The sequence below is a fragment of the Candidatus Thiodiazotropha endoloripes genome (genome assembly GCF_001708965.1).
GTDB classification, from domain to species: Bacteria; Pseudomonadota; Gammaproteobacteria; order Chromatiales; family Chromatiaceae; genus Thiodiazotropha; species Thiodiazotropha endoloripes.
In genome coordinates this window covers 519,043-575,218 of the sequence record NZ_LVJW01000006.1, presented here as the reverse complement: position 1 = coordinate 575,218, position 56,176 = coordinate 519,043, and the positions used below count along the sequence as shown (strand labels likewise).

The following is a 56,176-nucleotide window of genomic DNA, read 5'->3' as shown; positions in this document are numbered from 1 at the left end:
GGACCCAGCAGACCCAGAATGTCTCCCCGGCTGAGCTGAAGGTCGAGGGGCTGCACAATCTGATGTTGATGAAAGCTTCTGGATAACTGGTTGGTTGTCAGCAGGTTCAGCATATTCGATTGATTGAAGTGAGATGATTCACACCAGATGGAGCTTGTTAATCCGGCGGCTGAGTAGGTTGTGTTCAGCCGGATTGGCTCCGGCCAAACATAACACTCTTGAGCCACTATGCAAGGGGCGGGACAAGAACCAATGCGCATTTTCCATCAGCTCTGGGGCAATTTCACAGATCTAAACTCGCCTGGCCGTGTTTCAATGAGTTGCATCCGGCGGGTACACTTCGCCACTCAGAATAATTTCGCGATTCAGGTTAGTTGATGACAAGTCAGGCTTCAAACAGAGCTGCACCACTCATGCTGGGGGTCGATACCGGCGGTACCTTTACCGATTTTGTGCTGCTCAGAGGGAAACGGATCGAGACACACAAGGTACTCTCCACCCCGCAGGCTCCGGAACGGGCGATCCTTCAGGGTATCCGTGAACTGAACCTGGAACCGTTGAATCTGATCCTGATTCATGGTTCCACTGTTGCCACCAATGCGGCCCTGGAGGGGAAAGGGGTTCGCACCCTCTATATCGGTAACCGGGGGTTGGCCGATCTGCTGACCATCGGCCGCCAGGCCCGTACAGAGCTCTATAACCTGCAACCTGAAGCCAAGGATCCTCCTGTGCCAGCTGAGCTCTGTATCGAGACTGGTGGGCGTCTGGGTGCCGATGGGGAAGTGGTCGAGCCCCTCTCCGAGCAGGATCTGGCCCGACTGAAAGCGGAAATCCAGAGGCTGGACCCCCAGGCGGTGGCGATCAATCTGCTGTTCAGTTTTCTCGATGATCGGTTTGAACGAATGATTGAGCGGCTGGTGCCGGAACAGCTCTTCTGCTCCCGGTCATCGGACGTACTGCCTGCCAGCGGTGAATATGAACGTGGTATTGCCACCTGGCTGAACAGTTGGGTTGGTCCCCTTGTGGCAGGCTACCTGAAGCGTCTCAATGAAGGTTTACCCGGAGTGCGTCTGTCGGTGATGCAGAGTTCCGGAGAGGCGATCGCCGCAGATCAGGCGGCACGACAGGCGGTGCGGATGCTGTTGTCGGGACCGGCTGGCGGTCTGGTAGGGGCTGGTTTTGTTGCGGCGGAATCGGCAAGGACTCAGCTCTTGACCCTGGATATGGGAGGCACCTCCACCGATGTTGCGCTGATCGATGGTCAGCCGCGACTGACCCGGGAGGGACGCATCGGACCCTGGCCGGTGGCTGTTCCAATGGTCGATATGCATACCATCGGTGCCGGTGGCGGCTCCATCGCCCGACTGGATGCCGGTGGCATGTTATTGGTTGGGCCGGAGTCAGCCGGAGCCGACCCGGGGCCAGCCTGTTATGGCAGGGGGGGTGTGGAGGCGACAGTCACCGACGCCAACCTGTTGCTTGGGCGATTGAGGGAGGATGCCTTTCTGGGCGGTCGGATGAGGCTGCAAAGGCAGGCAGCGGAGTCGGCAGTCGGTCAGCTGGCCAGGCAGATGTCGCTGCCATTGACCTCTGTGGCAGAGGGGATTGTGCGGGTGGCCAATGAGCATATGGCCCATGCTTTACGGGTCACCTCGGTACAGCGGGGTGTCGACCCGAGACACTACACTCTGGTCTCTTTTGGTGGTGCAGGGGGGCTGCATGTTTGCGCCTTGGCCGACGCGTTGGGTATGAGCTCCGCGTTGGTGCCGGTGAGTGCGGGTGTGCTTTCGGCCCTGGGTATGCTCGCCACCCGGCCCGGTCGGCAGCAGATCCGTACCAAACTGGGGGTACTGCAGAGTCTGGACGAGGCCACGATCAATCAGGCGCTCAAGCAGCTGGCGGCTGAGGCGAGCGGAGATCTGCTCAGAGAGGGGGTCCGTGAGGATCAGATCGAGGTGGAATACTCCCTGGATCTGCGCTATCTGGGGCAGTCCTATACCCTGAATGTTGCCTGGCAGAGTCTGCCCCAGGTGGAAAGGGATTTTCATCGTCTGCACGAGTCCCGATACGGTCACCGCATGAGCGGCGATGTCGAGCTGGTCAACTTGAGAGTGGCGTTGCATGGTGCCCGCGCCGAGATGGCACTGCCCCGGGTTGAATCAAGCGCCATGGGTGAGGTGCGGGAGTGGTTGGATCTACCGGGAGAAGAGGGCGCTGTGCCTCGATACGAGCGGTCTGAGCTGGCCCTGGGCCAATCGATTGAAGGGCCTGCACTGATCAATGAGATGGCCTCCACCACCTGGTTGGCAAGCGGTTGGCGCTGTGAAGTGGATCCGGCTGGAAACCTGGTGCTGGAGCGGCAGCGGGGCTGATTGGATCGGTGTAAGCAGGCCCAAAACAAGAGGACATAAAAAAACCCGCCGGAGGGCGGGTTCTTTCCAGGGATTGCACAAGATCTATTTGATCTTGGACTCCTTGTACATCACGTGCTTGCGTACCTTGGGATCAAATTTCTTGATCTCCATTTTTCCAGGCTGGTTACGCTTGTTCTTGGTTGTGGTGTAGAAATGTCCGGTCCCGGCGCTCGAGACAAGTTTGATTTTATCACGCATGACTCATTGCTCCTCAGATCAGATCTTTTCGCCACGGGCACGAATCTCGGTAAGAACCGTATCGATGCCCTTTTTATCGATGATGCGCATACCCTTGGAAGAGAGACGCAGACGAACCCAGCGGTTTTCACTCTCGACCCAGAACCGGTGCGTATGCAGGTTGGGGAGAAAACGGCGCTTGGTTTTATTGTGCGCATGGGAAACGTTGTTTCCCGTAACCGGGCGCTTTCCGGTAACTTGGCAGACTTTTGACATCGTCAAAACCTCAAAATTTGGTTATCCCTGGGGGCGAAAGGCGCGTATTTATATCAGAGTGCCGGCTTTGAAGCAAGGGAATTCCATGAAATGTTGGGTCTGGGTAGTGCGAATCCTGGTGCCTCTGCTCGAGACTGGGGTGGAGCGGCAGCTATCGAGGATAACAGACGACTCAGATCATCCCCCGTTCAGCCAGTGAAGTGGGTTCTCCTTCGCCGATGATGAAGTGGTCCAGCACCCTGATATCCACCAGTGCCAGGGCGCTCTTCAGCTGATCGGTGATGGCCCTGTCGGCCTGACTGGGTTCAACCACGCCGGATGGGTGGTTGTGAGCGAAAATCAGTGCCGCTGCATTGTGTTGCAGTGCCCTTTTCACCACCTCCCGCGGATGTACACTGGCACCATCGATTGTACCGCGAAACAGCTCTTCATAGCAGATGACCCGGTGACGGTTGTCGAGAAACAGGCAGGCGAAGACCTCATAAGTATAGTGACGGAGTTTGCAGTGGAGATAGTGGCGGGTCTGTTGCGGGTTGGTCAGGCTGTCGTTCTGCTGCAGTTGCTCATGAAGATAACGTCTAGAGATCTCAAGGGAGGCCTGAATTTGGGCAAACTTGGCCACTCCCATCCCTTTGGCCTGGCAGAAGCGGCTTTGGTCAGCACGCAGCAGTGCACCAAGACCACCGAATTCACTAAGCAGGTTTCGGGCGAGATCCACGGCCGTGAAGCCTTTGATGCCGGTGCGCAGAAATATCGCCAGCAGTTCCGCGTCGGACAGGCTTGCAGCACCCCCGTTAAGCAGTTTTTCCCTTGGGCGATCGTCGCAGGGCCAGTCGGTGATGGGCATCCAGACCTCCGTGTCTGTGTATTGAAGTTGATTTGGGATGATAGCCGGTTTACTGCTGCAGGTGCATCATTATTTTCTTATATAACACGGATTTATTAACATTTTCAGGTGCATCGGGTAATCTTGTCTGAATGAGCGTTTGGTCTAGGCATAAGGGATGAGCTGTCTGAAGAATAAAAAGATCCTCCTCGGGGTAACCGGAGGCATTGCAGCCTACAAAAGTGCTGTACTGCTGCGCGGATTACTGAAAGAGGGGGCCGAGGTGCGTGTGGTGATGACCGAAGCCGCCCGGAGTTTTGTCACACCACTGACTTTTCAGGCACTGTCCGGTCATCCGGTCCATACTGAACTACTCGATCCTGAGCAGGAATCGGCCATGGATCATATCAGTCTGGCACGCTGGGCGGAGTTGGTGTTGGTGGCTCCTGCTACGGCCAATTTCATGGCAAAGCTGGCCTCCGGGCAAGCTGATGATCTGCTGACAACCCTCTGTCTTGCGACGACGGCACCCATTTCAATCGCACCGGCGATGAACCATCAGATGTGGCTGAATCGGGCAACCCAGGAGAATCTGGAGAAGCTGCTTTCCAGAGGGGTGGTCTGCTGGGGACCAGCCGAGGGGGATCAGGCCTGTGGTGAGAATGGGCCGGGCAGAATGGTTGAGCCTGAGTTGTTGCAGCAGCAGGTTCAGCAATTTTTCACCCAAGGGGCTCTATCCGGTGTGCGGGTATTGATGACCGCTGGGTCTACCCGGGAACCGATCGATCCGGTTCGATTCATTGGCAACCGTAGTTCAGGCAAGATGGGTTATGCCTTGGCTGAGGCACTGAGTGAGCAGGGGGCAGAGGTAACCCTGGTCAGTGGTCCGGTGACGGTGTCGCCGCCCGTGGGCATCACACGCATCGATGTGGAACAGGCCGAGGAGATGCGTCAGGAAGTCATCAATCGGGTTGCGCAAGCGGATATCTTTATCGGTGTTGCTGCGGTGGCAGATTATCGACCTAGCCAGGTCGCGGATGAAAAGATCAAGAAGGATAGGCAATTAGTCACACTGGAACTCGTCAAGAATCCGGATATACTCGCAGAGGTGGCCAGTCTCGATGGTGCCCCGTTCTGTGTCGGTTTTGCAGCTGAGACAGAAAATGTGGAAGCCTACGCCGAAGCGAAACGACAGGCCAAAGGATTGGATCTGATCGCAGCCAATCAGGTTGCCGCAAAAGAGGGTGGTTTCGAGTCGGATCAGAATGCTCTGTTGCTGTTATGGCAAGGGGGGCGGGAAGTTCTGCCCATGATGTCCAAGTATCAGCTGGCAAAACAGCTCGTAGAACGGATTTCAGAACAATATCATGCCAGCCGGCAAGAGCTGGTGAATACTGAATAGAATTCAGGGTTAAATATGGTTTTCGCTAAAAACAACGGGGAGCAGATGGCTAAACAAGGAAGTGGACGTTCAGTAAAAGGTTATTGGACGATAGGCGTGTTAGGGATCTTGGTTCTTGTTGCTGCCAGTTGGGCGGCAAACTTCTACCTGACTGACAATGCAAATCAGATAAAACAGCGGCATCAGGCTCAAACCCTTGCTGAAGTTCTCGCGAGAGGTCTCAGTGCAAACATCCAACAGCGTACGGATCTGATCAACAGTCTGGCCAATCAGGAGATGATCGCTACCGTACTTGACATGGATGACCCCCAATATCTGAGCCTGGAACAGCAACGATTGGCGAAACTGGTGCCTGGCGCGCTTTTGGTTCGCTTACTGCCGTTGGGGTTCAGTGAGCCGGATACAAATGCAACGCCGAATATGGGATATGCTTCCCTGCTGTTGCTCAGACAAGCCGAAAACAGCTCTCAAGCCATTGCTGCGGAACTGCATCAGTTTGGCACCCCGCATCAACATATTGCCGTTGCCTCCTCGGTCCGGAATCAGGCTGGAGAGGTAAAAGGTGTCCTGCATGTGGCCTATCCCACTCAGGAGATTCAAAGTCTGTTGGATTCATTGGGAAGCTTTAGCGGCCGCATCGAATGGCAACAGGTGATTTCCGGCAAGCCACCACTGACCCTTGCCGCCAAAGGTGGCACTTCTACATCAAACACACAGCCTGATGGGGTGATATCGATTGCTGGCAGTATCTGGCAGATAGCCTACTGGGGTTCTGTCGGTACAGTATTGGACCCTGTCGCATTAGGTCTACAGGTTGCACCGGCAGCGATCCTGTTCCTGCTGGCTGCTCTATTGCTGATGATGCTCTCGCAGCGGATGAGCAAAGCCTTGAAGACGGATCAGACCAGTATCCTCTCCCTGGTTGAAGCCCTGGTGGTTGGTCGCCCGCCGAAATCCCAAGCCGCTCTGTTGAGCGATCTGCAGCCAACCTTGGATGTGATGGAACATCAGATCCGGGAGTATCGAAGCAATCAGGCCGGCAAGGGTGCTACCCGGACAGCGACCAGCTCAGGTCAAGCGGAAATGGGAATCTCTGTAGAAGAGGGTCTGCCGGCCGTACCGACGGGCCCTGAAGCGGAAGCTCTGGCTCCCAAAGTTGATATCTCCGCAACGATCTTCCGTGCCTACGATATCCGTGGTGTGGTTGGAGAGACATTCTCAGAAGATGTGGTTACCTTACTGGGTCAGGGGTTTGGCAGCGAGGTGTTTGAAAGGGGCCATAATGCCGTGGTGGTGGGCCGTGATGCCCGCAGTTCCAGTGAAAGCCTGCAGAGTGCCCTTATTCAGGGGCTGCAGAGTAGCGGTCGGGATGTTATCGACCTGGGATTGGTGCCGACTCCCCTGCTTCACTATGCGGTGCAAGAGCTGGATGCGGAGTGTGGTGCCATGGTCACCGGAAGCCACAATCCCTCTCAATACAATGGATTGAAAATGATCATCAGTGGGGAGAGTCCATCTTCCGAGGCTATTCAGGGGCTTCGCCGTCGCATCGATGCGGATCAGCTGCTGGTGGGCGAGGGTAGTTTCGATTCCAGGGATATTATCGAGGATTACATCGAACGAGTGGTCTCCGATGTGCGTATGGGGCAGGCCCTGAAGGTGGTCATAGACTGTGGTAACGGCGCAGCTTCGGTGGTTGCGCCGGAACTCTATCGTCAGCTCGGTTGTGAAGTGGTTGAACTCTATTGCGATGTCGATGGTGACTTCCCCAATCATCACCCCGATCCAGGTGATCCAAACAACATGGCCGACCTGCAGAAGGCTGTGGTCGATCACCAGGCCGCATTGGGTATTGCATTTGATGGGGATGGTGACCGCATCGGACTGGTGGATTCTTCCGGAAAGATCATCTGGCCAGACCGACTGCTGATGTACCTGGCGATTGATGTGCTGACCCGGGAGCCCGGTGGGGACATCATCTACGATGTGAAATGCACAAGACACCTGGCGAATGTCGTGCTCTCCAATGGCGGTCGGCCGTTGATGTGGAAGAGCGGTCACTCCATGCTCAAACAGAAGATGAAGGAGACCCATGCACTGCTGGCCGGTGAGTACAGTGGTCATATTATCTTCTCCGAGCGCTGGTTCGGTTTTGATGATGGCATCTATACCGGGGCCAGATTGCTGGAGATTCTCTCACTGGATTATCGTACCAGTGCTGAGGTGTTTGCAGAGCTGCCGGAGAGTCTTTCAACGCCAGAATATGTCGTGCGTCTCGATGAGGGGCATGCGGAAACAGTGATGGAAGCCATTGATCTGCTGCCGGACATTCCCAATGCCAGAATGGTGAAGATCGATGGTCTGAGGGCCGAATTCGAGCAGGGTTGGGGATTGGTGCGTGCGTCAAACACCTCGCCGGCATTGCTGTTCCGATTTGAAGCGGAGTCGGAATCAGAGCTGGATAAGGTCAAGGGGGTCTTCCGCGAGCTGGTCAACAAAGTCGATCCCCAGCTTGAATTACCGTTTTAATCATGTGTATGACGCCAGGGCCTGTTAACACTAATCCAATACGCCCTGCTGGGACTGTTTTTGTGCCCAGCAAGGCAGAATGAGCGTAGTGTAGTTATTCTACATGAGCGAATGATAACGCCGCTGGGCGCAACAGGGCGTATTGGATTAGTGTTAACAGGCCCTGGATTATTTGGCATACTGTTAAGTTTCCTCTGAAAGTAGTCACCTTAAGATGAGTCTATCCACCGATCAGGCGCAGAATGTCGCCCATGTACTAACCTCAGCCCTGCCCTACATCCAGCGTTTCAGCGGTAAAACCCTGGTCATCAAGTATGGTGGAAATGCCATGGTTGATGAGGCATTGAAAAACAGTTTCGCCATGGATGTTGTGTTGCTGAAACTGGTGGGTGTCAATCCGGTGGTGGTTCATGGTGGTGGCCCTCAGATCGGCGATCTGCTGAAGCGATTGGGTAAGGATTCACAGTTCATCGAGGGTATGCGGGTCACTGACAGTGAGACCATGGATGTGGTGGAGATGGTGCTGGGTGGCTTGGTCAACAAGGATATTGTCAGTCTGATCAACCGGGCCGGAGGCTCTGCCGTCGGATTGACCGGCAAGGATGGTGACCTGATACATGCAAAAAAGATGGTGATCAGCCGCCGAGGCCCTGAGCTGGATGTTCCTGAAATTATCGACATCGGCCACGTGGGTGAGGTTGAGAGTATCGACGTCAGTGTGGTTAACATGCTGGTGCAGGGTGACTTCATTCCTGTTATAGCGCCGATTGGCATTGGCAAGGATGGTCATTCCTACAACATCAATGCGGATCTGGTGGCCGGCAAAGTGGCTGAGGTAATGCAGGCTGAGAAGCTGATTCTTTTGACCAATACACAGGGTCTGCTCGATAAGGATGGGGGGTTGCTTACCGGCCTGTCTGCTGAACGGGTGGATGAGCTGATCGAGGATGGCACCATTCATGGAGGGATGCTGCCGAAGATCACAACCGCCCTGGAAGCGGTCAAGGCGGGTGTTTCAACCTCGCATATCATTGATGGCCGCGTTCCTCATGCGGTACTGCTTGAGCTGTTCACGGATGAAGGCGTGGGAACACTGATTCGGCGCCGCTGATGAGTAAACAGACCAAGGTTCCCCGCAGACAGTTGATTCTTGAAGCGCTGGCCCGGGAGCTTGAACAGAATCCTGGTGATCGGATTACAACCGCCTCGCTTGGTCGGGCGGTTGGCGTATCCGAAGCTGCGCTTTATCGTCACTTTGCCAGTAAGGCAAAGATGTTCGAGGGCTTGATCGATTTTGCTGAAGAGAGTGTCTTTTTACGGATCAATCAGATCCTTAAAGAGCATGAAGATGCTGAAACCCGATGTGCCCAGATACTCTATCTGCTGCTGCTCTTCTCTGAGCGCAATCCAGGCATAACCCGGGTCTTGCTGGGTGATGCGTTGGTTGGTGAGACGGAGCGACTGTTGTCCCGGGTTGGGCAGTTTTTCGAACGTCTTGAAACCCAGCTCAAACAGGTGCTGAGAGAGGGTGAGCTGCGCAATGAAGGTAGGCCATACGCTCTGGACAGTGCCATTTCTGCGAATATGATGACGAGCTTGGCAGAGGGTTTGATGCATCAATATCTGCGCAGTCGATTCAACATATCACCGCTACAGCATTGGCAGACCCAGTGGCCGCTGCTAGCCTCGACCCTCTTTCCGAATAATGCTCCCGACCGCTGACATGAAGGTATTGTCGGGCTAAGCGGATATGATTGCAGTGATTACTGAAGCAGGGCCTGTTGGAACCCTGCTTTTATCTGCATAACTTCCGGTGTCTTTTCGCAGGCCATATTCCGCGTAGGATCCTTTTTGCACTGCAGATCCATGAAGATCACTGTACTGCCTTTTTTCGGGTCCTCGATTCGCGACATTGAGATACTGATGTCACCCTCTTTCACCGGTTCTGCGGTGATGACAATGTTTGCGCCATCGATTTTCACGGCCGTTGTGCTGTGCTTTTTAAGATACTGCTTGGCCAGTCTCCAGGGTTTGTTACATGCCATATCCGACTGGCAGTTGAAGACGTTCTGTAGAGCATCAATGAAACTCTCATCCGCCTCCTCGATTGGGTTGGTGGTGCTGTTGAGCTTTTTCAGTTCACGAAAGCGCTTCAGATCCATGGCAAAGGATTGGCGAATGCGGTTCTTATGGTGTTCCCGGTCGATGATTGAACTGTAGGCATCCTGCAAGGCCTGGCGTTTGACATCGATGTCCTTCAACATCTTTTTCGATACCGGTTTACCGCTCAGCTCTCTTTGAGCGGCAAACTGCTCCATATCATCGAGGGTCGATTTCAGACGTTTGATATTCGACTGAGTGACACGAATATGGGTCTCCACGGCCTGCAGCTGACCGTTCCGGGTCATTAAGATATCGTCTTCCGTACGGAAGGTTCTTAGCAGTACACGATCCAGCGCCTGCTGCTTTTCCAGCACCCGCTGACGCTCGAGCCTGAGACGCTCCTGCTCTTGCTCCTGCCTTAGCTCCTCATCCGATTTCGCCGCATCCACCTGTTTGACAGTGATGCCTTGCTGATCCAGATGGGATCTCGCCCGATGGGTCTCAGAGGGGGGGAGCTTGTCTGAATAGTGGGTGCGTCCTTCGTCATCCACCCACTTGTAGAGCTTTCCCGCGTAACAACTGAGTGACAGATTGAAGCACAAGAAGATAATAATACCGAGATTTTTCAAACCCATATCCACTGAAAATTCTGACTTATCGAATATACACCAACTTCGATTATACTGCTCGACTCATCTCATAAGATAGCTGCTTTGTGGAACAGTTCACCCTTTTAATTATTTCTATTCTGGCAAATCTCTTCTCCGCCTTCTCCGGCGGTGGTGCCGGTTTGGTTCAATTACCCGCCTTGATATTCCTTGGATTGCCCTTCGGTATCGCCCTGGCGACCCATAAAGTGGCCTCAGTGGCCCTTGGCATAGGTGCCACCATAAGGCATTTGCGGGAAGAGGGATTGGAGCGACAGTTTGTCATCTTTATGCTCAGTGCCGGATTGCCCGGGGTAATTATCGGCGCCAGTCTGATTCTGCAGATCCCTGACCGGATCGCTGAAGTGGCGTTGGGAATTCTGACTCTGGGCTTGAGTCTCTACTCGTTCATGAGTCCCCAACTGGGTCAGGAGTATCGGGCGATTCATAGAGACTGGAAGGGGATGCTCTATGGGGCTGTTGGGCTGTTTCTGATCGGCATTCTGAACGGTTCACTCACCTCGGGTACCGGTCTGTTCGTCACCCTTTGGCTGGTTCGCTGGTTTGGGCTCGATTACCGACGTGCAGTCGCGCATACCCTGGTGCTGGTTGGCGTTTTCTGGAATGGAACCGGCGCCATCACACTGGGAATACTGGGAGAGATCTGGTGGCAGTGGTTACCGGTGTTGATTGTCGGTTCACTGATTGGCGGTTATCTCGGCGCCCATCTGTCAATTGCCAAAGGCAACCGATGGATCAAACGTGGATTTGAAACGGTAACCCTGCTGGTGGGGATCAAACTGATTGTGGGTTAGATGTTGAGTGTCTATGAGGTCTGCAGGTATCTCCGGCAAAGGTGCTGCCAGAGATCCTGAGTAACTATAGGAGATCGGCCATTAGGGAAAAGGCACTTACTAAAGCACTAAAACTCATTGTATCTCGTTTTATCAAAGGGTTTTGGTGGGGCCATGCCCCACCAAATAGTGATTAAGTAAGTGCCATTCACCACTAGAGCCGATTGGATTAGTGTTAACAGGCCCTAGACACCATAGGTTTGGCGATAGGCCTGAATCCGCTCAAGGTCCGTTGCGGAGTCCTCTTTCTGTTGCAGATACTCGATCAACTGTTCTAGCCTGACAATGGCGCTGACCGGCAGACCGTAGTCAGCTTCGACCTCCTGAATGGCGGATCGCTCACCCTGTCCTCTCTCCTGTCTGTCCAAGGCAATCACCACACCGGCCGGAGTGGCCTGCTCACGCTTGATGATCTCCACAGACTCACGTACCGAGGTGCCGGCCGAGATTACATCATCGATGATCATGATTCGGCCTTCCAGCGGATGTCCGACGATGACTCCCCCTTCACCATGATCCTTGGCCTCTTTGCGGTTGAAGGCGTAGGGCAGATCCAGGCCGTGCTGATCGTAAAGGGCGGCTGCCGTTACCGCCGCCAGAGGAATGCCTTTGTAGGCCGGTCCATAAAGCACATCGAATTCAATCCCGGAGTCAACGATGGCCTGGGCGTAGTAGCGCCCCAATCTTGCCAGACTGGCACCGGTGTTGAATAAGCCCGCATTGAAAAAATAGGGGCTGACACGACCGGATTTCAGAGTGAATTCACCAAATCGTAGCACCTCGACATCGAGTGCGAAGTCCAGAAACTCCTGTTGATAATCCTGCATGATTGAATACCTGTTTTGAGCGAGGTGCGCATTGTAACCCATTCTTAACCCCCTAGGGCCTGTTACCACTAATCAGGGGTAGTCCGGATTATCTCAAAATAGGCGCTTGCAATGAGACACTATCCAGGTAGCAGCCTATAATGGCTGATCTTTCCACATATAAGAGGTTCCTGTGCTGACCGCCGGCAAACTATCCGATTGGCGCCAAACGCTCTCCATCTATTGGCAGCCGGGTGTACGGAATATGCTCTTTCTCGGCTTCTCTGCCGGATTGCCCCTGTTGCTGGTATTCGGAACCCTCTCTTTTTGGCTGCGTGAGGCGGGTATTGCCCGCTCAACCATCGGTTTCCTGAGCTGGGTGGCGCTGGCCTATGGTTTTAAATGGGTTTGGGCACCACTGGTGGATCGTATGCAACTCCCCTGGTTGACCCGGCGATTGGGGCGTCGTAGAGGCTGGATGATTTTCGCCCAGGGGCTGGTGATCCTCGGGCTTTGTGGTCTGGCACTCTCCGATCCATTGCAGGGTGTCTACACATTTGCCCTGCTCGCCCTGTTGGTGGCTTTCGCTTCTGCCACACAGGATATCGCTATTGATGCCTATCGAATTGAATCCGCCGAGGTCAAACTGCAAGGTTACATGGCAGCCAATTATATGATCGGTTACCGCTTGGCGATGATCGTCAGTGGCGGCGGAGCCCTGGGTATAGCCGGTTGGATTGCGCCTGAGGCAAGTGGCTATCAATTACATGCCTGGACAGTTGCCTATCTCTGTATGGCATTGCTGATGTTTATCGGTGTGATTACCGTATTGTTGATCGCGGAACCGGATGTGCAACCTGATCGTGACACCCTGGCACAGGAGGCCAAGGCTGAAAAGCTGATCGAGCAACAGCAATGGATGCCGGGACGACTGCGTCAGTTTGCCGAGTGGATGTTTGATGCGGTGGTCAGTCCATTCGTCGACTTCATCAGACGCTATCAATGGCAGGCGGTACTGATACTGGCACTGATCGCGACTTATCGTATTTCTGATGTGGTTCTCGGAGTTATTTCGAGCGTTTTCTATGTCGACCTGGGTTTCAGCAAGGGTGAAGTTGCTCTGGTGGTCAATGTATTCGGGATTGCGATGACCCTGATTGGTGCGGTTGTTGGTGGCATGCTGGTAGCCCGATACAAGGTGATGCCGATACTGCTGTTGGGTGGGGTGCTGGCTGCAGCAACCAACCTGCTGTTTGCCTGGATGGCCAGTGTGGGGCACAACGTGGTTTTTCTGACCCTGGTGATCTCTGCGGACAATTTAAGTGCCGGCCTGGCGACCGCCGCCTTTGTTGCCTATCTATCGAGTTTGACCAATGTCTCCTATTCGGCAACCCAATACGCTCTGTTCAGTTCAGTGATGCTGCTGTTACCGAAGTTTATCGGCGGTTTCTCGGGGCTGATGGTGGACAATATCGGCTATACATCATTCTTCATGATTACCGCATCGATGGGTATCCCGGTAATCGTGCTGATTCTGTTGGCTATGCGATACTTGCCGGCTGTTGGTGTGAAACCGAGTGAGTCAACGGCTTGAGGTGAAGCAGTGTTTGGATTTTATAGTATTCAAAGGTTTTGGCCCGTGCTTTGTGGGAGTGAACTGAATGGTTGAGCAGGGTAGTTATCTGGCCGCCTTTGTTGTCGGATTACTGGGAGGTGCCCACTGTGCCGGTATGTGTGGCGGTATTGTCGGTGCATTGACTTTCGGTCTACCCGAACCGATCCGAAATCGTTTACTACAGACTCTGCCCTACCAGTTGGGTTACAACCTGGGGCGTATTACCAGCTATGTGATCGCCGGTGCGGTTATGGGCGGGCTGGGTCTATTACTGGCGCAACTGGTACCTGTCTATGCCGCACAACAGGTCCTGCTGGTGATTGCATCCCTGTTCATGATCATGCTGGGACTCTATCTGGGAGGCTGGTGGTTGGGCCTGTCCCGAATTGAGCACCTTGGCAGTCGGCTGTGGAAAAGCATCGAGCCCTATGCACGTAAGCTTTTACCGGTGAAAACACCTGCTCAGGCCTGGGTGCTGGGTTTGGTATGGGGTTGGATCCCCTGTGGTCTGGTCTACAGTATGCTGATCTGGACAGTTTCCGCAGGTGGGGTGATGCAGGGGGCAGGACTGATGTTGGCGTTTGGTCTTGGTACCTTGCCAAATCTGTTTGCCATGGGCATGGTGGCCGGCTCTTTGGCCAGATGGTTCAAGGATATCCGCATCAGAAAGGTGGCTGGATTGATGGTAATCCTGTTCGGTCTGGTAATGCTCTATCGCGCATTTTAATGGTACATCTGAAGCAGTGGATGATGCTGTTTGAAAAGCTTTCAGGACTGTTGGTTCAGTCCTGAAAGCAGTCTGATCAGCTGAGATGATCAGTTGTACTGCTCAGTCTTTAGTCGATATAAAAATCCTGGCTCAACTTGGCAGTGTAGAAGCGTTTCTCACCTCTTGGCTGTACTTTGATCTCGAAATTCAGTGTCTCTTGGTCTGCAATGCGAAATTCACCAATGTAGTAGACCGCATCGCCCTCAGTGACCTTCCGCATCGGGATGCTGATCAGCTGACCGCGAATATTGTTCGCTTTGGCCATGACCACAGCTTCTGAAGAGGTGCCGATGGTTCCTTCAACTGACTTGATGATGCTGACATTCAGCATACCTCTGTATTTACTGCGCTGAATACCGTATTGACGGGCAACACCGGGCTCCAGTGAGGCACTGGGTATGGCATTGTGGTGAATGGTGAATCCTGGAATGGCTGTACTGTTTTCAGCCAGAACAGGGAAGGTGAACAGTGATAAAAGCACTACTCTGGCTAAAAGGTTGAATACGGACATATAAACTCCTCCACTTGTGCCGGCCTGTTTGGCCGGTCTAGGTTGTGATAGCCCCTAAGCTAGGTTGACTCTTTTCTGCCGGTATAAAGTGGATACGTGATCTGCTGTCGAGCAGATTCACCCGCCACAAGGATCAGGGCATGAAAAACAGTTTAGACGATCAGGACCTGAGGGTGAAGTGGAACAGAGTATGCCTGTTGGCGATGAGTGCTGAGATTGAGTCTGCTGGTTAAGAGGACCATCCAAAACCAAACAAGCGCTCACCTCAGATAGGAGAGCGCTTATTGACTGTTATTAAATAACGCTTCTGCTTTGCTTAGCCGACGTTCTGCTTGACCAGGGTTGGTTTCTGTCGCTGCGCATGGTGCAGGGGCCGGCTGTTGCTCAGTCGGTTCGACATATTACGCAGTGCGGTCAGCTGTCTGGCGAGCTCGGTATACTGCTCCTGCAGCTCCAGAATCCGATATTGCAGGGTATTGCGGGACTGGCCGATCTTCTGCAGATTGGTCAGACGTTTCTCCATCATCTCCTTATGATCCTTGATCTGGATAACCAGTGGTTCCAGTGTGGATCCGAGCCACTGGTTGATCTCTTCGTCGGCCCGTTTGAAGATATCATGAGCCCGTTTGACCAGTGCTGAGAAGAATCTTTTAACCACAAAGTTCTGTTCCATCATGGCTGTTACCGGGCTGTTTCTGAAGATCTCCGCTTCCTGATGAAGCAGTTCCAGTTCAACGCGATACTTCACGATTGAGAACATCTTCGGCTGCACAACCGCAAAGCCGTGTTCATTCTGAAATTTGCGGTAGATAGCACGAATCAGCTTTCGGGTCTGTTCACTCTGATTGACCACCTTGAGCATGGTGCGGCGGGTCTCATCGAAGAGGTTTTTCATCGAGTTCTTCATGCCGCTGGTGGTCCAGCTGTTGGTCATATCCTTGCGTGATTGTTCGATGGTGCCCTCTAATGCTTCGAGACTGAGAATCTCAGTAAGCAGATTGGCCTGCTGCTTTAGCTGTTTCCTGCTCTGCTGGAAGGTGTCCACGTCCCGTAGGTATTGCGCCTGCTCACTGCGGGTCTTTTCCATCAGATTGGTGATTACGTCATCACTTTTATCGCTGAGCTCTTCAAGCTCCTCGAGCTGGTATTTGGTGTCATTCAGTTTGCCGGAGAGCATACTGCGGCTGTTGTCCAGCATCTGACCCACATCGGCACTGACGGTATCGAGAATGATCTGCTGTTTGATATTCAGAACGTCCTGGCCAAGGTAGTTCTCCAGGTCGAGCAGGGCGCTTTTCTCAAGCAGCTGTTTTTCGCCTTTGATTTTAGCTAGCAGCCCCTTTTGCGCAGAGATCGGGAAGACAACATTCGGTTCAACACCTAACAATTCAGCTGTATTGGTCTGCTGGTTGCGGATCGCCTCATGAATGTCCTCATGCTCTCTGAGATCGTCCCACAGGGTGTCTATCTTGTTCAGCACCACCATCAGGCCACGTTGCCGGCCGGTCTGGAAACCCTTGATATGGTGTTGCCAGATCTCCATGTCGCTGCGGGTCACGCCGGTATCCGCGCCAAGTACAAACAGTACGGCCTGTGCGGCGGGTAACATGTTGAGCGTCAGCTCAGGCTCTGTTCCCAGTGCGTTGAGTCCGGGGGTGTCGAGAATGGTCAGGCCTTTTTTCAGCATCGGGTTGGGGAAACTGATCTGTGCGTGACGCCATTTTGGGATCTCGACAGTTTCAGGTGGCTGATTCTGATGCGGATGCAGGTCCGGACTGTAGAGACCAAGATGTTTGGCCTCCTCCAGGGGGACCTCTTTGGTCTGTACCACTTCGCTCAGAGCCGCCTGCATCTGCTCTACGGAGTCGGTCTCCAAGGGATAGTGGACCCACTGCTTGGTATCGTGCCTGAGCTGGGACAGGGTATTGTCCTGCAGACGGGTTTCGATGGGCAGCAGGCGTACATAGGCCTCATCCCGCTCGTCATCATAAAAGATCTCGGTCGGACACATGGTGGTGCGACCGGCGTCCGAAGGCAGCAGTCGGCGACCGTAATCGGCAAAAAATATGGCGTTGATCAGTTCAGTCTTGCCGCGGGAGAACTCTGCAACGAAGGCAATGGTCAGCTTATCGTTTTTCAGCGTACCGAGAGTATGATTGATGCGCTGCTGGATATCCTCGGAGGACATGCCGTTCTCTTCCAGCCAGGGACCATACTCCTCAATAGTGTTGATGATATCCTTTTTCCACTGCTCGTAAGCTTGTAACTGTTCTTGAAATCTTACTTTTTCCATGCACTAGCCCCAGTCTCACATTAGCCGGAAGGAGTATTCCACTATCCGGTTCAGCTGTAGGAATAATAATACTAGAGGAACAAGCCTGGTGCCATAGCCCCAGTCTCACTTCTCAATTTCTATCGGCAGACACCCTGGGGACTTTAGTTTCAGGCACTTACTACGGGAGCTCTCTCCGGAGAGCAGTTCGATTCTGCTGCGTGGCAGGTCGAAAGTCTTGGCAATGAACTTCAACAGCCGGTCGTTGGCCTGTCCGTCCACGGGTGGGGCGGTAATCGACACTTTGTACTGATTATCCCCGTAGGGGCCTATAAACCGGTCCCTGGAAGCCTTTGGCTGTATCCTCAGGCGCAGAATCAGATCATCCTGCTGCCATTGGTACCAGCTCATTGAATGAGGCTGGTGGTGAGTTGCTGCAGGGGCGGAATGAGAAGCATTTTGAGCAGTACCAGGCCGATCATTACCAGCATCGGTGAGAGGTCAAGGCCACCGACTGGTGGCAGCAGTTTTTGTGCAGGTCGCATAACCGGTCCTGTGAGACTGTAGAGCAGGCTCACCGCCGGATTGTAGTTACCGGGACTGACCCAACTGAGAATCACCTGGATCAGTACGGCAAACAGAAAGATGTTGATGGTCAGTTCGATAAGTTCAGGGATGGCCAGCAGCAAAGGGCCCAGCAGGCTGGCGCTTTGTCCTGCAATCAGGATCACAATAAACAGTTCCGCGGTCTTCAACACCCAGGCGAGGATCAGGGATGAGAGATCGATGCCGCCAAACCCGGGAATCACCCGGCGCAGCAGTTTCAGCGGTGGATTGGTCACTTTGACCAGGAACTGAGAGATCGGGTTATAGAAGTCCGCTTTCACGATCTGCAGCAGAAACCGCAGCAGAATGGCAAGAATGTAGAGACCGAACAGGGTCTGAACCAGAAACACCACTGGGTTGGTGAGATAACTGCTACCCATTTTCTTTATGTCCTAGTAGATCGGAGAGTTCCCGGGAGCGTTCTGCCGCACCCTGCAGAGCCTCATTGAACAGTGTGCGCAATCCCCCCGCTTCGAGGATGCCCAATGCCCGTTCCGTGGTGCCGCCGGGAGAGGTCACTTTCTGCCTCAACAGGGCCGGGGAGTCGCTGCTTTCGATCGCCATACGGGCTGCGCCCAGCGCGGTTTGCAGGGTCATCAGCCGGGCACTCTCCTCATCCAGCCCCAGGGCTCTGGCCGACTCCTCCATGGCTTCCATGACCAGGAAGAAGTAGGCAGGCCCGCTGCCGGAGACCGCCGTTATGGCATCGATCAGGGATTCATCCTCCACCCAGCGGGTCATTCCGACGGCGCGCAGAATGCTCTCAGCCTGATTTCGCTGATGCTCGTTTACCGATGCACCCGCATAGAGTCCTGTCGCACCGGATTGAATCATCGCCGGTGTGTTGGGCATGCTGCGTACCAGCGGCAGCTCTGAGCCGAGCCAATCGGCCAGTGCACCAGCTGTGATTCCCGCCGCAATAGAGATGACCAGGGGTTTGTTTTGCTGCAGCGCCGGGGCCAATGCCCGGGCCACTGGCTCCATGATCTGGGGTTTGACGGCCAGCACTACGATTTCAGCCTGAGCCACGGACAGATTGTTGTCCGGTTCGGTGGTAACGCCATAGCGGGCGGCCAACTGGCTCAACTTGTCCAGGTCTGGATCACTGACAGTGATCGCCCGATTCTCATATTCGTCGGCGATCAGGCCGCCGATCAGGCTGGTTGCCATGTTGCCGCCACCGATGAATGTAATTTTATCGCTTTTCATGCTGCGGTTCTGTCCGTATGGATTTTGTACAGGTGCCAAGTGAGGCTTCTACTATTGTCACTTAACATGGGGCACCACACTAGTTATAGTTTCGCGGGCCAAAAATTGCGGTGCCGATTCTGACGATGGTCGAACCTTCGCAGATTGCATCCTCCAGATCGTCAGACATTCCCATGGATAGGGTGTTCAGGGGATTATCCGCTGTCTTCAGCTGGTCACGCAATATGTGTAACAGTTTCAGTGACTGCTTGGGGTCTTCAGTCTCTGCAACCGGTGCCGGTATGGTCATCAATCCCCTGACAATGATCCTGTCCAGCTGTTGGTAGGCGGGTAGCAATTGTGCCAGCTCTTCTGGTGAGTGCCCGTCCTTACTCGCCTCGCCACTGGTATTCACCTGCAGGCAGATGTTCAGGGGCGACATCCCCTCCGGGCGCTGTTGACTCAGGCGGGTGGCGTGTTTCAGGCTGGCGACACTGTGTACCCAGTCGAAGTGTTCGGCGATCGGCCTGGTTTTGTTGCTCTGGATACGGCCGATAAAATGCCAGCAGAGGTTGAGCTCGGCCAGTTGCTCGATTTTACTTATCGCCTCCTGCAGGTAGTTTTCACCGAACATTCTCTGGCCCAGGACGGCCAGTGCGCGAATCTCCTCGCTGCTGCGGGTCTTGCTGACGGCCAGCAGCTCCACAGAGTCGGTTTCCCGCTGACAGGCTGCGGTTGCCTGCTGGATGCGCTGCTCTACAGCCTCGAAGCGTTGTCGCAGTTGATCGGGAGTTGATACGGTGTTGTCTGTCACGTTCGTCTTCAGGCCTATGCCTTGTTTGCAGGGCGAAAAGTTAATTGTCAGGCGGTTTGGTATATCATTAATCCCGTAGTACGTTCTACACTGCAAATGCGGTCAGGCTGATGCCATTTCAAGTCCAGGCGCCGGTTAAATATATCTGTCTGGATGTCGATAAGGGGATAATGGCCGTCCGGCTGGAGATAGAGTACCACGATTTGCGATCAACAATGGTAGGCTTGACAAGCCTGAGTACAACGGGGGAATGAATGGATATCGCTGAACTATTGGCCTTCAGTGTCAAACACAACGCATCTGATTTACACCTTTCCGCTGGTTTGCCGCCAATGATCCGTGTAGATGGAGACATTCGCCGCATCAACGTTCCGGCGCTTGAACATAAGGTGGTGCATGCCCTGGTGTATGACATCATGAACGACAAGCAGCGAAAGGATTTTGAAGAGTTTCTGGAAAACGACTTCTCCTTTGAGATCCCCGGGCTTGCCCGCTTTCGTGTCAATGCCTTCAATCAGGCCCGTGGCGCATCCGCGGTATTTCGTACCATCCCCTCCAAGGTGTTGACCCTGGATGATCTGGGCTGCCCTCAGATCTTCAGGGACATTGTCGATGTGCCTCGTGGACTGGTGTTGGTTACCGGCCCGACAGGTTCCGGTAAGTCGACGACGCTTGCCGCCATGATGGACTACAAAAACGACAATGATTACTCCCACATTCTTACCATCGAAGATCCGATCGAATTCGTCCACAGCAGTAAAAAGTGTCTGATCAATCAGCGTGAGGTCCACAGGGATACCCTGGGTTTCGCCGAAGCTCTGCGTTCTGCGCTACGTGAGGATCCGGATATCATCCTGGTGGGTGAGTTGCGTGACCTTGAAACCATCCGTTTGGCACTGACAGCGGCCGAGACCGGCCATCTGGTATTCGGGACTCTGCACACCAGTTCGGCAGCGAAGACCATCGACCGTATCATCGATGTGTTCCCGGCTGGTGAGAAGTCGATGGTTCGCTCCATGCTTTCCGAGTCTTTGCGCTCGGTGGTCGCCCAGACCCTTCTGAAAAAGATCGGTGGAGGTCGAATCGCCGCCTGGGAGATTATGGTGGGTACACCGGCGATCCGAAATCTGATCCGTGAGGATAAGGTGGCGCAGATGTATTCAGCGATTCAGACCGGTCAGGCGGCAGGCATGCAGACCATGGACCAGGCGCTGAAAGAGCTGGTACAGAAGGGTGTGGTCAGCCGTCTGGATGCCAAGGCAAAAGCGCAGAACAAGGATCAGTTTTAGTCTGATGTTGTATCATTAATACAATCAGGATTAACAATCACTCTTGCAGGTAGAACCCCAGGGTCGATTGAAATCGTGTCAACAGGCCCCAGGCTCTCGTCCCAACAGCTGACGCTTTGGGATCAGCCTATGAATACGAGTGTAAAGAGGACAAGACTATGGAACTGAACACACTCCTAGCCATGATGGTCAAGAACAAGGCCTCGGATCTCTTCATTACCGCTGGACGGGAGCCTTCAATCAAAGTTGATGGCAAGATTCATCCGGTCAACAAGACGGCACTGACCGCTCAGCAGACCAAAACACTGACCTACAGCATCATGACCGATGCCCAGCAGAAAGAGTTTGATGAAACCCATGAATGCAACTTTGCCATCAGTGCAAAAAAGGTTGGTCGGTTTCGTGTCAGCGCCTTTGTCCAGCGGGATGCGGTGGGCATGGTACTGCGACGTATAGAGACCAATATCCCGAGCCTTGAATCCCTCTATCTTCCTTCAATACTGCAGGATCTCTCCATGGCCAAGCGTGGCCTGGTGATCTTCGTCGGGGCGACGGGTACCGGTAAGTCGACCTCTCTGGCCGCCATGATCGGCTATCGAAATAATCGTGGGGACGGCCATATCGTCAGCATTGAAGATCCCATCGAATTCATGCATGACCACAATCAGTGCATCATCACCCAGCGGGAGGTCGGTATCGATACCGAGTCCTATCAGGTGGCACTGAAGAATACCCTGCGTCAGGCCCCTGATGTTATACTGATTGGCGAGATTCGTACCCGGGAGACCATGGAACACGCGATTGCATTCGCTGAGACTGGCCATCTCTGTCTTTCAACCCTGCATGCGAACAATGCCAACCAGGCGCTGGACCGGATTATTCACTTCTTTCCAGAGGATCATCGGGAACAGATATTCATGGATCTGTCGCTGAACCTGAAGTCGATCGTGGCTCAACAGCTGATACCAAAAGCTGATGGTAGTGGTCGGCGTGCAGCGATTGAGGTATTGCTCAATACACCCCTGGCTTCAGAATTGATCCGTAAAGGTGAGATTCACAAACTCAAAGAGCTGATGAAGCGATCTAACGAGCTTGGCATGATCACGTTTGATCAGCACCTCTATCGACTCTATGAAGAGGGGGTTATCAGCTACGAAAACGCACTGGCTCATGCGGATTCGGCCAATGATGTGCGCCTGATGATAAAGCTTGGGGCCAGCCAGACCAGCGACTCGCTGGTTGACGGACTGAACGGAATCACCTTGATGGATGGCAAGAGTTGAGCAATCCAGTCCGCAATTGAACGCCACTAACAGTCGTCAAGCGATGGTGTTGATTTGCGGACTGGTTTAAGAAGCTAAGTGGTTAAGGTATGAATGCCTCAGCTAACTCATACTGCCTTTCAGATTCGTTGGCCAACCCACCTTCATTGTTCAGAATCATTTCGCAGTTCTTAGCCATCCTTGCCTGCATGGCGGCGCGCCAGGCACCTTTGCTCTCATCGGGTTCATCAGGCGCAAGCGAGGCTGCCGCAGCGGCAGCGACAAAGTGTTCAGCTTGAGCTGCCCAGTCAGCATCCCGGCCGCATGCGGTATAGGTTTGTGTGGCAAAGCTTTTGACTTCTTTGTATGCAGCTTCGATCTCCTGGGGATTCAGCTCCGGATTGGTAGCGGCCTGAACGGCTCTGGAAACCCTTGGGTCAGCACTCAAATGTTCGACACTGGCCACAAACTTACCCGCCAAGGCGCGTTGTTGTGTCGCTGAGAGCTGGCCTATGGCATCGCGAAGACTTTGATCATTGGTAATACGGCTTGGCATGGGATACACCTCCAGAACAAAAGCCCAGATCATGAAGAGAGATTTCCATCTCGTCGGTACATCTTAGAATTTCATCCCGCATCTACTGATGATCCAGATCAGTGAATCCGGTATTTACACAGAATTATGTTAAGTGTGTGTGGCGTAAGCTTGCCAGATTACTGAGTTAAGGTATTAATCAAATTAATCAGTAACCCATTCAGCTGGGGTAGATCATAAATGATACTTATTGCGAATCTTGGGTTTCGAACAAGGCCAAGATTTCGTTGTGCTGATTTTTTGTTGCCCAATCCAAGGCGTTCATATGATCGAAGTCTTTGAGAGTGGTGTTGGCGTTATGTGCAAGCAGGACTGCTACCGAATCTGTGTGTCCCAGTTTTGCTGCCCAGATCAGCGCGCTCCAACCGCCTGTTGTCTCAATTTGGTTGACATCCGCGCCATGGCTTAACAACAGCTCGGCGATCCGGTGATGGTTATTGGAAACTGCCAGCATCATGGCTGAATAACCACCCTTATCGACCTGATTAACATTGGCTCCTGCATCGAGCAGACGTTGAGTCGCTTCCAGATGACCATTCAGCGAGGCTTTCATAAGTGGCGTCCACATACAGGCATCCTGCACATCCACGGGGCTCTGATCCTCAATCAATTTGCGTATGGTTGGTAGGTCGCCGGCTTCAGCAGCAACGATCAACGGCGGATTTGCTGAAAATTCAGCGTCTGAAGCATCAGAGTTATGCTCAGAACAGCCACTGACAAGCAGGAGGATTGTGAGTAGTAAGGTAAACTGTTTCATATTGAGAGGGAGTAGTGGAGTACACCGTTATTCTCAATATTCCGCTCTATGGATCAATGCGTAATCGCAATAGGCGAGTTACTTCTCTGGATTGTTTTTTGGATTGATAAAATGGTTGGGAAATGGCGTGATATTGGAATCCGCATCAATCTCAATGATCTTACCCGGGCCATGCTCCTGTTTTTCCACCTCATCGATACGGATCACGGAGTGGATCGGTATGCGGGTTCGTTGCACGCCTGAGAACTCCTCTTTCAATTTCTCAGCCGATGGATCCACGACCAAACTGCTGGTTTCCTGAAAGATCAGATCCTCAACCTCCACGAAACCATAGAGCTCACCCTGGCGAACGGTGCGGGCGAAGATTTCGTAGACTTTCCCCTGATTTAAAAAGACGATTTTAAAAAGGCGCATGGGGAGTAGATCGGCTCCTGAGAGAGAAATGGCAGCAGATAATAGCTGATGTTCTGGCCTGAAGATAGCTTAATTCATCAACAGAAAATTTCCACTTATGAGTGGCGGCAGGGTAGGTGATGGATGGAGCCGATGGGCGGAATTGAACCGCCGACCTACTGATTACGAATCAGTTGCTCTACCGACTGAGCTACACCGGCTGAAGGCGGGCAATTATAGACCTATCTTGATCACGTGGTCTAGCCTGTATTATCTGGACGTATTCATGTGTTCTGGGCTTAACTATCGGAATTTATTATTAAAATCTTTTCGCATCAAGGCTGTAAGGTTGGCTTGGAAGTACTGGTGGCCGTTCTAGGACAATGTCTGCAAGAAGACGGCATGAGGCTGGGCCAAGTACAACACCGTTACGGAAATGACCTGCATTAACATAGAGACCAGAGATTTCTGGCAGCTCTCCAATATATGGGATACCTTTGGGTGAACCTGGTCGCAGTCCTGCCCAATGGTGCTCAATTTCAGCATGGGCCAATTCCGGAAAGTGGTTCAGAGCGTAAGTTTTGAGTTCCTGCTTTGCCGCTTCTGTTGTGGTTTTTTCAAACCCTCTGTGTTCCAGCGTGCTGCCAACCAGAACCCGGCCATCACGTCGGGGAATTACGTAGCGGTCCTGGTGGAGTGTGATCCGGGTAATCCTTTCAGGCTGATGTTTGAAAATAATCATCTGCCCAAGTACCGGTTCGATCGTGGGTGGCGTGGCAAGTGATTGCAGTAGCGTTCGGCTCCAGGCGCCGGCACAGATCACTACCCGGTCAGCTTCGAATCGCTGTTTGTCAGTTTCAACCCCTTTGACCTGTCTGTTTTCTACGATTAACTCATCCACTTTGCAATGCTGGTGGATTTGAACTTTGTCATTGATGGCTTTGTAAAGGGATTGGGTCAATCTGGGGTTGCGTACTTGGGCAACATCGGGCATCCAGATGCCTTGCTTGGCGTCAATCTCCAGTGTCTGCTCATAACTGGTAAGATCGCTACCATCAATGAGTTTGAGATTTTGTTTGCGGTTGAATGACCAATCCACGGCCTTGTCGATATCTTCAGGATCAATGATCAACAGTCCACTGATTGTGTACTCTGGATCGATACCTGAGGCTTCCTTCAGTTCCTCAGAAAGGGATGGATAGGATTGCTGACTCCAGGCTGCCAGGTCATTGACGGAGTTGGTATATCGCCAAGGGTAGAGCGGGGAGATGATTCCCCCACCGGCCCAGGAGGATTCCCGGCCAATACGACTCTGTTCGAGTAAGGTGACATCCATGCCTGCAGCAGAGAGTTCCCGTGCAGTGAGCATGCCGATGATCCCGCCACCAACGATGAGACAGTCTGTCATGTTAGCTTTATCGCCTTTTGATTCAGGGGCACAGGATCTAACCCGTTTTGAACATATTAAATCCTGTTTAGAGGTTTTAGAATAACATACATAGTGGACTGGTTTCGGCTTATTCGAGGACTTTCCATAACTGAGAAAATATGAAATAAAAAAGGATCCACATCAATCGATGTGGATCCTGGGGGATAGGTCTAATCAGTAGATCAGACCAGATGTTTATCGCTCTACTTCCAACCTTCTACCCAGCCACCTTCATTCCTCTCCTTGAGTCCGGCCGAGTTGATTCGGTAGGCAATGACATCGTCTTCATTCTGGCCATCCTTGGTCGTAACGTTGATCTCAATCGAGTAGCAGTTAGTGATATCGCCACAGGTGCCTGGAATAATCGTAAGCCCATCGTAGTAACCTTCAGGGCTGGTAGTGTTGATGTTGGCATTGCCTGGAACATCAGTATAGCTGGCTGTACGAGCCCGGAAAACGTCCAGTTTCTGAGCAGCATCCAAAAGGGCTGCCATGCCATCATTACGTCGTCCTTTGCGAATTGAATCGGCATATTGAGGGTAGGCAATGGCGGCAATGATGCCGACGATTGCTACGGCAATCAATACTTCAATCAATGTAAAGCCACGCATCTTACTTCTTGAATTAATCATCTATAACCTCTTCCCAGTAGGTGGGTAAGAAATAATCATCCCAATCACGTTTTTTCTCAATACCGACCAGCAAGTGGACTTTATTACCGAGGATTTGGCCGCCCTGGTCATCGAGGTCGCCTGGGAATACCAGCATGGGTGATGGTGGGATTCCAAGCATGTTCAAGGTGTCAGAACGATCATTGACCGTCAGGTTGTCTTCACTGCCGCCATTCCAGTTGAATTTTGCATTGGCGTCTATCATGTCAACGGCATAGACTCTGGCTGTACCGGCTGAACCTCGTGCTTCACAGTCTCCCAAGTCATCGGCACGTGTTGCACTGAATGTGGTGAATATAACGGCATAGTTGTAGAGTATGGCTTTCGAATAGGATTTTTCCGTATTCGACAGATCAAAATACCAACCGCCGTTAGCCGGATTTAGAACATCGGATCGGGTTGGTGGTGTGTTTGTCGCATTGAGAAGCATCGACTGTGTAACAGTTGTGTAGCTTGTAGGCGGATTCCAAACCGCCCGATCCTTGATCATGTAGAAGCGGTCGGTTGTGCTTCCGTCCAATGGATCTGTTCTGTTGCCGGAACCGATCAGGATCGAAACAAACTGTACACCACCCTTGGAGTAGTAACCGGCTTGCGGTGTATTGAAGAAGCGTCTGAATCCACCGCTCGAGTTTACATCGGCAATTACCGCTCCCGACATGGAGTCGACATCCACGCGAATGATCCTGCCGCCGACGTCAGAGGCGTAGATTCGATCGACCATGGCGTCACCATCGATGTCGATGGTCATTACATCACTCGGGATACTGTTGGTCATATTGCTGACGGTGATATCCGCTCCAGAATTGGAGACGGTTCTCAACAGACTGCCGTCAGTAGCATTCACGATGAAAATAAAGTTACCTTCATCATCAGCAGATCGTGATGTCGCCGTATCCTGATCCGTGTCATAGCCACCGCCAAAGATCAGAACCGGTGTTGCAGTGCCTCCAACGTTGATGTTTACAAACAGAGGCTTTGACCAGGTTTGTGCAAGACCAGAGAAATTGACATCGCTAGCCGCTGCAATCTCTCTTACAAAGACTGGTGCATCCCTATTGGTAACATCGAGCAGAAAGTACTTTTTGCCACCACGTCTCATGCCGACAATGGCCATCTTACTGCTACCAACCTCGTAAACAGTGAGTGGGCCATCCAGGCCGTAGAAGGGGGTGGTTGATGGATTGTTCGTTTTGATTGTGTTGATTTCACTCAAAAAGTCTACCGGCATGAAGGCCCAGAGTTCTGCGCCCGTATCAGCATCGATAGCAGTAAGGACACCTTCACTGGTGGGCAACAGGACTACGTCGCCTGCCGCATAGTTAACAACGGCCGGTTGAGTATGTATGGGAGCGCCCATTACCCCGGTATGCGGCTCTTCATCCGTATTGTTGATAGTCCAGGTCGGATCCCAGGTGATCCAGTTAAGCAGATCCACACGCTCTTCATCTGTTGCAACACCCATCATGGCGTTGGTGATTGCCGTATTACTGAAGATAACCCGATTGGTGGAGTCAGACAGCGGGGCGCTACCATTCAGATTAGTATATAAGTTACGGATTCCATGTGAACCCGTGTGTGATGCGGCGCCACCCTCAAGGGTTTCGCCACCGTCGGATGAGTCGTTCCAATAGTCTTGAGAGCCGGTGAACTCATAGGCTTCGTTAACCACTGAAGAGCCTAATTCGTCAAGAATGACAATGTTGCCGTCGCTCACAGCAAAACTGTAGCTTTTCAGGTTGCCTTTCCAGAAGGTGGTTGTTGACGGCACAAACAGCGGTATGTAGATACGATCACCACTGATTGCGGCATTGTCAGGATTGAAAGGAATCACTGGAGCCGTATAGGCATAGGGGATGGACTCCTGAGCGTCGACAATGATAGAGGTCAGAACATTTGACAGGCCGGTGACACTGTCAGCTGGTGCGTTACTGTCTACCTGATAGTAGTTACCGCCACCGGCATCATCGCCTACCAGACTCTGCAGGAAGATTTCCGTGCTACTGCCGGTCGAAGTGTCGAAACCGATGGTATGGGTAGTAATGTTCTGGGTCTCATGCCAGCCTGTTCCCTCTTCGAGGTCGGTGGTGTATGCCCAGCGCGCAATCTCTTTTGCGCATCGACCGTTTTGCCATCTTGAGGTGGAGTTACGGACACAATTGGTTCCTTCGTAGGATGTCAGTCCGTAGGCTTGTCCACTGGTTGGTGAATTGGAGTTTGGCGCACCATCAGAGAGCAATACGATGTGGTTGGGTCGGCACCAGTTGTCTTCCGGATCACCGTCGATGGGTGAGGTCATGCTGTTACCGAAATAGTCGGTAAAGGTACGATCGCGGCGGAACCAGTCTACCGCAGCTTCCATTGCCTTAACCGTCGGGGTATAGCTGATGGTTTGCAGGCTGGAGACCTGAGAAGTGAAGCTGGATTCATTACCATCGAATAGCTTGAACTCACCGGAATGAGCGCGCATGTAGAGGGTGCCGTTGTTACCCCAGCGGGTTGTATAACCGAGCAGCGCCGCGTTGGTGTTGGCAAGATCCGGGTTATTGACCACGCCTGTCATCGCGTCGACCAGCTGGTTTCTCCGGGAGGGTGAGCCGGAGCTCATACTGCCGGATTCGTCAAGTACGAACAGTACATTCGGCGGTACGGGATCTGGTGGCTCTTGCAGGTAGATCTCGATATCGTCTGCCACAGAGATCTGTGCAGAGAGGCTGAGGATCAGCGCGCTGCAAAATGAAGGCAGTTGGTGTTTGAATTGAGGTGTCTGTTTCGTGAATAACATACTGTGCTCCTTACTGCCTGATCAGTGCAACCTGCATCCTGTTGTGGGTTTGAGATCCGCTGTTGCCAACATGGCCAAAAGCATCCACTTGGAATAGGTGGGTTGAAACATCAAACTGGTAGCCGGAAAAGAGCCTGTTGCCCATTCCCTGCTTTGGATCGATGAAATCTTCATAGGTCATATCGATATTGGCGCGAATGTCCGCTTGATCAGTGACGCCGCTTGACTCGTAAAAGTTGCCAGTGGTGAGTGTCTGTCCAATGACGTTTGGTACATCAAGGTTGTAGTCAGTCACCAGGTCACTGGTTGATGTTCCGGTAACGATCGAAAGGGCGTTTTCAGCAGCTTGAAAGCTTAGCTCCTTGAGCTGATGGTTGGCCGCAATCTTTGTTTCGATGTTTGTATTACGCATCGAACTGACACTCAGAAGTGTGATAATAGCGAGCAGGATCATACTGATGACCAAGGCGAAACCACGCTCTCTTGCCGGACGGTTCGTAGATGTGATCATGTGTCTGTGCTGTCTCATTTTTCGCTTCCAAACCCTATTAAGTGGCTTGTCTGTTGATGCCATTACGCAGATTTCTCAAGGTAATGGTGGTGCTTGATGATTTATAGGCTCTGCTGGTCTCTGTCGGGGTGAAGGTGGCACCCATTACATCCATGGGTTCAGCAGTAGAGGGTTGGTAAATTTCAGGCAGTTCCTGACCTTCTCCAGAACCGGCGACTATGCCGATGCGAATGGCAACGACGTTGACCCAGCGTGCCTCATCGTCAACGGCTGTTGCGGTGAAATATTGATTGGCAAGGCCGTCGCCGTCAGTGTCTATGCCGTATAATGCCCGCATACGGGCAATTCCGGAAACCAGGGGTTGAGCATAATTGCGTTCGGGTACCTCACAGATCAGGTCGCCGTCAGTATTGAGATAGAAACGCACAGTGATGGTATCGGCAACAGTTCCACCCAGGGTGCCGGCCAGGCCGCAGGGTGCTGGGCCTGAGGCATAGCGAACCGCAATCACGCTGGACCCATTCGAATCGATATCCTGGATTCCGTCGGTACTGATCTCTGGAAAGGTGCGTAGACCGTTGTCGGTAACACCATAGGTGGAGTCATTGTCGTTTTCCGGAATGATCCCTCGACCAGCCATCACCAGTACCCGGCGCATATCCTGAAATGCGAAGCGGTAATTTTCCGTGGCAGCCGCGAGGGCGGACCTGGCATTAAAGGTGTTCTTACTGTCTACGTAAACTTTGCCGGCTCCACCAATGATGAAGAAACCGATTGCGCTTGCGATTATCAGGGAGATGAGGGAGACACCTGCTTGCCGGCGAATATTAGATAAGTTCTGCATCTTATTCCTCTCTGGGTGCACCGGGCACTATGCTGGTAACTACAGTCTCAGTTTCAGGGTTTGCGGTATCGCTTTGTACCTGCCAGGTGATGGTGACCACCATGGTTGAAACGGGGGAGCAGGGGTCGGCATCCGTTGCATCGTTATCGATACAGGAGACAATCATCTCGCCACCAGGCAGAGATGTCTGAACGCCATTTCTGCAACTGACCTCCCACAGATCAAAGGCCGCCATTTCCGCTGGTGTACAATCTGTTATACCGTTGGTACTGGTATCGTCTGGGGTCATGGCGCAGATCTCATCGGGCGGTGCTGTACAATCAGCGGGGACATCGGAGATATAGTCATTGGCGTCCACACCAAAAAGATTGGCTCTCATGCGGTCTGCTAGTGCAGCGGTATGATCAGTTGCCCTGGATCTGTAATCTGCATTACTCGCTCCTTGCAGTGCTGTGATTTGAAGCGATGCCACGCCAAGCAGGCCAACGCCGATGATCACGGCTGCCACAAGCACTTCGATCAATGTCATGCCTCGACACTTGGTGCTAGGTATCGGGGTGCATTTGTTAATCATGGGCATACTCCGTCCTCTGCCAATCTGATGAAGGGGCGACCGGTGAGACTGAGGCAGACTCTGGATTTTACTTCACCGTCGAAACTGACGGATATGGAGTCTGTATTGGCTAAAGCAGCCCTGCCGCGTGCGTTGTAGGTGACTGGGTTGCCATTGACCGTCACATAGTCACTATCCACAGTGTGAGTAAGCAGGTTTACAAGACCTGTATCTACATCCCATCCATCAGCTCGTGGTGTGAAAATTACATTCGCTTCCTGGCGAACGGCCTCGCTTCTGGCCAGAAGTACCCCTGCCAGCAGTTCATTACTTGTGGTGGCAACAGAGGTTCGCTCTGACAGATTCAAGAATGCGGGTATACCAACGGACAGCACGATCGAGAGCACGAGCACTGTTATCATCAGTTCAACGATTGTAAAACCCTTTGTCCCTTTCATATTTAAACCTCACCTATTCTGACCAATAGCTTAGATTATGCGATTTGGTCGTGTCATACCGTTTATCGGTGTAGCAGCCCCACACATCGAAAAATTCACCAAAATCAGGACAATATGAGGATTTCGGTAGGAATGTAAGTAGTATCCAGGGGTGGGTGGGTATTCCACCGCTACTGGTGAATCTCTCAGATGGTGTTCCGAGGGTGACCCGGCCCAATCACAGTGAACAGATACTGAATCGATGGTGGTTACTGACCAGCCAGTGACTTCGGTAGAGCAAACACCACTTCCTCACTCTTCCCCTGGGCCTCGACAACCACTTGCGCACCCCAGCCCTTCAATTGCTCTATTACACTTGCGACCAAAATCTCCGGAGCTGAAGCGCCAGCGGTCACACCGATGGTCTGCTTACCTGTCAGCCAGGCCGGGTCGATATCCTCGGCGCCGTCGATGAGATAGGCGGGCAGGCCATGTTTTTCGGCAATCTCCCGGAGCCGGTTTGAGTTGGAGCTGTTGGGTGAGCCGACGACCAGTACCAGGTCACAGCTTTTTGCCAGCGCCTTGACCGCATCCTGGCGATTCTGCGTCGCATAGCAAATATCGTTCTTTTTCGGCCCGGTGATATTGGGAAAGCGCTGCTGCAGTGCCTTGATGATCTGTTGGGTGTCATCCATCGAGAGTGTGGTTTGGGTGACAAAGGCGATTTTCTCGGTCTTGTCGATCTGTAGCTGTTCCACATCCTGTGTCGTGACCACCAGGTGAATATGGGATTGGCCCTCACCTTGGGTACATTGTCCCATGGTGCCTTCGACCTCCGGGTGTCCCCTGTGGCCGATCAGGATCACCTCGTAGCCATCCCGGCAGCGACGGGCAACTTCCAGGTGAACCTTGGTCACCAGAGGGCAGGTTGCATCGAAGATTCTGAGTTGGCGTAGTTTGGCCTCTTCACGCACCGCCTGTGAGACACCATGGGCGCTGAAAATAACCGTATGTCCATCCGGTACGTGTTCAAGTTCGTCGACGAAGATGGCTCCCCGTTCCCGCAGGCTCTCCACCACGAATCGGTTGTGCACCACTTCATGTCGGACATAGATCGGGGCACCCAGCTGGTCCAGGGCCCGTTCGACAATTTCGATCGCCCGGTCTACACCGGCGCAGAATCCCCGTGGGTTGGCGAGTAAAATCTGTTGCATGGTGTTATTCCGCCATTTCAACGCTGATGATGGATACCCGGTAGTGAAAGGTCTTGCCGCTCAGGGGGTGGTTGAAGTCCAGCAGTAATTGATCCTCATTAAGCTCCAGTATAGTGCCTGCAATCTCCTCGCCCTGGGCTGTGGAGAAGGCGACCACCTGGGACTCCTCCAGCGGCATATCCTGTGGGAAGTCAGTGCGTTTAAGCCAATGGTATTTGGCTTCATCCCGTGGTCCGTAGACCTCGTCGCCGGAGACCTCCAGAGTCTGCTCATCACCGGCCTTCAGGCCAAGCACTGCATACTCAAGCAGCGGCTCCATGGTGCCATCTCCAAGGGTGAATTCCAGTGGTGATTCCTGATAGGTGGAGAGCACTTCGGTGCCATCGCTCAGGGTCAGGGAGAAGTGCATGGTCACACGATAGCCTGGATCGATTCTAAGGGGTGCTTTGTTCATCTGGTTATGCGCTTGCCAGGGTCTGTTCCAGCTTGAGTAGTTGCGGCAGTGCCAGTCCATGCTGTCGGGCATGTGCCAGGGCACGCTCGAGTCGGGCCGGTGCACTTCGGCCCATGCATTTGTGTTGGGGATCGCCCTCGAAAGCCTCCAGCATGGCATCGATCAAAGCTTCCGTGTCCAAGGATTGTCCAGTGAGCACCTGCTGAAGCTGAATGACCTCCCGGGCAACAGACTCGGCAAAAGATTGGTGGTTTTTCCACAGCTCAGCAACGTTGCCGCCGGTTTTCAATCCGGCAAGATTGGTTGTCAGGATATAGAGGTTTTTGGTTACCAGTTCAAACAGCAGTTGCGCTTCATCGGTCAACACTTTGGTCGGAATGTTGACCTGCTGCAGAGCTTCCTCCATCAGTGCCGACTGTGGCCCGAATACGGGTGAAGGGATGATCACTTTAGGGTCCATGCCGGGTTTCTTTTCAAACCAGATGGAGATCACTGTGGGATTGACCGTTTCACGCCAATCATCAGGCAGCAGTTCGTTTTGCAGCAGGCCGATACGGGATCGCCAGTTGTCCGGCAGGTCGGCCAGGACAGCGGGCAGGTCGGCTTCACCAACGGCAACGATCACCAGCGCAGGATCAGGGACTTGTGCTGCCTTCTCTTCTATCCGCATGCCCCGTGTGACCGGGTGGATGGTGTAACCCAGGCGCAGGAAACCCTTGGCGAGTACACCACCGATTTCACCAACTCCAATTAAAATGATCTCTTTACTGTTATCTGACATGCTCGGCTTGCTGTGGGTGATCTATATGGAGCCCGCATCATAGCGGATTTGCATTATTTTTTTAACGGTCTAACATATAAGTTAACCAACAGGATTAATAAAGGTATATATCATTATGAATAATAAAGAAATATTACCAGCAAACGGATTGCCGTTATATGATGTTGAGGAGATGTCCCTGCTCGATGCCATGATACTTTTGAAACGTAACGGGGGGGTTCTGGAGCCATCGACCATTGAACGGGCTGCGGAACGTCTGAATCCAGCCTTTGAGCTGTCTGCTGCTGAGAACACCGGATCCCTGTCCTGAGGTAGTTGGTTATCTCTTGCAGAGCGGAACTGTAGTTTCAATATGTCCGAACGACGTGCCACATTAATGAGGCAAGTTGATCGATCCCCTTTATATGGCGAGGGGATCATCAAGATCTGCCCAAACCAATAAATCAGCCCAACTGATCGATTCCCTCTCTTGATGCCAATTTTTGAATTTCGCAACGCGGAATCAGCCGCATACCCATGTTTTTTGGATGTGTTTGGTATGAACCCGTTTCTGAACAGATTAAACTGGCGTCATCTGTAACTATGGTGGGGAGAAAAGAGGCTGATCGAGTCTGATGTTAATGATTCTCCTGAATGAGGTTGGCTATGCCAAATAGTGGTAAGAATATCGGTTTTGTCTCATTGGGTTGTCCCAAAAACCTGGTGGATTCTGAACGTATTCTCAGCCGTTTGCGCGCCGAAGGTTATGATCTTATCGGCAGTTATGAAGAGGCCGATCTGGTGATCGTCAACACCTGTGGTTTTATCGACTCTGCGGTGGAAGAGTCGCTGGAGGCGATCGGTGAGGCGTTGCAGGAGAATGGCAAAGTGATCGTTACTGGTTGCCTGGGTAAGGATGAGTCCAGAATCAGAACCGCCTATCCGAAAGTGCTGGCGGTAACCGGTCCCCACGCCTATGAGGAGGTGGTCGAGGCGGTGCATGATCAAATCCCGGCCCCGCATGATCCCTTCACCAGCCTGTTGCCTCCTGAAGGGATCAAACTGACACCCAGGCACTACGCCTATCTGAAGATCTCCGAAGGGTGTAATCACAGCTGCAGTTTCTGCATTATCCCGGATCTGCGGGGTCCCCTCGTGAGCCGCCCGTTTGGTGATGTGATGCTGGAAGCGGAGCGCCTGGTCGAGTCCGGTGTTCGGGAACTACTGGTGGTGTCCCAGGATACCAGTGCCTATGGAGTGGATCTGAAATATCGCCCCGATTTCTGGCAGGGCCGGCCGGTGAGTTCAAAACTGAAGGACCTGGCCGCCGCCATGGGTGAGTTGCAGGCCTGGGTACGGATGCACTATGTCTACCCCTATCCTCATGTGGATGACCTGATACCACTGATGGCTGATGGCCATATCCTTCCCTATCTCGATATGCCCTTGCAACACGGCAACCTGCGCGTGCTCAAACAGATGAGAAGACCGGCGGCTACGGAAAAAGTGCTTTCGAGGATCGCCCGCTGGCGCAGAAGCTGTCCCGAACTGACCCTGAGAAGTACCTTCATCGTCGGTTTTCCGGGCGAGACTGAGGCGGAATTTGAAGACCTGCTGGCGTTTCTTCAGGAGGCCCAGCTCGATCGAGTCGGCTGTTTTGCCTACTCCCCGGTGGATGGAGCGGCCGCCAATCAACTGCCCGGGGCGCTGCCTCTGGAGGTCAGGGAAGAGCGACAGGCCCGTTTCATGCAGGTACAGGCAGAGATCAGTCGGCAGCGGTTGCAAGCCAAAGTGGGTAGGGAGATGGTTGTGCTGATTGACGAAGTGAATCAGAAACAGCTCATTGCCCGCAGTTCAGCCGATGCACCGGAGATCGATGGGCGGGTATTCATTCCGGGGGGATGGGAGCTTGAGCCAGGTGACTTCATCAAGGTGAAGATCACTGCAGCGACAGCACATGATCTGCAGGCGGAACCGATTGAGGTGGAGGAGACTGAGGTCGACTAAACTGGCGCATCCTTGCGCCATGCCAACCATTCGGTTAAGGGTAATATTGGATCAGAAAGCGGAGCCGCTGCTGCGACCCAGTTTTTTCAGGATCATCGCCAGAGGACAGAAACCTGTGAATGCGGACTGCAAAAGGTTGATGCCGACAAAGGCGGTAAAGAACAACCAATAGGGGTGATGGTAGTGTGAGAGTGCTACGCTCAATAGGATGGCAAAGCCTGCGAAGGCAAGCACAATACGGTCGATATTCATGAAATGGCCTCTAAACTGTAAGTTTTGATCAGTCTAATACCGTTTGTATGCATGTCGTTAAACGGCGTGGAGGATCGTAACCTGCTGCATACGATCAAAAAGTGGACGCTATATTAGCACTATCTAATATTTAGTCAAGGGATTACGCAAACATGACCGGCGACATGAGAGATCTGGCGAGACAAAATCAGCTTGTGACTCAGTTGCTGGCACATCCGGACTGTTTTGGTCATGGGGTCGAACGGGTCGAGCATATCGAGACCCATATATCCCACTTGCTGCTGATCGGGGATTTTGTCTACAAGATCAAAAAGCCCTTGAATCTGGGGTTTCTCGACTATTCCACCCTGGAGAGACGGCAACTCTGCTGTGCCGAGGAGCTGCGTCTCAATCAGCGTTTCGCGCCCCAGCTCTACCTAGATGTCGTTGCGATAAGGGGTTCCTTGGAGCAGCCGGAGATCGGTGGCCAACGGGAGGTGCAGGAGTTTGCGTTGAAGATGGCCCGCTTTCGTCAACAGGATCTGTTTGACAGATTGACCCTGGACCCCCCGCTTGTCGATCGGCTTGCGTTGATGATCGCCGATTTTCATCGGCGTGCCGACAGGGCATCTGGGTTGCCTCGGGGTGGTGTGGAGAAGGTGATTGTGCCGATGATGGAGAACTTCCGTGTGATTAGGGAGTTGAAACAGCCGCTGTTGGAGAGCGAGCGTCTCAATCCGCTGCAGAACTGGACCGAATATCAGGCAGAGCAACATGCTGAACTGATTGAAGAACGCTATCTGGCGGGATCGGTCAGAGAGTGTCATGGTGATCTTCATCTGGGCAATATCGTGCTCTATCAGCAGAGGATCACCCCCTTTGACGGGATTGAATTCAATCCCGACTTGCGTTGGATCGACACCCTCAGCGATATCGCCTTTTTGTTGATGGATCTGCAGCATCGTGGACTCTATCCGTTAGCGGATCAGCTGTTGAATCGTTATCTTGAGGAGACGGGCGATTATGCCGGACTGCCTCTGCTCAGGTTCTATCTGCTCTATCGTGCCATGGTCAGGGCCAAGGTCAGTGCCATCCGGACCTGCCAACCGGACCTCTCCCCGGCGGATAAGATGTCCAATCTGGAAGAGTATCTGAGCTATCTCAGCTTGGCAGAAAAGCTGGTTTGTCACCCACCGGCCTCTCTGGTGATCACCCATGGCGTGTCGGGGGCAGGCAAGAGCACCGTCAGCGGTCAACTGGCCGAACAGCTGATGGCGATCAGGATTCGCTCGGATGTCGAGAGAAAGCGACTCTTTCCCCCACCCGAGGGTGGCGGCGGGAAGGCGGCTCCAAAACGCTATAGCCTGGAGGCAACCAGGACGACCTATCACCACCTGGCGGGATTGGCCACAGGGCTGTTACAGGCGGGTTTCTCAGTAATCATCGATGCAACCTTTCTCAAAGGGTGGCAGAGAGGCCTCTTTCATCAGCTCGCCAATCGCCTTCAGGTGCCATTGCTGATTCTGGATTGCCAAGCCTCCAGTGCTCAATTACAGCAGCGGCTTATTGCCAGGCAACAACAGGGCGGGGATGCTTCCGAGGCGGATCTCTCTGTATTGGATCTGCAGCTAAGTGGTGCTGAACCGCTGACTGCCGAAGAGCGTCTGCTGGCTTTGAGTATTGAGACAGAGAACTTTCCCCCCAACGGTTTTTTGGCAACGGTGTTACAGCGTTTGATGAGGTGAGCGTCAACAATGGCTCGATCTCATCTCTCAGGCATCATTGTTTATAAGCCTGTGCCGGCAGATTAAAATCATCCGCTGTTTTCAGGAGTGCGGTCAAAGTGACCTGCTACTCAATTGATAGGATTTCGTTGTGAGGTTTTTTTATGCGCTTTCCTCTTCTCAAACCGGGGCAGAAATTTATCTATCAGGAGAAGCGATATACCAAAACAGGACCGATGACCGCTTCCGAGGAGGAGAGTGGCAAGACCTGCATGATCCGCCGGTCAGCCGAAGTTACCCTGTTGCAAGGCCATGACGAGGGACAGCAGGCTATTCCACAGCAATTTGCCAGGGATCAGGTCGTGATCCTGTTAAAGGCTTATCAGCGCGAATTGAAAACAAGAGTTGCTGAAGCCATGGGAGAGGGAGGGGCACAACACCCTTCTGATATATTAAAGGTCGTGGAAGATTGTGATGTGGTGACTTTTCTTAAGCAGATCGATCACTCCGGCATCTCATGAGATGACATACTCCAATCCTTCATCCCAATAGGGGTGATCACCGAACTGCTGCCTTAGATAATCAGCCAGAGCTCTTACCCGTTGGGGAATGAAACGGCGGTTCGGGTAGACTGCATAGGCTGTGACCGGGGGTATATGGTAGTCGGTAAGGATCGGTTGCAAACGACCATCCAGAATCGCCTGATAGGCAATGAATGTAGGTGAGAGACAGATCCCCTGGCCTGTGCTGGCCGCATCCAGCAGGAGCTGACCATTATTGGCTTGCATCTGCAGAGGAATGCGGACTGTCTGCGCTCGACCTGTCGGGTCGATGAAGGGCCACTTCTGCGGTTCCGGTAGATTGCTGTAACAGAGCCCCCGATGCCCGGCAAGATCGTCTGCTGAGTCTGGAGTGCCCATACGCTGCAGATACTCCGGGCTGGCGCAGAGTACAAAGTTGATCGGTGCGAGGGGGCGGGCAACCATGGTGGAGTTGTCGAGATCCCCAATCCGCAGTGCCAGATCGATCCCCTCCTGCACCAGATCCACTTCACTGTCATTGAGATCGATGTCCAGTACCACACGAGGGTGTTGATTGCTGAAGCCGTTCAGTGCATTGGACAGATGAAACAGGCCGAAGGAGAGGGGCGCGGCAAGACGTAGTCGTCCACTCAGGTCCTGCTGGGAGCGGGAAACCGACTGTTCCGCCTCATCCAGATCCTCGAGAACCTGAACCGCCCGGGGATAGAACTCCCGGCCCGCGTCGGTCAACGAGAGGGTTCTGGTGGTCCTGTGCAGCAGTAGGGCGCCCAGATGCTCTTCCAGCTCGGAGACACGCCGGCTGATCACCGATTTACCGATTCCCAATCGATCCGCAGCGATGGTGAACTGGCCGGATTCCACAACAGCGACAAAACTCTCCAGAGACTCCAGGCGATTCATGCGCCGACTCCCCACATGTTAAAGGTCTGCAACCTTTGGAATTTCCTGAATAATTAGGACATTTGTTCGTATAGGATCGGTTATTGTTGCAAATAATGCAATAGTGTTTCCTATTTTACTGTCTTTATATCCTGAAATAGCAATCTACAATCTGCCTATAACCAATTGAAACGCTAGGTTTCTAGCTTGGAGGTTGCCATGTCGGAAGTACTCAATAAAACACGCTCTGTGCAGCAGATTCTCACCGGACAGGAGACCGCTGATGGTGCGGGTGTTCGATTGACCCGCCTGATTGGTGGGCCACAGTTGATGCAACTCGATCCGTTTCTGCTGTTGGATGATTTTCGTTCAGACGACCCGGATGACTACATCGGTGGTTTCCCACCCCATCCGCACCGTGGATTTGAAACCGTGACCTATCTGATGGCCGGTAAGCTGGAACACCGGGACAATGCAGGTCACACCGGGATTCTGCAAACCGGCGGTGTGCAGTGGATGACCGCAGGCCGGGGTGTGATCCATTCGGAAATGCCGCAACAGCAGGATGGGCTGCTGGCCGGCTTTCAGCTCTGGGTCAATCTGCCGGCCAGAGACAAAATGACAGAGCCCCGCTACCAGGAGTTTGATCAACAGGAGATCCCCCTGGAACAGCGGAGCGACGGTGTCGAGATTCGGGTCATTGCCGGTGAGACCTCACAGCATACCCGGGGACCGGTAAGGGATCTGAAGACGCCTGCACGCTTCTTCGATATAACGCTTGAGGAGGGTGCACAGTTTATCGAGCCGATCGAAGCCCACTACAACGCATTTGTCTATCTGCTGAGTGGTGCTGTTGAGATCGGTGGGCAATCACTGAGCGGCAGGAGGCTGGCGGTGTTGGATCAAGCGCCTGGGATAGAGATCACAGCGCAACAGCCGAGCCGGATGATACTGGTTGCGGGAGAGCCGCTGGGTGAACCGATTGCCCGAGGCGGTCCCTTCGTGATGAACACCGAGGATGAGATCAAACAGGCTTTCAGTGACTACCAGGAGGGTCGCTTCTGATGAGGATGCGGAATGATAGGGAGCGTTATGGTGCGGTGGCCATCGGTCTGCACTGGCTGGTGGCCGTTACCGTCTACGGCCTGTTCGGTCTGGGCCTGTGGATGCGCAGCCTAGGTTACTACGATGCCTGGTATCAGCTTGGACCCTGGTGGCACAAAGGAATCGGCGTGATGCTGTTCTTTGTGCTGCTGTTCAGGCTGATCTGGCGTCTTGGCAACCCAAGGCCGGCCCATCTGCAGAGCCACAAACCCTATGAACGAGTGACTGCCGTGTGGGTTCATCTGCTGCTCTATCTGATGCTGTTCCTGTTGATGGTCAGTGGTTATCTGATTTCGACCGCCGATGGCAGGCCTTTGGAGGTGTTCGACTGGTTTGCCATCCCCGCCACTATCAGTGGTCTGGATCAACAGGAGGATATCGCCGGGAAGGTGCATCTCTATCTGGCCTGGAGTGTGGTTGTGGTCTCCGCACTGCATCTGTTAGCCGCATTCAAGCACCACTTTTTTGATCGTGACCAGACCCTGCTGCGGATGTTGGGTCGCTAATCAATATGAACAATCAAACCAATGATTCAATTCAGTATGAGGAGAAATCGCTATGACAACTGTGGCCATTATCTATCACAGCGGATTTGGGCATACCAAGTTACAGGCAGAAGCCGTGGAGCGGGGAGCCGCCGCTGTCGATGGTGTTGAAGCCCTGCTGCTCACCGCAGAGGAGGCTGGAGCCGATCTGGATCGGCTGGATGATGCGGATGCCATTATCTTCGGCAGTCCGACCTATATGGGCAGTATGTCGGCTGAGATGAAAAAGTTTCTCGAAACTGCTGCGGCCAAATGGTTCACCCAGGCCTGGAAGGACAAGGTGGCCGGCGCCTTTACCAACTCGAGCTCCTTCTCGGGCGACAAGATGAACACCCTGGTCGGCCTCATGATCAATGCCATGCAACAAGGCATGATCTTCGTCAGCCTGGGGATGCATCCGGCAGCCAGTGATCCGGAATCAATGAACCATATTCAGGGTCCAGGACCGGAAGTGTTGAATCGGCTTGGTTCCTATATAGGCCCAATGGCGGCCAGTTTTCAGGTCAATCCCGGAGATGCACCTTCCACCGGTGACCTGGCTACGGCGGAAGCCTACGGCACCCGGGTTGCCACCATTACCCAACAACTGAAGAGAGGCCGGGTTGAAGCCTAGCGGGACACTCTTCAAGAAGAGATCCATCAGCAGATTGATCTGGAAGGTTTTGTCTGCTGGTTTTTTTGCCGGGGAGTGATCCCCGAAATACTACTTAGGAGTACTTGGAAATGATTAAGCGATATTTGTTATTGGGTTTACTTTCATTTGCCGTTGTTCTGCCGTTACATGCTGCGGAATACACCATTGATAAAAAAGGCGCTCATGCCTTCATACAGTTCAGAATCAAGCATCTGGGTTATAGCTGGCTGTTTGGTCGCTTCAACGATTTCAGTGGTCAGTTCAGCTATGACGAAAAGAATCCTGCAGCAGCCAAAGTGATGGTCGATATCAAACCGGCGAGCGTCGACAGTAATCACGCCGAGCGTGATAAACACCTTCGTGGGGAAGACTTCCTCTACGTGGATAAGTATCCGACCGCAAAATTTGTCTCTACCGGCTTCAAGGAGCTGGGTGATGGCAAGGCCAGTCTGCAGGGTGAGTTGACCCTGCGTGGTGTCACCAAGCCGGTGGAGATCGATGTGCAGCATATCGGGCATGGTGACGATCCCTGGGGTGGCTATCGTCGCGGCTTCTTTGGCACCACTGAGATTGCCCTGGCCGATTTCGGTATCCCATTCGATTTGGGGCCAGCCTCTAAAACAGTAGAACTGGAACTCTCGATTGAAGGAATTCGCCAGTAGCTGATCAGCAGTCCGCTCTGCTTTTGGCTGGCGGGTTGATTGAGGTGGCCTTGACCTGTCTGACAGGCAGGCCACCTTTCATCGTATCTGTCAGGCAGCCTGCTGTTCGGTCATCGCCAGGTTGATTGCGGAGAGCACCGCATTCAATGAGGCATTGACCGTGTCCCGGCTGATCGATGCGCCGGCTGTACGGTGCCCCATATAGTTCAACAGGACATACGCCGCCGCTTCGGCATCCGCACCCTCGCCAATCGCGTGTTCCACATAATCGATGACCTGAATCGCTGCGCCGCTCCGTTGGGACAAAGCATCGATGAAAGCGGATATTGCACCTTTACCCTCGCCTTTGATGGTGGCTATGCCCGATTCAGTTTGTAATTCGGCCTGGATCTCCTCTGAGCCGGACTGGCGATCGATGCGGTACCCCGCCAGTTGGTATGGACCCTGTCGGCTGACGAAGTGCTGGGTGAACAGCTCATGAATGGTCTCACTGCTGACCTCACCCCGATGCTGTTCCGACTCCTGCTGCACGATGTTGGCCAGTTCCACCTGCAGCCAACGGGGCAATACCAGACCATAGTCCCGCTCCAGAACATAGGCGACACCACCTTTCCCGGATTGGCTGTTGACCCGTATCACCGCCTGGTAGTCGCGACCAATGTCCCGTGGATCGATCGGCAGATAGGCGACCTGCCAGGGTTCCTGCTCCTGCTGCTCATGCAGACATTTACGGATCGCATCCTGATGGGATCCGGAGAATGCGGTATAGACCAGTTCCCCGATCCATGGATGGCGTGGGTGGACCGGCAGACCGGTGGCGTCACGGTAGACCTGGATGATCTCATCCGGATTGGAGAGGTCGAGCCTGGGATCGATTCCCTGGCTATAGAGATTCATCGCCATGGTGACAATGTCCATGTTGCCGGTTCGCTCCCCATTGCCCAGCAGAGTGCCCTCGACCCGGTCGGCACCGGCGAGCAGCGCCAGCTCGGCGGCGGCCACGGCACTGCCCCGGTCGTTGTGGGTATGTACCGAGACCACCACTGAGTCCCGTCTCGATACCTGTCGACAGAAATACTCCACCTGGTCGGCAAACAGGTTGGGCATGGAGCTCTCGACGGTTGCCGGCAGGTTGATGATGCAGGGGGCTGTCGGGCTGGGCTGCCAGACATCGATCACCGCATCGCAGACTTCCACTGCGTAGTCCCATTCGGTATTGGAAAAGCTTTCAGGGGAGTATTCAAAGATCCATTCGGTCTGGGGGTGGTTGGCCGCCTCTTTTTTGACCATTTCAGCACCCTCAACGGCAATCGCCTTGATGCCATCCCGGTCCCGCTTGAAAACCCGTTCCCGCTGCACTGTGGAAGTGGAGTTGTAGACATGTACGATCGCTCTGCGGACGCCGCGTAATGCCTCGAAGGTCTTCTTGATCAAAGATTCGCGAGCCTGCACCAGCACCTGGATGGTGACATCCTCAGGGATCAGATCGTCCTCGATCAACATGCGGACAAAATCGTAATCGGGCTGGCTGGCTGAGGGAAAGCCAACCTCGATCTGCTTCAGCCCCAGCCTTACCAGGAGATTCCACAGACGCCGCTTTTGAGTCACGTTCATAGGCTCCAGCAGAGCCTGATTGCCATCACGCAGATCGACACTGCTCCAGATGGGGGCCGCTTCAATGGTGTTGTCAGGCCACTGGCGACCCGGCATCGGGGTGGCCGGGTTGGCTCGATATTTTGTGTGGTCGAAACGTCTCACGGTTGTCTCCTGGCAGGGGTCCTTGCTGTGTGGCTGTCATGGATTTTCATGACAGGGGTAGTGGCCCTTGTGGGGCGCCTCATGTGCTCTGCATCTTTTGGATTAAGAGCGGTTGTTATGACTTGTGGCCATGTGGGAATCCTAATGCAATTCTGCGGGTGAATGGTTGCTAATTGTGTCCAGATATTGAGTGAAAATGGAAATAACTGCTAAAATAAAGTAATATAAAGAAATAAAATTGCTGTTTAGGACTTAATTGAGAAATATGCAATGAATCTGGATCGTTACGACAGGCATCTTCTGCAGATCTTGCAGCAGGAGGGACGGATCAGTAACCAGGAGCTGGCTGAGCGGATCGGTCTCTCGTCTTCCCCCTGTCTGCGTCGTGTGCGGGCATTGGAGGATTCCGGGGTGATCGCAGGCTATCGTGCCCATCTGGACAGCAAGCAGCTTGGCCTGAATCTGATGGCCTTGGTGCATATCTCAATGGATCGGCATACCCCGGAAAGGTTCGAGAATTTTGAAACAAGGATCGAGGCTATGCCCGAGGTATTGGAGTGTCTGCTGATAACCGGTCAGGACGCCGACTATCAGATCAAGGTGGTGGTGCGTGACATGGATGACTATCAGGCGCTGTTATTGAACAAGATCACCAGAATCGAGGGTGTGACCGGTGTTCATTCCAGCTTTGTATTGCGTCGGGTCGTGGATAAATCCGCTCTGCCTTTATGAAGGTGATGAGTCGGCTAGAAGTGGCTCCGTGGCATAGTTTTCCATCAGCCAGGCCACAGCTTCCTGCTTTTTGAAGAAGGATTTTACCTCGATGTCCTTGAAATAGGTGCTGGCCGCGATTCGGGTCATCAGTGCATCACGGTTATTCCGCTCGACAAAGGCAGCTGCTTTCAAACGGTTTTTTGTCTGCTGCAACATAACGATCTGCACCATTACTGAAATTGAGTAGTGTCCTGTACGCTCAATCACGATTGGAATGGGTTCCTTAAACTGATCAAGGTAGTCGGTGACCGATTTGACATCCTCTTTTTCGATCTCCTCATTGGTGTAGATAACCGCGAGGACATAGCGGTTCTCTTCCAGGCTGAGGGTGACTTTGCCGGTATCGATTTTTTGCATACCAAACATTATAACTGGCTTTCTGCTTGTCCTGTAAATCCTGTTTCACTGAGTTTTCTTGCTGAGAAAAGTAATATAAATACAGTCAGTTGTCGTTACGCGCTATTTCAAGCGTATTGTCTATCCGCTGATCTGTGTCACCGTCGTTACGGCGTGTAAATGATGTGGATTCGATTGAGGATTGTAAATAATAGGGAAACGGCCGTTAACTCTGCGTATAGGACGTGTTATCAATTTTCTTTGGAGTTTGTTGTCTTATTCTCCGCAATGCCTGTGTGCGGAGAGGATGGATAACTGCGGTTCGGGACCTGTAGACTATGATTGTAGGCATCTGGATTTGATGAATCGATGATATATCAAACAATCAATGATCGGCAGTTGGAACTGGTTGATCTGCTCGACTGGCTGGTGGAAGACGGATTGATCGAAAAACAGCTGGCGGAGACAGTCAGTGCGGTCAATCAGGGAGCGAAGCGGACCAGTCATCCACTGGTGATGATTGCCGAACACAAGTGGCCTGATCAGCGTAATCCCCAGACAATCCTCGATCTTGAACTGTTGACCGACTGGCTGGCGCGGCGGGTGAATCTTCCCCTGGTCCATATCGATCCGCTGAAGATCAATGTTCCGGCGATCACCGCCGTGATGTCCTACGCCTATGCCAAGCGATTCAACATCATTGCCCTGGAGGTCAAACCCGATGAGGTGGTGATTGCCACGGCAGAGCCTTTTTTCAACGAGTGGGAGATGGAGCTTACGCCGATTCTCAATAAAGCGATTACCAGAGTGATCGCCAACCCGATTGAGATCGAGCGCTATCTGGTCGAGTTCTACAGTCTCTCGAGATCTGTGCGGGCGGCCCATGACGACAGCCAGGAGGCGGGACCTTCCGGGGTGCAGAACCTGGAACAGCTGATGGAGCTGGGGCGCAGTGGCAAGCTGGACGTGGATGATCAGCATGTGGTCAATATCGTCGACTGGCTGCTGCAGTACGCGTATAACCAGCGAGCCAGTGATATCCACATCGAACCGACCCGTAACCAGACCAATATTCGATTCCGTATCGACGGGGTGATGCAGATGGTCTACCAGATTCCCCCCTCCGTCGGTACTGCGGTCACCTCTCGGATCAAGATTCTGGGTCGTATGGATGTTTCCGAGAAGCGCCGTCCCCAGGACGGCCGACTGAAGACCCGCAGCAATCAGGGGGGGGAGGTGGAGTTGCGTCTCTCCACCATGCCCACCGCGTTTGGTGAAAAGCTTGTGATGCGGATTTTCGATCCGGAAGTGCTGGTCAAAGACTATCGCGCACTGGGTTTTTCTCAGGCTGAGGCTGCTCAGTGGGGCGACATGATCAGCCGACCCAACGGTATCATTCTGGTGACCGGGCCAACCGGCTCGGGAAAAACCACCACCCTCTATACAACCCTCAAAGAGCTGGCTAAACCGGAGGTTAATGTCTGCACGGTGGAGGATCCGATCGAGCTGGTGGAGCCGAGTTTCAATCAGATGCAGGTGCAGCACAATATCAATCTCGATTTTGCCAGTGGTGTGAGAACCCTGTTGAGGCAGGATCCGGATATCATCATGGTGGGTGAGATCCGGGATCGTGAGACCGCTGAGATGGCCGTGCAGGCTTCGCTGACAGGTCATTTGGTATTCTCCACCCTGCATACCAACGATGCGCCATCGGCGATTACCAGATTATTGGAGATCGGTGTACCGCCCTATCTCTTGAAAGCCACCCTGTTGGGAGTGCTTGGACAGCGTTTAACCCGTACCTTGTGCCCCCACTGTAAAGAGCGCGTTCCCCTCAATGAGGAGATGTGGGAGACGATGATCACTCCGCTGCGGGCGAAGAACAAACCCACCACTGTGTGTAAACCGGTGGGCTGTCTTGAGTGTCGACAGACAGGCTATTACGGGCGGGTCGGTATCTATGAAATGATGGTGATCAACTCTGCAATCAAGCGCCTGATCACCAGTGACTGTGATATCAATCAGCTGCGCCGTCAGGCAATCAGCGATGGAATGCGGCCACTGCGCCTGAGTGGCGCGCAGAAAGTGATGAAAGGCCTGACCACCATCGAAGAGGTCCTGAAAGTCGCTCCCCCGGAAAGTATTGAGATCTAATCTTAATCACTGCTCTCAACCCGGGGGCTTCAAATTGTTTGATTTCAGCCGCAGTAAATCTCTCCATACCCGCCGTTGTGGTGTTTGAGGATGGGGGTTAACCATCTTTCTGGATCAAGTCTTGTTCAAAGGCAGGTATGCATTCCTCACATTTATGAAATTGGTTGCCGGGTTCATAAATCACTCTGATTTGCCAGTCTGACACGCCATCAGACCGGTTCGCTCAATTGTAAAAAAACGCTGTAATTTTTTTAATTTCAATAAATCAATAAGTTAGTTTGTTACTAAAGGATTCTTTTTTCCTTGAAGTTATGAGAATGAGCGCTATAATTTGCAATATTGGGAAATAATTCCCAATTATTAAAATTTAATTAAGGAATGCTTCAACGCATCTGGCCCTAACCAGCGGGAGGAAAGGCCATGACACGGTATAAGAAAATTTCTTGTTTGATGGTTGCCATTGCCACCGGTCTTGGATCCTGTGGTGGCGGAGGTGGTGGTGACAGTAGCAGTAGCAACAGTGATTCATCGGTGACAACTGTCGGTAAAATCGACGGGTTCGGCAGTGTGTATGTGAATGGAATTGAATTTGATACCAGCCAGACCAGCTACGAGGTGGATGGCGAGCAGGAGTTCGATGACAGTGCTCTGGGCCTGGGCATGGTGGTACGGGTCGAAGGGCAGGTCAGTGAAGATGGTATGACAGGGATAGCGGAACATATTGAATATGATGATGACCTGGAGGGGCCGATCGATAATGGAAGCCTGGTCCGGGGAGATACGGTTACAACCTTTACCATTTTGGGAATGGCTGTGCAGGCTGACATCAATGAAACCGTATTTGATGATGGCGCCAGCTACCAGAGTCTGGCCGAAGGGCAGGAGTTGGAAGTAAGTGGTTACTTCGATGGAAGTCAGATCGTCGCATCACGCATTGAATTACAGTCTGATGGTGAAGATGATTTTGAGATCAAAGGAACTGTGGCCTCCTATGATGAGAATGGCATTGCTCTGGTGCTGCAGAATGGCTCGATTGCAGGCCCCTATCCATTGAGTGACCAGGTAGAACTCGAGATTCCAGAGGATCCGGTCGGACTGTTTGTGGAAGTGGAGTTGAGAGACCGGGGCGGTATTCTGGAAGCCGTCCATATAGAGACGGAAGATAGTGATCGGCTTGAGGATCGTGATGAGGACATCTCTCTGGAAGGTATTCTGGTGGTCAGTGGTGATCAGGTCTATTCACTGGATGGCGTTGAATTCGTTGTCTCCCCAACCACTGTCTATAAGCCTTCAAGCCTTGAGGGCGGCTTGACAGCCGGCATGAGACTCGAAGTGGAAGGTCATATGCAGGGCGAGCTTCTGGTTGCCGAAAAGGTTGAGTCAGAAGGGGGAGAGATTGAAATAGAAGCGGCTGTCGGCAGTGTGACGGCGAGTGATGAGAAGAATGGTACGGTGACGCTGGATCTGGGTGGCGGTAGAACTTTAATGGTGCAGTTCAACAATGCCACCTACTACAAAGATGACTCGGATTCGGACCTGGATGATGATGACAGCTTCAACCTGAGTGAGCTGATGTCTGGAGATTTCATCGAAATTGAAGCGATCCAGTCTGCCGGTGAACTCACCGCAGTGAAGGCGAATCGAGAGGATGAGCTCTCGGAAACAGAGATAGAAGCTCCGCTCGAAGCCTATGCCTCAGGCACCTCTGTGACCCTGCTTGGCGTGACCTTTCCGGTTGATTCGTCAGCTGAATATGAGATTGATGACGACTCCGTGAGCATGGAGCAGTTTTTCTCCGAACTGAGCGTTGGTAGTACCATCAAGCTGAAGGATGAAAATTTCGATGGCACCATCGATAAGGTCGAACTGGATGATTGATCTGTTGAATCAACCTGTTGATCAAACGGTACTTTGAGGTAGCTTTTGTAACCCCTGATTCAAGGACGAATTTGCCAAAGTTAGCGGTAGTTGATTTATTGCAACTGCCGCTTTTTTTTGTCCGGAGTAACGGGATCTGATCATGCAGCAACAGGATTTAATATGAGTGTTGGTGGGGTGGTGTATACTATGCAGAATTCGGGGCTTGGGGCGATTTAATCAAATGTCATTGGTGCACTCATATATCAAACATCTCGGTGTAAATTCACGTATCTATTCGATGCAGGAGTTGGACGATCTTCTCTCTGCGGAAGACCACCCCGACTATATGAAAAAACACAGAGCGATCCTGATCGGTGATCGGGTTCGTTTCGTGGCATCACTGTTTACCCTTTTGATACCCCTGTGGATCATAGTTGACTATCTGCTGCTGCCAATGGATGTCTTGTTACCCATTGTAGTGATCAGATTGATCTCAACAGGCCATTTTTACTATCTATCCCGTTACAAAACAGCTGAAAATGATCTGAAGAAGAATCTGTTGATCTTGGGTGGTTTGTTGATCAACCTGCCGCTGACTTTCTTTGCCTCGGCACATTTTTTAACTCCGGTTACCGATCAGGAAATGGGGCAATTGGCACTCCAGCTCTATACCATACTGCCCTATGTGGCGATTGGTCTGATTGGATTATTTCCATTATCGGTCATCGAAGGTATGGTCATCTCGCTGTTATTGGTTGTGCTGACAATAACCGGCTGGAGTTACTATGCCACGGTGCCAGTGGACCAGATTTTTGCAATGCTGTGGCTGCTTTGCATCATTCTGGGTGTGGTCTTGTTTGCCGCGACTCTGCAACTGCAATACATGATTGCGCTGATCACCCGAGCAGACCATGATCCCGTAACCGGGGCGCAGACGAGAAAATCCGGAATGCAGAGCCTGGTCAAAGCGTTCGAGCAGGCTCATGTCCATGGGGGAAACCTGAGTATCGCCTTGGTCGATCTGGACAATGCGGAAAACATCATTGCTGAATTCGATTATGCTACATACGATCATGTGGTCGTTGAGGCCGCCGATATTCTGCACGATGATCTCAGACATAGTGATATGTTGGTGCGATGGGGTGAAAAGGTGTTTCTGCTGTTGCTCCCCGGTACCGACTGCGACGGGGCTGCAATCACGGTGAAACGCATACACAGTAAAGGATTGGGTACACTGCCTGACGGCAGTCCGGTCACTGCCAGTATCAGTGTCTGCGAACGTGTGGCCGATAATATCGAGGAGTGGTCACAAATGCTGGAAGTGGTAAACACGCGTCGCGACAATGCAAAGCATGAGGGTAAGGACCGCTATTTTCTGTGCGGGGATAAAGTCGTCGAACACTGATCCTGAGGGCTATTATCAGGGCCTATTGGATTAGTGTTAACAGGCCCTAGAACTCTACGCAACCCGCTGAATTCTGAGGCCCGGTAAAATCCTCTGTAGTGCTCTTTTTCTAATCTTGAGTTGGCTGGATCAGCACTCAAGCCATAGGCGTCTATTTACCACCGAAGAGGCGCTTCAACGATTTTGCAAACCCGCCTTGCTTCCCCTTGTCGGCAGCAATCTCAAGCATGTTGATTTTTACCGCTTTAACATACGCGGCATCATCGTTGCGTATGTGATTGAACAGCCAGCGGGCCAATAGGTCGTGCAGTTCCGCAGAGATATCTTCGCCATTTTTGAAACGATCCTGAAATTCTGAGACTCTGCGAATAAACAACTCATGAACTTTTTTGTGGGGCCTCACAAATTCATATCCGGCATCTTCAATCAGTGCTTCTTCGAAACTGAAGTGAGACAATGTGTAATCGACGGTTGCTGCAATGATGTCACCAATCGCAGTCAGATCATTGTTCAATCTGGCGTCATGGAGTTTATTGATATAGTCGACGATACGTTCATGCTGTCCATCAATGACTTCGATTCCTGTTTCAAGTTCCTTTGTCCAAACCAAATATCCCATCTATCAGCTCCCTGTTAATAATATCCTGAAAACTATTTAAGCACTGATCATATTAATCACACTTTGTCTAAAAAAAGCCAGTAAGCCCCAGCCCAGCAGACCTTTCTGTCAATAATCCGGGAATTAATACTTTAAGCAGTATTGGTTCTGTCGAAGGCGCCGGGAAAAACTGAATGATTAAGAAAAAGGGCGACTCTGACTCTATCACGCAAAGATTAATATTGGCTTTTTAAGTTAATAGTACTTTTCTATCCTGAAATGAAAGTCAATTGAAATAATTTGCTTTTTGAACTCTAGGGCCTATTGGATTAGTGTTAACAGGCCCTGGTTGTTCATTCATCGTAGAAAGGTAGCAGCGTATCAATCCACAGTGACTATCGAGCCTGGTCTCAGTAGATGGATTCGGTTGTTGACTGGTTAATGCAGGTGGTTCCCAGGCAGAATCGTAGCAATGAGACTGCCCAGGCGGACAGCCATAAGATAGTGTCAGGTTCTGTGTGGTGCTCTTTTCAATACAGACGCATGAAATCGGGTATCAACCAGGGATTGCCCATGAGTACACTGACATGGTTGATCAGCAGGGCAAGAAACCCGAGCACGATCAAGCTATACCCGCATAATTGCAGCACATCCAGATCGTTGTCTTCCATTGTCCGCTCCTGAGCAGGAATTGATTATGTTCTATTTTTTAGCAGCTGGATGTGAGGTATAACAGAGTAAAATAGTAAGGAAATAAGGGATCTCCCTGTGTGGGCCGGAAAAACCCTTATATTCCGGCTAGGAAACGCCCGCTGTCGTCTTAAAGGGACTTGATGAAAACCTTGGATTTTCTCTGATAATTATAGAGTTTACGTTTCAGCATCGGCAGCTCCTTCAGGGTGCCTGGTAAGTAGCCCCGCTCCTTGAACCATTGCGCTGATTGGGTGGTGAGGATGAACAGGTTACGGATACCCTGTTTGGCGGCGACTGCCTCCATGTGGGCAAGCAAACGTTCACCCCGGTCACTACCCCGGTATTCCGGGTGAACCACGACACAGGCCAACTCAGCCATCGACTCCTGCTGGTAGGGGTATAGAGCGGCACAGGCAACCACCATGCCGTCCCTCTCCATGAGGGTGAAACGGTCAATTTCAGTCTCTATCAGCTCTCTGGAGCGTCTTACCAGGATACCCTTCTCTTCCAGAGGTTCGATCAGCCCAAGCAGACCCACCACGTCATCGATACGGGCTGTACGGGTCTCCTCATAGGGTTCGGCCGATATCAGGGTGCCGATACCATCTCTGGTAAACAGCTCCTTGAGCAGCCCCCCATCCAGCTGTCTGTCGATCAGATGGCAACGTTTGACGCCGCTGCGACAGGCAGAGACTGCTGCTTTCAGATTCTGTTTCAGGTCTTCGGAGAGCTTTTTCCGGGTGGTTAACAATTTGTCCACTTCACGAGGCGAGAGACTGGTGATCAGTCGTTTGCGTGAATCGGTGACTCCCTTGGCCTCGACAAGTGCAATCAGTTTGTCTGCACCCAGGGCCGTGGCTACCGAGGCGGCCACATCAGCGTAGCTGAGGTTGAAGACTTCGCCGGTGGGTGAATAGCCCAGCGGCGGCACGATCGCGATTGCTCCGGATTCAAGCCGTTGTTCAATGCCAGCGGCATCCACCCGGCGCACCACGCCGGTATGGCCATAGTCGATACCGTCTTTGACGCCCAGCGGTCTGGCGGTGACAAAGTTCCCTGAAGCGGCGCGAATCCTTACCCCGGCCATGGGTGAGTTGGCAAGACCCATTGAGAGCAGGGCCTCTATCTCAACCCGCGCTGCACCGGCAGCCTCTTTGACACAGGTCAGTGCCGGGTCATCGGTGATTCTCAAACCATCGACGAACTGGGTTTCAACGCCTCTGGTTTGTAGACGCTCTTCGATTTGCGGTCTGGCGCCATGCACCAACACCAGTCTGATACCCAGACCATGCAGTAGAGCGATATCGTGAATCAGGTTGTCAAAACCACTGCCAGTGACAGCCTCGCCACCAAAGGTGATCACAAATGTTCGTCCGCGATGCGCGTGGATATAGGGGGATGAACCACGAAACCAGTCGACAAACATGTCTTGCAGTTTTTGATCGCGTTTTTTCATCTTGTGTAAATAGCCCTAAGCTGCTGTCTATAAACAAAACTTCCTGATCAGTGACTGTATCAGGTTAATCGCAGGTTGAATATGTTCGAGGGGTATATATTCATCCGGTTGGTGAGCCTGATCGATACTTCCCGGACCACAGATCACCGTCTCCATGCCCATGCTGTTCAGATAGGGTGCTTCGGTACCAAATGCCACGGCACCCGCCTGGGTGTCGGTAAATTTCTCCACTGCTTTGACGATCGCTGCCTCTGCCGGGGTTTCTACGGCAGGTATCCCATCGAACAGTGGTTTGTACTGCCACTCAAGACCGGTTTCGGAGAGACAGGATTCGATGCGGTCACTCAGTTCTGCTCTGAGCAACTGCATATCCATGCCGGGTAGGGATCTGAGATCGAATTGAAGTTCGCACTTGCCACAGATCCGGTTTGGATTGTCTCCCCCATGAATATGGCCCAGATTGAGGGTGGGTACATTGATATCAAATGCCGGATTGGTATAACGACGCTGAAGCTCCATACGCCAATTCAATACCTCACCAAGGACCAGTTGCATACCATCCAGTGCATTTCTGCCAAGCTGTGGATTGCTGGAGTGACCGGATTGGCCGGTGAGTATGATGGATTCCATCGAGACCCCCTTATGCATACGCACCGGCTTCAGGCCGGTGGGTTCACCGATGACGGCATGGCGGCCCAACTGACGATGCAGATCCAGCAATGACTTGGCGCCGCACATGTCACTCTCTTCGTCGGCGGTGGCCACTATTACCAGGGGTTTCTTCAGTTGATCGAGCGGAAGTTCTCTGACGGCCTCAAGGATGACAGCGAAAAAACCTTTCATATCCGCCGTGCCGATGCCGTAGAGTCGTTGCTCCCGTTCACTCAGCTTGAGTGGATCCGAGCTCCATTTGTCCTCATCGAAAGGGACTGTATCGGTATGTCCGGAGAGTACCAGTCCATTGCTGCCTCGGCCGTAGGAGGCGATCAGGTTCAGTTTTCCGGGGCGGCCGGGAACAGGCAGGATCTCGGTCTCGAAACCCAGTGCACCAAACCAGCTATCCAGTAGTTCGATCACAGCACCGTTACCCATGTCCCATTCGGGATTGACGCTGCTTACCGAAGCAGAGCCGATCAGCTGGCTCATCATTTCAATATATTTGGGAAATTTCATAGAAGTGATTTTGTGGGGATGCTTATCAACATGCAAGTCTGGGCGAGTGGCAACTTATCGGTTTACAGTTTATGACCTTTGAGGGCGGATAAAATCCCTGGCAACCTTGAAAAAAGATCTGACCTTTGCTTTTGTTAAAGTTGTTGGCCTCATTATTCCTTCTGAGGAGCCGATCATCATTCAGCGGCGAGCAGCATGTGTTGATAATGATAAAGCAGCTATCACCGGGATTAGTTTTGAATTGAATGGCTTGACTCAACAAAGCCTGCTGGTAACCATCTTCTGAGCAATCAAGAACGCCATGCGCCTATATATCAGACATCCCACCGATGTACCCATCGATTTTCAATTGGGTGGCAGGGCCTCTGCGCACCGTAAAAAACTGACAAACTACAGTGAAGGTGGACTCTGTTTTCTGACTGATGATCATATAGAGCCGGGTACGGAAATTCACATTGCCATCCCGATTACGCCACCTCAGTTTCATGCTACCGGTGTGGTTGTCTGGTCCAGGCAGGAGGAGGATTGCTACCTGATCGGGGTGAAATTTATTGGAGAAGAGACCGCCTATGCCGTGCGTATGGTTGAGCAATTGTGCTATATCGAACACTACAAGCAGAGTGTGAAAACCAGTGAAGGTCGCTCTCTGAGCGGAGAGGAGGCAGCCATCGAGTGGATTGAGAAGTTTGCCGGGGAGTTTCCAACCTAAAGGGGTATGCTGTCGATGATGTTCAGAGCTTTTGTGCTTGCAGTTATCTGCAGTCTGATGCCGTTTGCCGGCCTGGTCGCGGCAGGGGATGTGGTTACGGTTAAAAGACTTCATCCTGACCTGGCCTGGCAGCTGGTCAAGCATACGGTGGACGCCTGTCGTGCAGAGGGTTATCAGGTCACCGCCGTGGTGGTGGATCGGGATGGAGCCGAAACCGCCGTTTTCAGGGATGTGCATGCCAGTCGATTCACCCTTCAGATCGCCAGGGACAAAGCCAATGCGGTGATACTCTCCGGGATAGCCTCCGGGGAGTTTCGTGACAACCGCCGGGATATCCAACAGGAGATGAATCATGTCACGGGTGTATTGGTGTTACAGGGTGGACTGCCAATTGAATCAGGTGGTTACCAGTTAGGAGCGATCGGTGTCAGTGGTGCTCCGGGTGGCGAAAGGGATGAGCAGTGTGCGGCAAAAGGGCTGGAGAAGATCCAGGAACGACTCGATTTTGCTGAATAGTGGACAAATGGCATCTGTGATATTCTCGCTGGCAACAGCTCGAAAGGAGGCCTGCTATGCAGTCCGAGATTACAGGAAGCCAGTACACATTGGGCGAAGAGATTGCTCATGCGGTCACCCACGGAATCGGTGTTCTGCTGAGTGTTGCCGGATTGGCGTTGCTGGTAACCTATGCGGCGCTGTATGGTGATGTCTGGCATATCACCAGTTGCAGTATTTACGGCGCAACCCTGATATTGCTCTATACCGCCTCCACGCTCTACCACGGCATCCCCATGCCGAGAGCGAAAAAACTGCTGCAGCGATTCGATCATGCCGCGATCTTTTTACTGATCGCCGGTACCTATACACCTTTCACGCTGGTCAATTTGCGCGGCAGCTGGGGCTGGACCCTGTTTGGTCTGGTCTGGGGTTTTGCCATCGTCGGTATACTGCTGGAGCTGTTGAGGGATGTGCGCCTGAAATGGCTCTCTCTGTCACTCTATCTGGGGCTTGGCTGGTTGGTGGTGATTGCGATCAAGCCGTTGATCGACGCCGTTGAAGTTGGTGGGATCGTACTCTTGCTGGCTGGTGGCCTATGTTACTCCCTTGGGGTGATTTTCTATATCTGGCGGCGCTTGGCCTACCATCATGCAGTATGGCATCTGTTTGTA

59 protein-coding genes and 1 tRNA gene (2 of these 60 running past the window's edge) are annotated in these 56,176 nt (G+C 52.6%); 26 read left to right on the top strand and 34 right to left on the bottom strand.

Annotation, left to right across the window (positions count from 1 at the left end):
- A protein-coding gene (locus A3193_RS13175; RefSeq protein ID WP_069015047.1) for an ABC transporter ATP-binding protein crosses the window boundary here: on the bottom strand, nt 1-113 show its beginning. The gene continues 799 nt to the left of window position 1, outside the view; only the first 113 of its 912 coding nucleotides appear in the window; it begins with the start codon at nt 111-113; its stop codon lies off the left edge, out of view.
- Between the two features lie 264 nt (nt 114-377).
- On the opposite strand from A3193_RS13175, the gene A3193_RS13170 reads away from it, so the two are divergent.
- Nucleotides 378-2,372: a hydantoinase/oxoprolinase family protein gene (locus A3193_RS13170; protein ID WP_069015046.1), complete on the top strand. Its 1,995-nt coding sequence runs from the start codon at nt 378-380 to the stop codon at nt 2,370-2,372.
- A gap of 84 nt (nt 2,373-2,456) precedes the next feature.
- Here A3193_RS13170 and rpmG read toward each other — a convergent pair whose 3' ends face one another.
- The 3 genes from rpmG to radC form a co-directional block, all read right to left on the bottom strand.
- Nucleotides 2,457-2,612 (bottom strand): 50S ribosomal protein L33, encoded by a 156-nt coding sequence (gene rpmG, locus A3193_RS13165; RefSeq protein ID WP_068990016.1) that lies wholly within the window; start codon nt 2,610-2,612, stop codon nt 2,457-2,459.
- An 18-nt stretch (nt 2,613-2,630) separates the two neighbouring features.
- The gene (rpmB, locus tag A3193_RS13160) at nt 2,631-2,867 is read right to left on the bottom strand and encodes a 50S ribosomal protein L28 (RefSeq protein WP_069003779.1); all 237 of its coding nucleotides are present in this window, start codon (nt 2,865-2,867) and stop codon (nt 2,631-2,633) included.
- A 172-nt stretch (nt 2,868-3,039) separates the two neighbouring features.
- Nucleotides 3,040-3,714, bottom strand: a complete 675-nt coding sequence (gene radC, locus A3193_RS13155; RefSeq protein WP_069003780.1) for a RadC family protein — start codon at nt 3,712-3,714, stop codon at nt 3,040-3,042.
- Between the two features lie 157 nt (nt 3,715-3,871).
- On the opposite strand from radC, the gene coaBC reads away from it, so the two are divergent.
- From coaBC to slmA, 4 genes are all read left to right on the top strand, one after another.
- The gene (gene coaBC / locus A3193_RS13150; RefSeq protein ID WP_069015045.1) at nt 3,872-5,095 is read left to right on the top strand and encodes a bifunctional phosphopantothenoylcysteine decarboxylase/phosphopantothenate--cysteine ligase CoaBC; all 1,224 of its coding nucleotides are present in this window, start codon (nt 3,872-3,874) and stop codon (nt 5,093-5,095) included.
- A 96-nt stretch (nt 5,096-5,191) separates the two neighbouring features.
- On the top strand, nt 5,192-7,624 hold the full coding sequence (locus A3193_RS13145; RefSeq protein WP_069019430.1) for a phosphomannomutase/phosphoglucomutase: 2,433 nt from the start codon (nt 5,192-5,194) through the stop codon (nt 7,622-7,624).
- Between the two features lie 214 nt (nt 7,625-7,838).
- Nucleotides 7,839-8,735, top strand: coding sequence for an acetylglutamate kinase (argB, locus tag A3193_RS13140; protein ID WP_069003783.1), 897 nt, complete (start codon nt 7,839-7,841; stop codon nt 8,733-8,735).
- Nucleotides 8,735-9,346 (top strand): nucleoid occlusion factor SlmA, encoded by a 612-nt coding sequence (gene slmA, locus A3193_RS13135; protein ID WP_069015043.1) that lies wholly within the window; start codon nt 8,735-8,737, stop codon nt 9,344-9,346. Before argB ends, slmA begins: the two co-directional genes overlap by 1 nt.
- A 41-nt stretch (nt 9,347-9,387) precedes the next feature.
- On the opposite strand, the gene A3193_RS13130 is transcribed toward slmA, so the two are convergent.
- Nucleotides 9,388-10,356, bottom strand: a complete 969-nt coding sequence (locus A3193_RS13130; protein WP_162272432.1) for a DUF4124 domain-containing protein — start codon at nt 10,354-10,356, stop codon at nt 9,388-9,390.
- A gap of 86 nt (nt 10,357-10,442) precedes the next feature.
- Here A3193_RS13130 and A3193_RS13125 point away from each other — a divergent pair, with 86 nt between their 5' ends.
- A complete protein-coding gene (locus A3193_RS13125; protein ID WP_069003786.1) occupies nt 10,443-11,189 on the top strand; it encodes a sulfite exporter TauE/SafE family protein in 747 nt (248 codons plus the stop codon).
- Nucleotides 11,190-11,413: 224 nt separating this feature from the next.
- Here the strand turns inward: A3193_RS13125 and pyrE are convergent, their stop codons facing one another.
- The gene (gene pyrE, locus A3193_RS13120; RefSeq protein WP_069003787.1) at nt 11,414-12,055 is read right to left on the bottom strand and encodes an orotate phosphoribosyltransferase; all 642 of its coding nucleotides are present in this window, start codon (nt 12,053-12,055) and stop codon (nt 11,414-11,416) included.
- A gap of 172 nt (nt 12,056-12,227) precedes the next feature.
- On the opposite strand from pyrE, the gene A3193_RS13115 reads away from it, so the two are divergent.
- Nucleotides 12,228-13,628 (top strand): AmpG family muropeptide MFS transporter, encoded by a 1,401-nt coding sequence (locus A3193_RS13115; RefSeq protein ID WP_069003788.1) that lies wholly within the window; start codon nt 12,228-12,230, stop codon nt 13,626-13,628.
- Between the two features lie 67 nt (nt 13,629-13,695).
- A complete protein-coding gene (locus A3193_RS13110; RefSeq protein WP_069003789.1) occupies nt 13,696-14,376 on the top strand; it encodes a sulfite exporter TauE/SafE family protein in 681 nt (226 codons plus the stop codon).
- 109 nt (nt 14,377-14,485) lie between these two features.
- On the opposite strand, the gene A3193_RS13105 is transcribed toward A3193_RS13110, so the two are convergent.
- The 6 genes from A3193_RS13105 to A3193_RS13080 form a co-directional block, all read right to left on the bottom strand.
- On the bottom strand, nt 14,486-14,929 hold the full coding sequence (locus A3193_RS13105; protein ID WP_069003790.1) for a DUF4426 domain-containing protein: 444 nt from the start codon (nt 14,927-14,929) through the stop codon (nt 14,486-14,488).
- A 316-nt stretch (nt 14,930-15,245) separates the two neighbouring features.
- Nucleotides 15,246-17,222 (bottom strand): dynamin family protein, encoded by a 1,977-nt coding sequence (locus A3193_RS13100; RefSeq protein ID WP_069003791.1) that lies wholly within the window; start codon nt 17,220-17,222, stop codon nt 15,246-15,248.
- 105 nt (nt 17,223-17,327) lie between these two features.
- The gene (locus A3193_RS13095; protein ID WP_069003792.1) at nt 17,328-17,612 is read right to left on the bottom strand and encodes a DUF167 family protein; all 285 of its coding nucleotides are present in this window, start codon (nt 17,610-17,612) and stop codon (nt 17,328-17,330) included.
- The gene (locus tag A3193_RS13090) at nt 17,609-18,187 is read right to left on the bottom strand and encodes a YggT family protein (RefSeq protein WP_069003793.1); all 579 of its coding nucleotides are present in this window, start codon (nt 18,185-18,187) and stop codon (nt 17,609-17,611) included. Before A3193_RS13090 ends, A3193_RS13095 begins: the two co-directional genes overlap by 4 nt.
- Entirely contained in the window at nt 18,180-19,016 is an 837-nt protein-coding gene (proC, locus tag A3193_RS13085; protein WP_069015041.1) for a pyrroline-5-carboxylate reductase, read from the bottom strand. Before proC ends, A3193_RS13090 begins: the two co-directional genes overlap by 8 nt.
- A gap of 79 nt (nt 19,017-19,095) precedes the next feature.
- The gene (locus tag A3193_RS13080; protein ID WP_069015040.1) at nt 19,096-19,809 is read right to left on the bottom strand and encodes a YggS family pyridoxal phosphate-dependent enzyme; all 714 of its coding nucleotides are present in this window, start codon (nt 19,807-19,809) and stop codon (nt 19,096-19,098) included.
- Between the two features lie 254 nt (nt 19,810-20,063).
- On the opposite strand from A3193_RS13080, the gene A3193_RS13075 reads away from it, so the two are divergent.
- Both A3193_RS13075 and A3193_RS13070 read left to right on the top strand, forming a co-directional pair.
- A complete protein-coding gene (locus A3193_RS13075; protein WP_068990062.1) occupies nt 20,064-21,098 on the top strand; it encodes a type IV pilus twitching motility protein PilT in 1,035 nt (344 codons plus the stop codon).
- 158 nt (nt 21,099-21,256) lie between these two features.
- Nucleotides 21,257-22,381 carry a PilT/PilU family type 4a pilus ATPase gene (locus A3193_RS13070; RefSeq protein WP_069003796.1) on the top strand — a complete coding sequence of 375 codons (1,125 nt, stop codon included), beginning with the start codon at nt 21,257-21,259 and terminating at the stop codon, nt 22,379-22,381.
- Between the two features lie 82 nt (nt 22,382-22,463).
- On the opposite strand, the gene A3193_RS13065 is transcribed toward A3193_RS13070, so the two are convergent.
- From A3193_RS13065 to A3193_RS13000, 14 genes are all read right to left on the bottom strand, one after another.
- Complete coding sequence (locus A3193_RS13065; RefSeq protein WP_069015492.1) at nt 22,464-22,916, bottom strand: hypothetical protein; 453 nt, start codon at nt 22,914-22,916, stop codon at nt 22,464-22,466.
- A 226-nt stretch (nt 22,917-23,142) separates the two neighbouring features.
- Entirely contained in the window at nt 23,143-23,712 is a 570-nt protein-coding gene (locus tag A3193_RS13060) for an ankyrin repeat domain-containing protein (protein WP_069015039.1), read from the bottom strand.
- Nucleotides 23,713-23,790: 78 nt separating this feature from the next.
- Complete coding sequence (locus A3193_RS13055; protein ID WP_068990075.1) at nt 23,791-24,126, bottom strand: DUF1820 family protein; 336 nt, start codon at nt 24,124-24,126, stop codon at nt 23,791-23,793.
- A 124-nt stretch (nt 24,127-24,250) separates the two neighbouring features.
- Nucleotides 24,251-24,326 (bottom strand) — tRNA-Thr (locus A3193_RS13050).
- Between the two features lie 98 nt (nt 24,327-24,424).
- Nucleotides 24,425-25,513: a glycine oxidase ThiO gene (thiO, locus tag A3193_RS13045; protein ID WP_069015038.1), complete on the bottom strand. Its 1,089-nt coding sequence runs from the start codon at nt 25,511-25,513 to the stop codon at nt 24,425-24,427.
- Nucleotides 25,514-25,737: 224 nt separating this feature from the next.
- A complete protein-coding gene (locus A3193_RS13040) occupies nt 25,738-26,166 on the bottom strand; it encodes a type IV pilin protein (protein WP_071933755.1) in 429 nt (142 codons plus the stop codon).
- The gene (locus A3193_RS13035; RefSeq protein ID WP_069015036.1) at nt 26,159-28,990 is read right to left on the bottom strand and encodes a pilus assembly protein; all 2,832 of its coding nucleotides are present in this window, start codon (nt 28,988-28,990) and stop codon (nt 26,159-26,161) included. Before A3193_RS13035 ends, A3193_RS13040 begins: the two co-directional genes overlap by 8 nt.
- A gap of 10 nt (nt 28,991-29,000) precedes the next feature.
- Nucleotides 29,001-29,501, bottom strand: coding sequence for a pilus assembly PilX family protein (locus A3193_RS13030; RefSeq protein ID WP_069019445.1), 501 nt, complete (start codon nt 29,499-29,501; stop codon nt 29,001-29,003).
- A 37-nt stretch (nt 29,502-29,538) separates the two neighbouring features.
- Nucleotides 29,539-30,345 (bottom strand): PilW family protein, encoded by an 807-nt coding sequence (locus A3193_RS13025; RefSeq protein WP_069015034.1) that lies wholly within the window; start codon nt 30,343-30,345, stop codon nt 29,539-29,541.
- 1 nt (nt 30,346) lies between these two features.
- Nucleotides 30,347-30,919 carry a type IV pilus modification protein PilV gene (gene pilV / locus A3193_RS13020; protein WP_162272433.1) on the bottom strand — a complete coding sequence of 191 codons (573 nt, stop codon included), beginning with the start codon at nt 30,917-30,919 and terminating at the stop codon, nt 30,347-30,349.
- Nucleotides 30,916-31,356, bottom strand: a complete 441-nt coding sequence (locus tag A3193_RS13015) for a GspH/FimT family pseudopilin (RefSeq protein WP_069015032.1) — start codon at nt 31,354-31,356, stop codon at nt 30,916-30,918. Before A3193_RS13015 ends, pilV begins: the two co-directional genes overlap by 4 nt.
- 248 nt (nt 31,357-31,604) lie before the next feature.
- The gene (ispH, locus tag A3193_RS13010) at nt 31,605-32,549 is read right to left on the bottom strand and encodes a 4-hydroxy-3-methylbut-2-enyl diphosphate reductase (RefSeq protein WP_069015031.1); all 945 of its coding nucleotides are present in this window, start codon (nt 32,547-32,549) and stop codon (nt 31,605-31,607) included.
- 4 nt (nt 32,550-32,553) lie between these two features.
- Complete coding sequence (locus A3193_RS13005) at nt 32,554-33,003, bottom strand: FKBP-type peptidyl-prolyl cis-trans isomerase (protein ID WP_069015030.1); 450 nt, start codon at nt 33,001-33,003, stop codon at nt 32,554-32,556.
- A 4-nt stretch (nt 33,004-33,007) separates the two neighbouring features.
- On the bottom strand, nt 33,008-33,784 hold the full coding sequence (locus A3193_RS13000) for a ketopantoate reductase family protein (RefSeq protein WP_069015029.1): 777 nt from the start codon (nt 33,782-33,784) through the stop codon (nt 33,008-33,010).
- Nucleotides 33,785-33,899: 115 nt separating this feature from the next.
- On the opposite strand from A3193_RS13000, the gene A3193_RS12995 reads away from it, so the two are divergent.
- Together A3193_RS12995 and rimO are read left to right on the top strand one after the other, a co-directional pair.
- Nucleotides 33,900-34,094, top strand: coding sequence for a hypothetical protein (locus tag A3193_RS12995; RefSeq protein WP_069003808.1), 195 nt, complete (start codon nt 33,900-33,902; stop codon nt 34,092-34,094).
- A gap of 335 nt (nt 34,095-34,429) precedes the next feature.
- Nucleotides 34,430-35,770 (top strand): 30S ribosomal protein S12 methylthiotransferase RimO, encoded by a 1,341-nt coding sequence (gene rimO / locus A3193_RS12990; protein WP_069015028.1) that lies wholly within the window; start codon nt 34,430-34,432, stop codon nt 35,768-35,770.
- Between the two features lie 51 nt (nt 35,771-35,821).
- On the opposite strand, the gene A3193_RS12985 is transcribed toward rimO, so the two are convergent.
- On the bottom strand, nt 35,822-36,022 hold the full coding sequence (locus A3193_RS12985; protein ID WP_068990115.1) for a YgaP family membrane protein: 201 nt from the start codon (nt 36,020-36,022) through the stop codon (nt 35,822-35,824).
- Nucleotides 36,023-36,174: 152 nt separating this feature from the next.
- On the opposite strand from A3193_RS12985, the gene A3193_RS12980 reads away from it, so the two are divergent.
- Entirely contained in the window at nt 36,175-37,746 is a 1,572-nt protein-coding gene (locus A3193_RS12980; protein WP_235615000.1) for a bifunctional aminoglycoside phosphotransferase/ATP-binding protein, read from the top strand.
- 143 nt (nt 37,747-37,889) lie between these two features.
- Nucleotides 37,890-38,246 carry a hypothetical protein gene (locus A3193_RS12975; RefSeq protein WP_069003810.1) on the top strand — a complete coding sequence of 119 codons (357 nt, stop codon included), beginning with the start codon at nt 37,890-37,892 and terminating at the stop codon, nt 38,244-38,246.
- Here A3193_RS12975 and A3193_RS12970 read toward each other — a convergent pair.
- Nucleotides 38,241-39,167 carry a LysR family transcriptional regulator gene (locus tag A3193_RS12970; RefSeq protein WP_069003811.1) on the bottom strand — a complete coding sequence of 309 codons (927 nt, stop codon included), beginning with the start codon at nt 39,165-39,167 and terminating at the stop codon, nt 38,241-38,243. The two genes, A3193_RS12975 and A3193_RS12970, sit on opposite strands and share 6 nt — an antisense overlap.
- Nucleotides 39,168-39,365: 198 nt before the next feature.
- Between A3193_RS12970 and A3193_RS12965 the strand changes: the two genes are divergently transcribed.
- The 4 genes from A3193_RS12965 (at nt 39,366) to A3193_RS12950 (ending at nt 42,091) form a co-directional block, all read left to right on the top strand.
- Complete coding sequence (locus tag A3193_RS12965) at nt 39,366-40,211, top strand: pirin family protein (RefSeq protein ID WP_069015027.1); 846 nt, start codon at nt 39,366-39,368, stop codon at nt 40,209-40,211.
- A complete protein-coding gene (locus tag A3193_RS12960; protein ID WP_069003813.1) occupies nt 40,211-40,756 on the top strand; it encodes a cytochrome b in 546 nt (181 codons plus the stop codon). The genes A3193_RS12965 and A3193_RS12960 overlap by 1 nt, the downstream gene beginning before the upstream one ends.
- 52 nt (nt 40,757-40,808) lie before the next feature.
- The gene (locus A3193_RS12955; RefSeq protein WP_069003814.1) at nt 40,809-41,408 is read left to right on the top strand and encodes a flavodoxin family protein; all 600 of its coding nucleotides are present in this window, start codon (nt 40,809-40,811) and stop codon (nt 41,406-41,408) included.
- Nucleotides 41,409-41,518: 110 nt separating this feature from the next.
- A complete protein-coding gene (locus tag A3193_RS12950) occupies nt 41,519-42,091 on the top strand; it encodes a YceI family protein (protein ID WP_201258718.1) in 573 nt (190 codons plus the stop codon).
- Nucleotides 42,092-42,181: 90 nt separating this feature from the next.
- Here A3193_RS12950 and leuA read toward each other — a convergent pair whose 3' ends face one another.
- Nucleotides 42,182-43,849 (bottom strand): 2-isopropylmalate synthase, encoded by a 1,668-nt coding sequence (leuA, locus tag A3193_RS12945; protein ID WP_071938097.1) that lies wholly within the window; start codon nt 43,847-43,849, stop codon nt 42,182-42,184.
- 270 nt (nt 43,850-44,119) lie between these two features.
- Here leuA and A3193_RS12940 point away from each other — a divergent pair, with 270 nt between their 5' ends.
- Nucleotides 44,120-44,581, top strand: a complete 462-nt coding sequence (locus tag A3193_RS12940; protein WP_201258719.1) for an Lrp/AsnC family transcriptional regulator — start codon at nt 44,120-44,122, stop codon at nt 44,579-44,581.
- On the opposite strand, the gene A3193_RS12935 is transcribed toward A3193_RS12940, so the two are convergent.
- Nucleotides 44,576-44,989: an STAS/SEC14 domain-containing protein gene (locus tag A3193_RS12935; RefSeq protein WP_069015026.1), complete on the bottom strand. Its 414-nt coding sequence runs from the start codon at nt 44,987-44,989 to the stop codon at nt 44,576-44,578. The genes A3193_RS12940 and A3193_RS12935 overlap by 6 nt on opposite strands.
- A 339-nt stretch (nt 44,990-45,328) precedes the next feature.
- Here A3193_RS12935 and tfpB point away from each other — a divergent pair, with 339 nt between their 5' ends.
- The 3 genes from tfpB (at nt 45,329) to A3193_RS12920 (ending at nt 50,378) form a co-directional block, all read left to right on the top strand.
- Entirely contained in the window at nt 45,329-47,113 is a 1,785-nt protein-coding gene (gene tfpB / locus A3193_RS12930; RefSeq protein WP_069015025.1) for a type IV pilus assembly ATPase TfpB, read from the top strand.
- Between the two features lie 420 nt (nt 47,114-47,533).
- Complete coding sequence (locus tag A3193_RS12925; protein ID WP_139116898.1) at nt 47,534-48,991, top strand: DUF5666 domain-containing protein; 1,458 nt, start codon at nt 47,534-47,536, stop codon at nt 48,989-48,991.
- A gap of 223 nt (nt 48,992-49,214) precedes the next feature.
- Entirely contained in the window at nt 49,215-50,378 is a 1,164-nt protein-coding gene (locus tag A3193_RS12920; protein WP_069003819.1) for a GGDEF domain-containing protein, read from the top strand.
- 151 nt (nt 50,379-50,529) lie between these two features.
- Here A3193_RS12920 and A3193_RS12915 read toward each other — a convergent pair whose 3' ends face one another.
- From A3193_RS12915 to argE, 4 genes are all read right to left on the bottom strand, one after another.
- Nucleotides 50,530-50,997, bottom strand: coding sequence for a bacteriohemerythrin (locus tag A3193_RS12915; RefSeq protein ID WP_069003820.1), 468 nt, complete (start codon nt 50,995-50,997; stop codon nt 50,530-50,532).
- Between the two features lie 509 nt (nt 50,998-51,506).
- Nucleotides 51,507-51,647 carry a hypothetical protein gene (locus tag A3193_RS20580; RefSeq protein WP_155523022.1) on the bottom strand — a complete coding sequence of 47 codons (141 nt, stop codon included), beginning with the start codon at nt 51,645-51,647 and terminating at the stop codon, nt 51,507-51,509.
- A 149-nt stretch (nt 51,648-51,796) separates the two neighbouring features.
- On the bottom strand, nt 51,797-53,125 hold the full coding sequence (gene argA / locus A3193_RS12910) for an amino-acid N-acetyltransferase (protein ID WP_069015024.1): 1,329 nt from the start codon (nt 53,123-53,125) through the stop codon (nt 51,797-51,799).
- A gap of 27 nt (nt 53,126-53,152) precedes the next feature.
- The gene (gene argE, locus A3193_RS12905) at nt 53,153-54,298 is read right to left on the bottom strand and encodes an acetylornithine deacetylase (protein ID WP_069015023.1); all 1,146 of its coding nucleotides are present in this window, start codon (nt 54,296-54,298) and stop codon (nt 53,153-53,155) included.
- Nucleotides 54,299-54,404: 106 nt separating this feature from the next.
- Between argE and A3193_RS12900 the strand changes: the two genes are divergently transcribed.
- The 4 genes in view from A3193_RS12900 to trhA are tightly spaced (at most 56 nt apart) and all read left to right on the top strand, a layout consistent with a single transcriptional unit that may run on beyond the window.
- A complete protein-coding gene (locus A3193_RS12900; RefSeq protein ID WP_069003823.1) occupies nt 54,405-54,584 on the top strand; it encodes a hypothetical protein in 180 nt (59 codons plus the stop codon).
- Between the two features lie 15 nt (nt 54,585-54,599).
- A complete protein-coding gene (locus tag A3193_RS12895) occupies nt 54,600-55,007 on the top strand; it encodes a PilZ domain-containing protein (protein ID WP_069003824.1) in 408 nt (135 codons plus the stop codon).
- Nucleotides 55,008-55,022: 15 nt separating this feature from the next.
- Nucleotides 55,023-55,523: a GlcG/HbpS family heme-binding protein gene (locus A3193_RS12890; RefSeq protein WP_235614999.1), complete on the top strand. Its 501-nt coding sequence runs from the start codon at nt 55,023-55,025 to the stop codon at nt 55,521-55,523.
- Nucleotides 55,524-55,579: 56 nt separating this feature from the next.
- Nucleotides 55,580-56,176: the 5' portion of a PAQR family membrane homeostasis protein TrhA gene (gene trhA, locus A3193_RS12885; RefSeq protein ID WP_069003825.1), read on the top strand. The gene runs 72 nt beyond the window's last position; only the first 597 of its 669 coding nucleotides appear in the window; its start codon is at nt 55,580-55,582; its stop codon lies beyond the right edge, outside the window.

What these genes read in the sequence shown, in the direction of transcription:
- A3193_RS13170 (WP_069015046.1), top strand. Translation starts at nt 378, where the DNA reads ATGACAAGTCAGGCTTCAAACAGAGCTGCACCACTCATGCTGGGGGTC.
- rpmG (WP_068990016.1), bottom strand. Translation starts at nt 2,612, where the DNA reads ATGCGTGATAAAATCAAACTTGTCTCGAGCGCCGGGACCGGACATTTC.
- rpmB (WP_069003779.1), bottom strand. Translation starts at nt 2,867, where the DNA reads ATGTCAAAAGTCTGCCAAGTTACCGGAAAGCGCCCGGTTACGGGAAAC.
- radC (WP_069003780.1), bottom strand. Translation starts at nt 3,714, where the DNA reads ATGCCCATCACCGACTGGCCCTGCGACGATCGCCCAAGGGAAAAACTG.
- coaBC (WP_069015045.1), top strand. Translation starts at nt 3,872, where the DNA reads ATGAGCTGTCTGAAGAATAAAAAGATCCTCCTCGGGGTAACCGGAGGC.
- argB (WP_069003783.1), top strand. Translation starts at nt 7,839, where the DNA reads ATGAGTCTATCCACCGATCAGGCGCAGAATGTCGCCCATGTACTAACC.
- slmA (WP_069015043.1), top strand. Translation starts at nt 8,735, where the DNA reads ATGAGTAAACAGACCAAGGTTCCCCGCAGACAGTTGATTCTTGAAGCG.
- pyrE (WP_069003787.1), bottom strand. Translation starts at nt 12,055, where the DNA reads ATGCAGGATTATCAACAGGAGTTTCTGGACTTCGCACTCGATGTCGAG.
- A3193_RS13110 (WP_069003789.1), top strand. Translation starts at nt 13,696, where the DNA reads ATGGTTGAGCAGGGTAGTTATCTGGCCGCCTTTGTTGTCGGATTACTG.
- A3193_RS13105 (WP_069003790.1), bottom strand. Translation starts at nt 14,929, where the DNA reads ATGTCCGTATTCAACCTTTTAGCCAGAGTAGTGCTTTTATCACTGTTC.
- A3193_RS13100 (WP_069003791.1), bottom strand. Translation starts at nt 17,222, where the DNA reads ATGGAAAAAGTAAGATTTCAAGAACAGTTACAAGCTTACGAGCAGTGG.
- A3193_RS13095 (WP_069003792.1), bottom strand. Translation starts at nt 17,612, where the DNA reads ATGAGCTGGTACCAATGGCAGCAGGATGATCTGATTCTGCGCCTGAGG.
- A3193_RS13090 (WP_069003793.1), bottom strand. Translation starts at nt 18,187, where the DNA reads ATGGGTAGCAGTTATCTCACCAACCCAGTGGTGTTTCTGGTTCAGACC.
- proC (WP_069015041.1), bottom strand. Translation starts at nt 19,016, where the DNA reads ATGAAAAGCGATAAAATTACATTCATCGGTGGCGGCAACATGGCAACC.
- A3193_RS13075 (WP_068990062.1), top strand. Translation starts at nt 20,064, where the DNA reads ATGGATATCGCTGAACTATTGGCCTTCAGTGTCAAACACAACGCATCT.
- A3193_RS13070 (WP_069003796.1), top strand. Translation starts at nt 21,257, where the DNA reads ATGGAACTGAACACACTCCTAGCCATGATGGTCAAGAACAAGGCCTCG.
- A3193_RS13065 (WP_069015492.1), bottom strand. Translation starts at nt 22,916, where the DNA reads ATGCCAAGCCGTATTACCAATGATCAAAGTCTTCGCGATGCCATAGGC.
- A3193_RS13060 (WP_069015039.1), bottom strand. Translation starts at nt 23,712, where the DNA reads ATGAAACAGTTTACCTTACTACTCACAATCCTCCTGCTTGTCAGTGGC.
- A3193_RS13055 (WP_068990075.1), bottom strand. Translation starts at nt 24,126, where the DNA reads ATGCGCCTTTTTAAAATCGTCTTTTTAAATCAGGGGAAAGTCTACGAA.
- thiO (WP_069015038.1), bottom strand. Translation starts at nt 25,513, where the DNA reads ATGACAGACTGTCTCATCGTTGGTGGCGGGATCATCGGCATGCTCACT.
- A3193_RS13040 (WP_071933755.1), bottom strand. Translation starts at nt 26,166, where the DNA reads ATGATTAATTCAAGAAGTAAGATGCGTGGCTTTACATTGATTGAAGTA.
- A3193_RS13035 (WP_069015036.1), bottom strand. Translation starts at nt 28,990, where the DNA reads ATGTTATTCACGAAACAGACACCTCAATTCAAACACCAACTGCCTTCA.
- A3193_RS13030 (WP_069019445.1), bottom strand. Translation starts at nt 29,501, where the DNA reads ATGATCACATCTACGAACCGTCCGGCAAGAGAGCGTGGTTTCGCCTTG.
- A3193_RS13025 (WP_069015034.1), bottom strand. Translation starts at nt 30,345, where the DNA reads ATGCAGAACTTATCTAATATTCGCCGGCAAGCAGGTGTCTCCCTCATC.
- pilV (WP_162272433.1), bottom strand. Translation starts at nt 30,919, where the DNA reads ATGATTAACAAATGCACCCCGATACCTAGCACCAAGTGTCGAGGCATG.
- A3193_RS13015 (WP_069015032.1), bottom strand. Translation starts at nt 31,356, where the DNA reads ATGAAAGGGACAAAGGGTTTTACAATCGTTGAACTGATGATAACAGTG.
- ispH (WP_069015031.1), bottom strand. Translation starts at nt 32,549, where the DNA reads ATGCAACAGATTTTACTCGCCAACCCACGGGGATTCTGCGCCGGTGTA.
- A3193_RS13005 (WP_069015030.1), bottom strand. Translation starts at nt 33,003, where the DNA reads ATGAACAAAGCACCCCTTAGAATCGATCCAGGCTATCGTGTGACCATG.
- A3193_RS13000 (WP_069015029.1), bottom strand. Translation starts at nt 33,784, where the DNA reads ATGTCAGATAACAGTAAAGAGATCATTTTAATTGGAGTTGGTGAAATC.
- A3193_RS12995 (WP_069003808.1), top strand. Translation starts at nt 33,900, where the DNA reads ATGAATAATAAAGAAATATTACCAGCAAACGGATTGCCGTTATATGAT.
- rimO (WP_069015028.1), top strand. Translation starts at nt 34,430, where the DNA reads ATGCCAAATAGTGGTAAGAATATCGGTTTTGTCTCATTGGGTTGTCCC.
- A3193_RS12985 (WP_068990115.1), bottom strand. Translation starts at nt 36,022, where the DNA reads ATGAATATCGACCGTATTGTGCTTGCCTTCGCAGGCTTTGCCATCCTA.
- A3193_RS12980 (WP_235615000.1), top strand. Translation starts at nt 36,175, where the DNA reads ATGACCGGCGACATGAGAGATCTGGCGAGACAAAATCAGCTTGTGACT.
- A3193_RS12975 (WP_069003810.1), top strand. Translation starts at nt 37,890, where the DNA reads ATGCGCTTTCCTCTTCTCAAACCGGGGCAGAAATTTATCTATCAGGAG.
- A3193_RS12970 (WP_069003811.1), bottom strand. Translation starts at nt 39,167, where the DNA reads ATGAATCGCCTGGAGTCTCTGGAGAGTTTTGTCGCTGTTGTGGAATCC.
- A3193_RS12965 (WP_069015027.1), top strand. Translation starts at nt 39,366, where the DNA reads ATGTCGGAAGTACTCAATAAAACACGCTCTGTGCAGCAGATTCTCACC.
- A3193_RS12960 (WP_069003813.1), top strand. Translation starts at nt 40,211, where the DNA reads ATGAGGATGCGGAATGATAGGGAGCGTTATGGTGCGGTGGCCATCGGT.
- A3193_RS12955 (WP_069003814.1), top strand. Translation starts at nt 40,809, where the DNA reads ATGACAACTGTGGCCATTATCTATCACAGCGGATTTGGGCATACCAAG.
- A3193_RS12950 (WP_201258718.1), top strand. Translation starts at nt 41,519, where the DNA reads ATGATTAAGCGATATTTGTTATTGGGTTTACTTTCATTTGCCGTTGTT.
- A3193_RS12940 (WP_201258719.1), top strand. Translation starts at nt 44,120, where the DNA reads ATGAATCTGGATCGTTACGACAGGCATCTTCTGCAGATCTTGCAGCAG.
- A3193_RS12935 (WP_069015026.1), bottom strand. Translation starts at nt 44,989, where the DNA reads ATGTTTGGTATGCAAAAAATCGATACCGGCAAAGTCACCCTCAGCCTG.
- tfpB (WP_069015025.1), top strand. Translation starts at nt 45,329, where the DNA reads ATGATATATCAAACAATCAATGATCGGCAGTTGGAACTGGTTGATCTG.
- A3193_RS12925 (WP_139116898.1), top strand. Translation starts at nt 47,534, where the DNA reads ATGACACGGTATAAGAAAATTTCTTGTTTGATGGTTGCCATTGCCACC.
- A3193_RS12920 (WP_069003819.1), top strand. Translation starts at nt 49,215, where the DNA reads ATGTCATTGGTGCACTCATATATCAAACATCTCGGTGTAAATTCACGT.
- A3193_RS12915 (WP_069003820.1), bottom strand. Translation starts at nt 50,997, where the DNA reads ATGGGATATTTGGTTTGGACAAAGGAACTTGAAACAGGAATCGAAGTC.
- A3193_RS20580 (WP_155523022.1), bottom strand. Translation starts at nt 51,647, where the DNA reads ATGGAAGACAACGATCTGGATGTGCTGCAATTATGCGGGTATAGCTTG.
- argA (WP_069015024.1), bottom strand. Translation starts at nt 53,125, where the DNA reads ATGAAAAAACGCGATCAAAAACTGCAAGACATGTTTGTCGACTGGTTT.
- argE (WP_069015023.1), bottom strand. Translation starts at nt 54,298, where the DNA reads ATGAAATTTCCCAAATATATTGAAATGATGAGCCAGCTGATCGGCTCT.
- A3193_RS12895 (WP_069003824.1), top strand. Translation starts at nt 54,600, where the DNA reads ATGCGCCTATATATCAGACATCCCACCGATGTACCCATCGATTTTCAA.
- A3193_RS12890 (WP_235614999.1), top strand. Translation starts at nt 55,023, where the DNA reads ATGATGTTCAGAGCTTTTGTGCTTGCAGTTATCTGCAGTCTGATGCCG.